The sequence below is a fragment of the Streptomyces sp. NPDC051452 genome, assembly GCF_044454765.1.
Classification (GTDB): domain Bacteria; phylum Actinomycetota; class Actinomycetes; order Streptomycetales; family Streptomycetaceae; genus Streptomyces.
In genome coordinates, this window is sequence record NZ_JBITEB010000012.1 from 1 (window position 1) to 56,125 (window position 56,125).

The following is a 56,125-nucleotide window of genomic DNA, read 5'->3' on the forward strand; positions in this document are numbered from 1 at the left end:
CGAACGCCCGACCCCACCGCCCGCACGCCCGACCCGACCGCCGAACGCCCGACCCCACCGCCCGCACGCCCGACCCGACCGCCGAACGCCCGACCCCACCGCCCGCACGCCCGACCCGACCGCCGAACGCCCGACCTCACCGCCGCACGCCCGACCCGACCGCCGAACGCCCGACCTCACCGCCGAACGCCCGACCTCACCGCCCCGGCGTCCGCAGCACCGTCACCACGGCCGCGCCGCCCAGCCCGATGTTGTGCGCGAGGGCGACCCGCGCTCCCGGTACCTGCCGTTCGCCCGCCTCGCCGCGCAGCTGCCACACCAGCTCGGCGGTCTGGGCGAGACCGGTCGCCCCCAGCGGATGCCCCTTGGAGATGAGCCCGCCGGAGGGGTTCACCACCCACCGGCCGCCGTACGTCGTCGCCCCCGACTCCACGAGTTCGCCGGACGCGCCGGCCGCGCACATCCCGAGCGCCTCGTACGTCAGCAGTTCGTTGACGGAGAAGCAGTCGTGCAGTTCGATCACGTCCACGTCCTCGATGCCGAGCCCCGCGCGTTCGTAGGCCTGCCGGGCCGCGGCGCGGGACATGGGCTGCCCGACGACGTCGATGCAGGAGCCCGAGGCGAAGGACTCCCCGGTGTCCGTGGTCATGGCCTGTCCGGCGATCTCCACCAGGGCGGTCAGGGACCGCTCCCGCGCGAACCGCTGCGAGACCACCACGGCCGCCGCCGCGCCGTCCGAGGTCGGCGAGCACTGGAGCCTGGTGAGCGGCCGGTGCACCGGGCGGGCGGCGAGGACGTCGGCGACGTCGTAGACCTCGCGGAACTGGGCGTGGGGATTGTGCGCGGAGTGCCGGTGGTTCTTGGCGGCGACCGCGGCGAGCTGCGCTTCGGTCGTGCCGTGCCGCTCCATGTGCTCGCGGGCGGCGTCACCGAAGATCTGCGCGGTCGGCGGGGTCGCCTCGAAGCCGTGCCGGGCAGCCATGATCGAGTAGTGGCGGGCCACCGGTGACACCGAGAAGTCCGCTCCGTCGGCTCCCCCGCCCAGCGCCCCCTTGCGCATCTTCTCGAAGCCCAGCGCCAGCACGCAGTCGCAGACCCCGCCCTCGACGAGCTGGCGGGCGAGCATGAGCGCGGTGGCACCGGTCGCGCAGTTGTTGTTGACGTTGTAGACCGGGACGCCGGTGAGGCCGAGTTCGTAGACGGCGCGCTGTCCGGCGGTCGAGGGCTGGAAGCAGTAGCCGACAGGAACCTGTTCCACATCGGCGTAAGGGATCCCGGCGTCGGCGAGGGCCGCGCCGCCCGCCTCCCGCACCATGTCCCAGTACTGCCAGTCACGGGTCTCGGGCTTCTCGAACCGGGTCATCCCGACCCCGGCGACATAGGCCTTCATGGCGGGTCAGAGTAGAACGTGTTCCACAAGGAGGCCAGCTCCTGACGGCGATTCAGAATCCCATCAGATGGTCAAGGATTCATTAGGGGCCCGAAGCAACGGAATAGTTGCCTGTGCATACGAGGTTTACCCGGCACTTATGACCGAGCGAATCCGGCCCGGAGGCCTCACGCGATGACCCACACGACGACCGATCAACCCACCCGGAGGACCGGCGGGGCCGTGGTCCCGGTGCTCGCCTTCGCGGGCATCGTGGTCGCGGTGATGCAGACGCTGCTCGTGCCGGTCATCAAGGACCTGCCGCAGCTGCTGGAGACCACCCCCAGCAACGCGACCTGGGTGCTGACCTCGACCCTGCTGTCGGGAGCCGTCGCCACTCCGATCATGGGCCGGCTCGGTGACCTGTACGGCAAGCGGCGCATGCTGATCCTCAGCCTCGCCGTGATGGTGGCCGGCGCGCTGATCAGCGCCCTCACCAGCCAGCTGCTCACCATGATCGCGGGCCGTACCCTCCAGGGCTTCGCCATGGGCGCGATACCCCTCGGCATCGGGCTGATGCGGGACATGCTGCCGCGCGAGAAGCTCGGCTCGGCCATGGCCCTGATGAGCTCCTCGATCGGAGTCGGCGGCGGTCTGGCGCTGCCCGCCGCGGCCCTCGTGGCGCAGCACACCGACTGGCACGCCCTGTTCTACGGCGCGGCCGGTCTCGGTGTGCTCGCGATCGTCCTCACCCTGCTCGTCGTGCCGGAGTCCCCGACGCGGGCCGAAGGCTCCTTCGACCTGCTCGGCGCGCTGGGCCTGTCGACGGGACTGGTGCTGCTCCTGCTGCCGATCACCAAGGGCAGCGACTGGGGCTGGTCCTCCGGCACGACGCTCGGCCTGTTCGCCGCGTCCGTCGCCGTGCTGCTGCTGTGGGGCCTGTTCGAGCTGCGCACACCGGCGCCGCTGGTCGACCTGCGCACCACCGCCCGCCGTGAGGTGCTGCTGACCAACCTCGCCTCGATCATGGTCGGCGTCAGCTTCTACGTCGTCTCGCTGGTCCTGCCCCAGCTGCTCCAGCTGCCCTCGGCGACCGGCTACGGCCTGGGCCGGTCCATGGTCGTCGCGGGTCTGTGCGTGGCCCCGCTCGGTCTGACCATGATGTTCACGGCGCCGGTCTACGCCCGTCTCTCCGCCCGTTACGGCCCCAAGGTCACCCTGGTGATCGGCCTGCTGATCATCGCCCTCGGCTACGGCGGCGGGCTCGGGCTGATGGACGCGGCCTGGCAGACGGTGATCACCTCCGTGATCCTCGGCGCGGGCATCGGCCTCGCCTACTCCTCGCTGCCCGCGCTGATCGTGAGCGCGGTCCCGGCCTCGGAGACCGGCGCGGCCAACGGCCTGAACACGCTGATGCGGTCCATCGGCACGTCCGTGTCCAGTGCCGTCATCGGCATGGTGCTGGCCAACACGGCCAACCATGTGGGCGGGGTCGCGATCCCGACCATGCACGGCTTCCGCGTCTCCTTCCTGATCGCCACGGCCGCCGTCGCGGTCGGGCTCCTGCTGGCCTTCTTCCTGCCGAACGCGCCCCGTCCGGCGCGGCACACGCAGCTGCGCGCGAGCAGCGAGGAGGACGCCAACCTGGAGCGTGCCGAGGAGGTGCTGCGCGGATTCCGCGGCCGGGTCCTGGACGCGGGCGGCACTCCGGTGGCGCGGGCCAAGGTGACGCTGATCGACCGTCGGGGGCGGCAGGCGGGGGCGACGGTGTCCGCCGAGGACGGCTCCTATGTGCTGGCCGTGCCCGCGCAGGGGGCGTACGTCCTGGCCGCGAGGGCCGTCGGACATGGGCCGCTCGCGTCGTCCGCGACGCACTCCGGGGGGCAGCACGCGATCGACCTGGACCTTTCGCTGCCGGGCGAGGCAGTGCGGGCCTAGGGCCACTTCCCGAGCGGGCCGGCCGGGATCGCGGGGCGCCGCACGGCCGGCCCCGGCAGGATCCGGGAGTGCGGACCGAGTGGTTCGCCGGTACCCCCTGTCGCCGCTGGTGGTGGGGGGTGCGGCAGCATGGGGGGAGTTTTGCTGGTGCGTTGTTGCGTCGTCGAGAGGAACCCCATGGCCGCGGCACCCACGTCCGAGATCCTGGCCGCGTTCGAGGCGGCCAAGGGGTTCATGCCCGTGGACGAGGGGCTGGCGTTGTACGCGGCCGCGGTGGAGGCGGGGCGGCTGGGACTGCCGCTGCTGGAGGTCGGCACGTACTGCGGCCGTTCCACCGTTCTGCTCGCCGACGCGGCCCGCGCGGCCGGGGTCACGGCCCTGACGGTCGATCACCACCGGGGCAGCGAGGAGCAGCAGCCCGGGTGGGACTACCACGACCCGGAGACGGTCGACCCCGAGATCGGCCTGATGGACACGCTGCCGACCTTCCGGCGCACCTTGTTCCGGGCCGGCCTGGAGGACCACGCCATCGCCCTGATCGGCCGGTCCCCGCAGGTCGCGGCCATCTGGAACGCGCCGCTCGGTCTCGTCTTCGTCGACGGCGGCCACACCGACGAGCACGCCACGGCCGACTACGAGGGCTGGGCCCCGCACATCGCCGAGGGCGGGCTGCTGGTCATCCACGACGTCTTCCCGCACCCCGAGGACGAGTTCACCGGCCAGGCGCCGTACCGGATCTGGCTGCGGGCACTGGAATCGGGAGCGTTCACCGAGGTCTCGGCGACGGGCTCCCTGCGGGTGCTGCGGCGCACCGCGCCGACCGGCGTCTGAGCTTCCCCGCCCCGCCGCGCCCAGGGCGGCCGCCACCCGGGTCACCGGCTCGGCCGGCCGGGCAGGCGGCAGGCGCCGCTGTTCCTGGGGCCGCCCCCCGCGGCCGGCGGCGACGAGCAGGAGCATGGCCCCGCGGTCGCGGACGGTGTGCACGATCTCGGGCCGCTCGTACGCTCCCGGCCACACCCCGGTCGGCCGGTCCTCACCGAGGCGCGGCCGACGCCGTGCTCGTCCTGGTCCTCGCCGGGCACGTCGATCCCGCGCGCCACGGCGAACCGGTCCGCTTCGGCCGCCGCACCGCCCCGGGCAGGGCCCAACGCTCGTCCCCTGACCGCCCGGGAGGAGCCGTGCCGGGGCCGGCCGCCATCCACCGGGTGAAGACACGCGGCGCCGCGCGGGGTGCACCCGGCCGGGCTCCGCGTCCGGGCGGACCGGCCGTTAGGGTGGCAGCGTGTCGTACCCAGGCCCGGACCTCGATCCCCCGCTGCCGCGCCGGTTCCGCCGCGGTCCGCTGACCGTGACGCTGGCGGCGCTGGTCCCCGGCGCCCTGCTCGGCTGGCTGGTGTACGAGGCGGTGGGCGGCGGACCGGACGGCTCGGACCGTACGGCGTCGGCGTCCTCCTCCCCGTCCGCCCCGGCCGCCGACGACGGCAAGCGGTCCTCGGCGCCGGACGCCGGCCCGGGCTCGCTCAGGGGCAAGGTCGTCGTCATCGATCCGGGGCACAACCCGGGCAACTTCCGGCACACGGCCGAGATCAACCGCCAGGTCGACATCGGCACGAACCGCAAGGAGTGCGACACCACCGGTACGGCCACCAACGCCGGTTACCCGGAGGCCCGATTCACCCTCGACGTGGCACACCGGCTGCGGGCGCTGCTGGAGGCGCGGGGCGCCACGGTGAAGCTGACGCACGACGGGAACAGCCCGGCCTGGGGGCCGTGTGTGGACGAGCGGGCCCGGATCGGCAACGTGGCGCACGCCGACGCGGCCGTCTCGATCCACGCCGACGGTTCCGCGGCCGGCAACCGCGGCTTCCACGTGATCATGCCGGGGTCCGTGCACTCCGGTGCCGCCGACACCCGGAAGATCGTCGGCCCCTCCCACGACCTCGGGGTGCGCGTCGCGGGCGACTTCGGCCGGGCCACCGGTGAGCCGCCCTCCAACTACCTGGGCGACGGCACCGGGTTCGTCACGCGCACGGACCTGGGTGGTCTCAATCTGTCAACGGTTCCCAAGGTGTTCATCGAGTGCGGCAACATGCGCGATAGCAAGGACGCGGCACTGCTGATCAGCGGCGCCTGGCGGCAGAAGGCGGCGCGGGGGATCTCTGAGGGAATCGTGAGTTTCCTGCGTCGGTCGTGACCGGCGGGCGGAACCGGCCGGACAGCCGGATCTTGCGGACGATAGTGTCTACCGACGACGAGACGACCTACGAAGGACCTGAAGTGAATATCCGCTCCCTCACTAGAGGCGACGGCGTGGTGATCGGAGCAGCGGTGGTGCTGTTCATCGCGTCGTTCCTCGCCCTCTACACTTTCTCCGGCTACGCCTCCACGCTGACCCGGAACGCCTGGGAGGACCTGGGCACGGGCCTGGGCATCTACATGGGCGCGGTGATCGGTGCCGTCCTCATCGTCGTCAACCGCTGCCTGCCGCAGCCGCGCAAGGTGGCCGGGCTCGACCTGGGCGTGATCGGCACCGGGTTCGCGATCCTGTCGGCCTGGACGCTGCTGTGGACGCTGATCGACGTTCCCGACAACGTGGACGCCGGCGCCGGGCTGATCCTCGGCTTCATCGCCGCCGCGGTCCTGGCGGGCGCGGCGATCGCCACTCCGCTCGTCCCGGCGCTCCAGGCCCCCCTCGTCCCGGCCCCCAAGCCGCAGGCCCCGCAGCCCTACGGCGGCCAGCCGCAGGGTGGTTACGGCTACCCGGGCGCGCAGCCGCAGCAGCCGTACGGTGCCCAGCCGCAGCCGGGTCAGCCCTTCGGGCACCAGCCGGGCCCGCAGGGTGCTCCGGCCGGACCGGGCCCGCAGGGTGCCGCGGCGCCGCAGCCGGCCGCCGGGGACTTCTCGCCGTTCTGGTTCGCCGTGCCGGTGCCGCGCCAGCTGTTCGCGGAGGACGGTTCGCCGAGCCCGATCGCCGAACTGGCCCCGGGCACCTGGTACCTGGCCGTCGAGCAGCGCGGTGCCGCGCTGGTCGCCCAGACCCAGGACGGCCGCCGCGGCGTCCTTCAGGACACCTCCGGCATCCAGCGCGGCTGAGCCGACGCCTCGCCGTACGACGGCCCCTCGCCCTTCCGGGCGGGGGGCCGTTGTCGTACAGTCGGCCCCCCGGTCGATGAACTGACGGAGCGTCAGGAGGCGGCGGCATGCGGCTCGGTCTCGCACTCGGCTACTGGGGACGCGGCCCGGACGCCGGGCACATACCCCTCGCCCGGGAGGCGGAACGGCTCGGCTACCACTCGGTGTGGACGGCGGAGTCCTGGGGCTCGGACGCCTTCACCACCCTCACCTGGATCGCCGCGCACACGTCGACGATCAGGCTGGGTACGGCCGTTGCCCAGATGGCGGCCCGCTCGCCGACGGCCACCGCGATGCACGCGCTCACCCTGGACCATCTCTGCGGCGGGCGGATGCTGCTCGGGCTGGGCCTGTCCGGGCCGCAGGTCGTGGAGGGCTGGTACGGCCGCCCGTTCCCGAAGTCGCCGCTGACCGCGACCCGGGAGTACGTGGACGTCGTACGGCAGGTGCTGCGCCGCCGGGCACCGGTCGAGGTGGACGGGCGGTTCCATCCGCTGCCGTACCGGGGGCCGGACGCCACCGGGCTCGGGAAGCCACTGAGGTCGGTCACGCATCCGCTGCGGGCCGGCCTGCCCGTGCTGCTCGGCGCCGAGGGGCCGCGGAACGTGGCCCAGACCCTGCGTATCGCCGACGGCTGGCTCCCGCTGTACTGGGCGCCGAGCCGGCCCGAGGTGTACGGCGACGCCGTACGGGAGGTGCCCCAGGGGTTCCTGGTGGCGCCGATGGCCCGGGTGAAGGTCTGCGACGACGTGGCGGAAGGGCTGCTGCCGGTCAAGGCGATGCTCGGCTTCTACATCGGCGGGATGGGGCACGCGGCCCGCAACTTCCACGCCGACCTGATGGCCCGCATGGGGTACGGGCGGGAGGCGCGGCGGATCCAGGAGCTGTTCCTCGCGGGGCACCGGGAGAAGGCCGTGCTGGCGGTGCCGGACGCCTTCGCCGACGAGATCTCCCTGGTCGGTCCGCGCCAACGCATCGCCAGGCGGCTGGAGTTGTGGCGCGAGGGCCCGGTGACGGACCTGCTGGCCCTGTCACCGGACCCACACACCCTGCGTACTCTGGCCGAGCTGAACTCCTAGGGCCTCTCTTTCGGATCTCGCCGGGTCGCGAAGGGCCCTAGCCGCCCTGGGTGAGCTGGTGGGCCGAGGGCACCTTGTCCTTCACGGGGGCGCCCGCGCTCTTCCCCGCGTCCTTGACCTGGTTGATGACGTCCTCGAAGGAGCCCGCCGCGTTCCCGTCGCCCTTGCGCAGCTTGGCGGGCAGATCCTTCAGGGACGCGATGCCCGCGGTGAGCGGCGCGAGCGCCTTCGACAGCAGCGGATCGCCCTTGGCGTTCCGCTGGGCGGCCTTGAGCCGGTTGTAGGCGAAGGCGCCGGCGAGAGCGGCCTTCACCAAGGCCCGCTTGCGGCCATGGGCGCCCTTCTTGAACTTGCCCGCCTTCCAGGGCTTCACGATCCAGTGGTAGGTGGCTCCGGCGGCCAGGCCGGCGTTCGCCACGAACCGGGTCTTGGCGAACTTCTGGCGTTCGGCCGATGTGCTGGGACTGGGGGTGGCAGCCTCCAGGGCGGCCGCGGCCGCGGTGGTTCCGGTGGTGGTCTTCGTGCTGGTGTGAGCGCTGCTCCCGCACGCTGTGGCACCGGCCACCAGGGCACAGCACAAAGTCAGCGCCACGCAGAGACGCCGTATCGGTACAGGCACGAGTCCTCCCGACGTGCTTTCCGAGTGGGTGCTTCCTACGGCAGCGTCACCCGAACGGCCGAGGCGCGCCACTCGGGGCGCACAGGCACGTGACCCCGCCCGGTTTCACGCCCCCGGTTGCGGCAATCCGGTTTGCATGTCTAGATACCGCTCGGGATCGAACCAGGCCGGTACGGCGATAGCGATCGTCGCCGACATCATGGCCCTCATCCTCGGTCTGTGGATCGTGATGTACCTGTTGGACGCCAACCGGGCCAACAGCCTGGTGCAGTTCGTCCATGACGCGGCCTCCTGGCTGGCAGGCTGGTCGCACGACCTGTTCACCTTCGACGAGGCGTGGGCCCGGGTCGTCGCCGGTTACGGCCTCGCCGCCGTGGTCTACCTCTTCATCGGCCATGCCATCGCGGGCCGCCTGAACCGGCACTGAGTCAGCGGCAGCAGTCCGGATCCAGGCCGCCTGGCAGGCGGTCGCCTCCGAACACCGCGCAGGTGGCCTCGTGGCCGCCGAGCGCGGCCACGGCGAGGAGGAGGGAGCCGGCCGTCCAGGTGGTCAGCTCGCGGGGCCAGATCGCGCCGTCGTCGAAGACGTAGCCCGTCCAGTACAGGCCGGTTTCGGGATCGCGCAGATGCTGGATGGACTGCAGGATCTCCAGCGCCCGGTCGGACTCGCCCACCGCCCACAGGGCCAGGGCGAGTTCGCTGGACTCGCCGCCGGTCACCCAGGGGTTGGGGACCACGCAGCGCACGCCGAGGCCGGGGACGACGAACCGGTCCCAGGACTCCTCGATGCGGGCCTTGGCCTCGGCGCCGGTCAGCGCACCGGCGAGGACCGGGTAGTACCAGTCCATCGAGTAGCGGTCCTTGTCCAGGAAGCGCTCGGGGTGCCTGCGGATCGCGTGTCGCAGCGCCCCGACCGCCAACTCCCAGTCCGGCTGGGGCTCTTCGCGCTGCTCGGCGATGGCCAGGGCACACCGCAGGGCGTGGTGGACGGAGGAGCTGCCGGTCAGCAGCGCGTCCGCCGTCGGCGTGCCGTCGTCCTCGCGGCGCCAGCCGATCTGCCCGCCGGGCTGCTGCAGCCGCAGCACCCACTCCACGGCCGCGTAGACGCACGGCCACATGCGGTCGAGGAACATGTCGTCGCCGGTGGACAGGTAGTGGTGCCAAACCCCTACGGCTATGTAGGCGACGAAGTTGGACTCGCGGGCGCGGTCGGTGACGTCGTCGTGGGCGCCGTCGGCGTAGGCGGCGAACCAGGAGCCGTCCTCGTTCTGGTGGGCGGCGAGCCAGCCGTACGCCCGCTCGGCGGCCTCGTACTCACCGGCCGCGTCCAGGGCCATGGCGGCCTCGGTGTGGTCCCACGGGTCGAGGTGGTGTCCGCGGAACCACGGGATCGCGCCGTCCTCCCGCTGCACGGCGAGGATGCCGCGGACGGTCTCGGCGGCCTGCTCGGCGGTGAGGACCCCGGGCAGCACCAGGTGTTCTGTCCGGGGGGTGGTCACTTGGCCGCCACCTCGGAGGTCTCGGCGGGCCCGTCGACCCGCGGCAGGTGGGGCTTGGTCGCGTAGACCACGAAGCTCTTGCCGATGAGCGGGTTCAGCGCCTGCTCGGCGACCCGGGTGGCGAGCGGCTTCTTCATGATGTCCCAGACCAGCAGCTTGTGGTACGCCCGCACCGGCAGCGCCTTGTCGTTGTCGACGCCGAAGGCGCACTTCAGCCACCAGTACGGCGAGTGCAGGGCGTGCGCGTGATGACTGCCGTAGGGCTTGAGTCCGGCCTCGCGGATCCGGGCGACCAGTTCCTCGGCCTTGTAGATGCGGATGTGTCCGCCCTCGACCTCGTGGTAGGCGTCGGACAGCGCCCAGCAGACCTTCTCGGGGCCGTAACGCGGCACGGTGACGGCGATGCGGCCGCCCGGCCTGAGCACCCGGACCATCTCGGCGAGCACGCCCTTGTCGTCGGGGATGTGCTCCATGACCTCGGAGATGATGACGACGTCGAAGGACTCGTCGGGAAAGGGCAGCGCGAGGGCGTCGCCCTCCATCGCGGTGGCGGTGGCACCCTCGGGAGCCTCGCCGGCCTCCTTCATCGCCGCGAACCACTTGGCGACCTCGCGGATCTCCTCGCCGTTCTGGTCGAGGGCCACGACCTGGGCGCCGCGCCGGTAACACTCGAAGGCGTGCCGGCCGGCCCCGCAGCCGAGGTCCAGGACACGGTCGCCGGGGGCGAGCGGGAACCGGGAGAAGTCGACGGTCAGCACGTGGCCCTGCTTTCGGGATAGACGCCGGTGACACTGGGCGGGTTCGCTGCGGCGCTCTCGGGCGCCGCGCCCGCGGCACCCGGGGCGGCCGCGATCCGGCCGGGCCGCGGGGCCGGGGAGCCTCCGGCACCCGTGGTGGGGCGGTGGCCGGTGCCCCGGTCGGCGGCCTGCGCGATCGCCTCGCGGTAGCGGGCGACGGTGCCTTCGGCGGCGCGCGCCCAGGTGAAGTGCTTCAGCACCCGCTCGCGGCCCGCACGGCCGAGCCGGGTGCGCAGTTCGGGGTCGCCGAGGAGCCGGCCGAGTCCGGCGGCCAGCGCTCCGGGGTCGCCGGGCGGCACCGCGAGGCAGGTCTCGCCGTCGCGGCCGGCCACCTCGGGGATGGCGCCGCCGGTGGTGGCGACCAGCGGGGTGCCGGTGGCCATGGCCTCGGCGGCGGGCAGCGAGAAGCCCTCGTACAGGGAGGGCACACAGGCGACCTCGGCCGAGCGGATCAGGTCGACCAGTTCGGCGTCGGAGATGCCCTTGACGAACTCGACGGCGTGGTCGAGGCCGTACCGCTCGACGGCCTGGGCGACCGGGCCCTCGGTCGGGCGCTTGCCGACGACGACGAGATGGGCGGCCGGATGCTCGGCGCGGACCTTGGCGAGCGCCTCCACCAGGAAGACCAGGCCCTTGAGGGGCACGTCGGCGCTGGAGGTGGTGACGATCCGCCCGGGGACCTCGGGGACGGCCGGATTCGGCGCGAACAGGTCGGTGTCGGCGCCGATGTGCACCACGTGGATCCGGTCGTCGCGTACGCCGAGGTGGTCGACGATCTCCTGCCGGGAGGTGCCGGAGACGGTGAGCACCGAGGGCAGACGGCGGGCGACGCGCTTCTGCATCCGGGTGAAGGCGTACCAGCGGCGCACCGAGTAGCGGCGGCGCCGGCTCTCCGCCGCGTCCAGCTCCAGCTGCCGGTCGACGGTGATCGGGTGGTGGATCGTGGTGACCAGGGGCGCGCCGATGTCGCCCAGCAGGCCGTAGCCGAGGGTCTGGTTGTCGTGGACGATGTCGAACTCGCCGCGGCGGGCGCGCAGATGGCGGCGGGCGCGCAGCGAGAAGGTGAGCGGCTCGGGGAAGCCGCCGGTCCACATCGTCGCGACCTCCAGGGCGTCGACCCAGTCCCGGTACTCGTCGCGTGCCGGGGTGCGGAAGGGGTCGGGCTGGCGGTAGAGGTCGAGGCTGGGCAGCTCGGTCAGGGTGAGACCGGGGTGGCCCTCGTCGAGGACGGGGTAGGGCTGGGAGCCGATGACCTCGACCCGGTGGCCGAGGCGGGCCAGCTCGCGGGAGAGGTGCCGGACGTAGACGCCCTGGCCTCCGCAGAACGGGTTCCCTTTATAGGTGAGGAGCGCGATGTCGAGCGGTCGCTCTCCCGCACCGGACACGGGGTCCTTCTGGGTACCCGCTTCCCGGGCCTCAGCGGTCACTCCGTGCCCCCTTCTGCCTGCACTGTCCCGCGACACTACGACGGGACGCTAATCTAGAACAAGTTTCAGACTTGATCGTTCAGGAGGCTCTGAATCTACCGGCAGGTAGGGACGCTGTGAGCGGTGGATCAGGTGATTCACGCCACGGCGCGCGGCCCTGCCTGCCGTGTGATCACGTGCCCTACAGACGCCCTCACCGACTGTCACGGAACGGGACCCATGCCTGCGCAATCCAAGGCGGAAGCAAGCGCCCCGCGGCCCGCGCGGGCCGCGCGGCCGTCGACGTCTCCGCTCACCGAGCGGCAGGAGGCCCGCCGCCGCAGGATCCTGCGCGCGAGCGCCCAGTTGGCCAGCCGGGGCGGTTTCGACGCCGTGCAGATGCGCGAGGTCGCCGAGTCCTCCCAGGTGGCCCTCGGCACGCTGTACCGCTACTTCCCGTCCAAGGTGCATCTGCTGGTCGCCACCATGCAGGACCAGTTGGAGCACATGCACGGCACCCTGCGCAAGAAGCCCCCGGCGAGCGACTCGGCGGCCGAGCGGGTGGCGGAGACCCTGATGCGGGCGTTCCGGGCGCTGCAGCGCGAGCCGCACCTGGCCGACGCGATGGTCCGCGCCCTCACCTTCGCCGACCGCAGCGTCTCGCCCGAGGTCGACCAGGTGTCCCGGCAGACGACCGCGATCATCCTGGACGCCGTGGGCCTGGACGACCCGACCCCCGAACAGCTCTCGGCGGTCCGGGTCATCGAGCACACCTGGCACTCGGCCCTGATCACCTGGCTCTCCGGCCGCGCCTCCATCGCCCAGGTGAAGATAGACATCGAGACGGTGTGCCGGTTGATCGACCTGACCGACCCGCACGCCCCGCGCTGACCCGCGGGCGGGCGGCCCGGTGAGGCCGCGCGGGTCCGCCCGCGTGCCGGTCCCCGCGACCCGGCAGGATCCGGACGAGAGGGCCTAGTCCTCGGGTGGGAACACCGGTTCGCCGCTGCCCAGCAGGGTGATCGTGATGGCCTCCACCGGGCAGCTCTCGGCCGCCGCCAGGACGTGTTCGCCGGCGTCGGTGTCCGGCTCGACGGGGTGGGACTGGCGGGCGGTGTCGAGGCGGAAGCCGTCCGGGGCGTGGTGGAGGCACTGGGCCGAGCCGATGCACACCGACCGGTCGACCTCGACGTGCCAGCGGTCGCCCATGCCTAGGCCCCCGCCGGCAGGTGGATCATCTTGTGTTCGAGGTACGCGCCGTATCCCTCGGGGCCGAACTCGCGGCCCAGACCGGAGTTCTTGTAGCCGCCGAACGGGCCGAGCATGTCCAGGCTGAAGGTGTTGACGGAGTAGGTGCCGGTGCGGATCTGGCGGGCGATCTCGATGCCGTGCTCGGTGTCGGCCGTCCACACGCTGCCGGACAGGCCGTAGTCGGAGTCGTCGGCGATGCGCACGGCGTCGCGCTCGTCACCGTAGGGCAGCAGGCAGATGACCGGGCCGAAGATCTCCTCGCGGGCGATCCGCATGGAGTTGTCGACGTCACCGAAGAGGGTCGGTTCGACGTACCAGCCCCTCTCCAGCCCCGCGGGACGGCCCCCACCGGTGAGGATCTTGGCGCCCTCCTCCTGGCCGATCCGGATGTAGTCGAGGCTGCGCCGCTGCTGGCGGCGGGCGACCAGCGGGCCGACCTGGGTGGCCGCGTCCAGCGGGTCGCCGACCCTCAGGGAGCCGGCGGCCTGTGCGAAGGCGTCCGCGAACTCGTCGTAGCGGGCGCGGGGGACGAGGATGCGGGTCTGGGCGACACACGCCTGCCCGTTGTTCATCCAGGCGGCCGGGACGATTCCGGCGACCGCCGCCGACACGTCCGCGTCGGGCAGCACGATCGCCGCGGACTTGCCGCCCAGCTCCAGCGTGACCCGGGTGAGGTTGCGGGCGGCGACCTCCATCACCCGTTTGCCGGCCGCGACCGACCCGGTGAAGGACACCTTGTCGACGCCGGGATGCCCGACCAGGTACTCGCTGACCTCGCGGTCGGCGGGCAGGATGGACAGCACACCCTCGGGCAGGCCCGCCTCGCGTGCGATCTCGCCGAGGAGATAGGCGTCCAGCGGGGACTCAGGGGACGGTTTGAGGACGACCGTGCAGCCGGTCAGCAGCGCGGGCGCGAGCTTGGCGGCGGCGACGAACTGCGGGACGTTCCACGGCACCACGGCCGCGACCACGCCGACGGGTTCGCGCCGGACGAGGAGCGGGCCGAGGGCACCGGCGCGGCGCTCCTCGTGGGGGAAGTCCCGGGCGACCCTGATCGCCGCGTCCCAGACCATCATCGCGCCGAGCGCCTGGGCGAGGACGCTCCAGGAGTACGGGGAGCCGTTCTCGGCGGAGATAACCCGGGCGATCTCCTCGTGCCGGGCGGCGATGGCGTCCTTGATGCGGGTGACGACCTCGATCCGCTCCTGCGGCGTGGCCCGCGGCCAGGGGCCCTCCTCGAAGGCGCGGCGCGCGACGGCCACGGCCCGGTCCACGTCCGCCCGGCAGGCGTGCGGCACCCGGCCGATGACCTCCTCGGTGTGCGGGGAGATCACCTCGATGACGTCCTGACCCAGGGGATCGGTCAACTCCCCGCCGATGAACAGCTGTCCGTGTTCCACGAGTTCGGTCATGGCCGACTCCCTCCCACCGCACCGCGCACTTCTGACGCCGTGTCAGAACTGATATCAGCTCCGGTCACAGGGGGCAATGGCCACCAGGGAAGAGCCCCGCTCCGGCGAACTCCCCACCCGACTCCGGCCCCCGTAAGCTGGCTGACGTCGTGTCAGTTCTGGTCAGTGGTGCCGGGCGGAGGACGGATGACGGAGACGTTCGATCACGGTGGGGGTGTGCGGTCCGTCCAGGTGCCCATTCCGGACAACCCCCTGGGTCATACGCTGGTGTACGTCGTGGACACCGACCGGGGGCCGGTGCTGGTCGACACCGGCTGGGACGATCCCGCCTCCTGGGGCGCGCTGGAGGCGGGCCTGGCGGTCGGGGGCACGGCGGTCGGAGAGGTGTACGGGGTCGTCATCACGCACCACCACCCGGACCACCACGGGCTGTCGGCCCGGGTCCGCGAGGCGTCCGGCGCCTGGGTGGCGATGCACGCGGCCGACGCCACGATCGTGCGGCGGACCCGCGAGACACCGGCGCGGCGCTGGTACACGTACATGGCGGACAAGCTCGCGGCGGCCGGGGCACCCGAGGAGCACATCGCACCGCTGCGCGCGGCCCGGGGTCACCGCGCCGTGCCCGGCCTCTCCCCCGCGCTCCCGGACCGGGAGATCGTGCCCGGCGACCTCCTCGACCTGCCCGGCCGCAGACTGCGCGCGATCTGGACCCCGGGGCACACCCCCGGCCATGTCTGTCTGCACCTGGAGGAGGCGCACCCGGCCGGACTCCCGGGACACGGACGGCTGTTCAGCGGCGACCACCTGCTGCCGGGCATCACCCCGCACATCGGTCTGTACGAGGACCCCGACGACGCGACCGTGACCGACCCTCTCGGCGACTACCTCGACTCCCTGGAGCGGGTGGGCCGGCTCACCCCCGCCGAGGTGCTCCCCGCCCACCAGCACGCCTTCACCGACGCCCCCGGCCGGGTCGGGGAACTGCTGGTCCACCACGAGCAGCGCCTGGCCGGTCTGCTCGCGCTGCTGCGCGAACCCCTCACCCCCTGGCAGCTCGCCGAGCGCATGGAGTGGAACCGCCCCTGGGCCGACATCCCCTACGGCTCGCGCACCATCGCTGTCTCCGAGGCCGAGTCCCATCTGCGCCGCCTGGTGAAGCAGGGCCGGGCGGAACCGGTCCCCGGGAGCGAGCCGCCGGCCTACGTGGCGGTGTGAGGGTCCGGTGACGGTGACCCCCGTCACCGGGCCGGTGTGCGGGTAGCCACCCCTCGGACCCCGTGACGCTGCCGGTAAAGTGGCGGAGTCGTCATCACACCTGTTCAGGGGGGAGCCGGCGCGATTTCGGCGCCGACCCCGCAACCGTGGACCGTCTCCGGACGGTGAGCCGGACCGCCCCCCGGGACGGGGATGCTGACCGACTCAAGGTGCGTCGGCTCTCCGCCGCGCACGGCACCGTCGAGGTCTACGGAGCCGAGCCGCCCGGGGTGCCTCCCGTACGCTGCCGGCTCCCCGCAGGAGAGGCAGTCGCCGATCATGAACGTACGCCGCAACGCCGCGGTTCTCGCCGCGATAGGCGTGCTGGCCGCGGCCGCGCCCGCCACGGCCGCCGGTCCGTCGCCGTCCGCGAAGGTGACGCTCCCGGCCGGTCTGTACGGCAAGGCGGATCCGACCTACGACGGTGTGTGGCGCCAGTCGCTGACGCTGCTGGCCCAGCGCACGCTCGGCTACCGCCCGGCCGCCGCGGCCGTGGACTGGCTCACCGGACAGCAGTGCGCGAACGGCGGCTTCGCCGCCTTCCGCGCCGACACCGCCAAGGCCTGCGACAGCAAGGTCGTGCCGGACACGAACAGCACCGCCGCCGCCGTCCAGGCACTGCACGCCGTCGGCGGCCACGGCGGCGCGGTCGCCAAGGCCGTGGACTGGCTGAAGTCGGTACAGGGCAAGGACGGTGGCTGGGGCTACAACCCGGGCGGCCCGAGCGACTCCAACTCCACCTCCGTCGTCATCGGCGCGCTCGCCGCGGCCGGCACGGACCCGGCGGACGTGCGCAAGTCGGGCAAGTCCCCCTACGACGCCCTGCCCGGCTGGGCCGTCCCCTGCGACCAGGACGGCGGCGGCGCCCTCGCCTTCCAGCCGGACAAGAAGGGCAAGCTGGTCGCCAACGCGGACGCGACGGCGGCCGGTGTGCTCGGCGCGCTCGGCAAGGGCTTCGTGACCGAGGCCGGCAAGGCCCCCGCGCGGACCGGCTGTGCCGAGGCCGGCCACCCCGACCGGACGCGGCTGGCGGACAACGCGGGCGCCTACCTCGCGGCGGCCGTCGCGAGGAGCGGCCACCTGCGGTCGTCCCTGCCCGGCGCGAAGGACCAGCCCGACTTCGGCAACACCGCGGACACGGTCGTCGCGCTCGCCGCGGACGGCCGCACCGGGCCGGCGAAGAAGGCGTACGCCTGGCTGGAGAAGAACGCCTCCCAGTGGGCGGCGCAGAGCGGCCCGGCCGCCTACGCCCAGCTGATCCTCGCCGGGCACGCGGTCGGCGCGCAGCCGGGCGAGTTCGGCGGCACCAGCCTGGTCCGCGCCCTCAACGCCCAGGGCCCGGCCCCCGAAATGGAGCAGGCCGCCGAGGACGGGACCAAGGCCTCCGACGACGACTCGCACACCGGCGTGTGGTGGATCGCCGGCGTCGGCCTGGTCGCGGGCGTCGGCATCGGCTTCCTGCTCAGCGGCCGCAGGAAGCGGCGGCCGTGACCGCCGTCCGCCGTGCCGCGACCCCGCTGCTCGCCACGCTCGTCCTGCTGCTCGCCACCGCCCAGGCGCACGCCGCCGGCTACCGCTACTGGTCGTTCTGGGAGCGCGCCGGCGGCCACTGGACGTACGCCACCCAGGGCCCGTCCGTCGTCCGCCCGGACGACGGCACGGTCCAGGGTTTCCGCTTCGCGGTGAGCGCGGACTCGGCGGACGCGAGCCGGCCGCGCGGCACCGCGGACTTCGCCTCGATCTGCGCCCACACGCCCGCCGAGTCCGGCAGGAAGCGGGTGGCGCTGGTCCTCGACTTCGGCACCGCGGCCGACGCGCCCTCCGGCGAGGCACCGCCCGCCCGCCGCACCGTCTGCGCCCGGGTCGCGCCGGACGCGACGAGCGCCGAGGCCCTGGCCGCCGTCGCGAAACCGCTGCGCTACGACACCAACGCCCTGCTGTGCGCGATCTCCGGGTATCCGCGGACCGGGTGCGGCGAGCAGGTGGCTTCGGACGGGAAGGCAGCCGCCCCGAAGGAGAAGGGCGGGTCCGGCGGCGGCCCCTCGCTGGGCCTGCCGATCGGTGCGGGCGTGGTGGCCGTACTGGCGGGAGCGGCGGTGTGGCAGGCACGGCGGCGACGCGGGAATGACTAGCGGGCCGGGCGACGGGCGCGCGGACGGGCGGTGCGCGGCCGTTCCCGCCGTTCCCCGGGTGTCGGGGCGATCGCGGCCGCCGCGCGCCGTGGCGGGCGCGTCCCCCGAGCGCGGGCGAGCGGTCCGGCCCACCCTCCGGCACCGGTACCGCGCCCTTGCGCACCCCGGTGCCTGGTGGCTCTGGTCGCTGTCGCTCGGCACCGCGGCCACCCGCACCACCAACCCCCTTCTGCTCGCCCTGCTCATCGCGGTCTCCGCCTACGTGGTGGCGACACACCGCTCCCCCGCCCCCTCGTCCCGCTCCTACACCGCCTTCGCCCGGCTCGCCCTCGCTGTCCTCGCCGTCCGCCTCTTCTTCGCGGTGGCCCTCGGCTCCCCCATCCCCGGGACGCACACCCTGTTCACGCTCCCGGAAGTCCCGCTGCCGCACTGGGCGCAGGGCATCCGGCTGGGCGGCAAGGTCACCGCGGAGGCGCTCGTCTTCGCCGCCTACGACGGCCTGAAACTGGCCACCCTCCTCATCTGCGTGGGCGCGGCGAACGCCCTCGCCAGTCCCTCCCGGCTGCTGAAGTCCCTGCCCGGCGCGCTGTACGAGACGGGCGTGGCCGTCGTCGTCGCCCTCACCTTCGCGCCCCATCTGATCGCCGACGTACAGCGACTGCGTGCCGCCCGTCGGCTGCGTGGCCGCCCCGACCGGGGTGTGAGGGGCCTGCTCCAGGTCGGTCTGCCGGTCCTGGAGGGCGCGTTGGAGCGCTCGGTGGCGCTCGCCGCCGCGATGGAGTCCCGCGGCTACGGCCGCACCGCCGACGTCCCCGCCCGGGTCCGCCGTACGACGGCCGCGCTCACCCTCGGTGGTCTGCTCGGGGTGTGCGCGGGAACGTACGGGCTGCTCACCGCGGCGGGCGGCACGTACGGTCTGCCGGTGCTGTGCGCCGGGGTGGCCGCCGCGCTGGCCGGTCTGCGGCTGGGCGGCCGCCGCTCCCCGCGCACCCGGTACCGCCCGGACGCGTGGGACGTACGGGCCTGGCTGGTCGTGGGCTCGGGGGTCGCGGTCGCCGTACTGCTCACACTCGCCTCCGCCCGTGATCCGCAGGCGCTGCACCCGGGGGTCGTCCCGTTGGTCGCACCCACGCTTCCACTGTGGCCCGCCCTCGCGATCCTGCTCGCCCTGCTGCCCGCCTTCCTCGCGCCCCGGCCGGCCGGGGCGGGCAGGGCGCCCGAACCCACGAAGGAGCCGTCGTGATCCGCTTCGAGGAGGTCGGCGTCACCTACGACGGCGCGGCCGGGCCCACCCTCCGCGAGGTCGGCTTCGAGGTGCCGGAGGGTGAACTGGTGCTGCTCGTCGGCCCGTCCGGGGTCGGCAAGTCGACCGTGCTCGGCGCGGTCAGCGGGCTGGTCCCGCACTTCACGGGCGGCACGCTGAGCGGACGGGTCACGGTGGCCGGCCGGGACACCCGTACGCACAAACCGCGGGAACTGGCCGACGTGGTCGGCACCGTCGGGCAGGATCCGCTGGCCCACTTCGTGACGGACACCGTGGAGGACGAACTCGCCTACGGCATGGAGTCGTTGGGGCTCGCCCCGGAGGTGATGCGGCGCCGGGTGGAGGAGACCCTGGACCTGCTGGGCCTGGCCGGGCTGCGGGACCGTCCGATCGCCACGCTGTCCGGCGGGCAGCGCCAGCGGGTCGCGATCGGCTCGGTGATCACCCCGCACCCCCGGGTGCTCGTGCTGGACGAGCCGACCTCGGCGCTGGACCCGGCCGCGGCGGAGGAGGTGCTGGCCGTGCTGCAACGGCTGGTGCACGACCTGGGGACGACCGTGCTGCTGGCCGAGCACCGGCTGGAACGCGTGATCCACTACGCGGACCGGGTGGTTCTGCTGCCCGCGCCGGGCGCCGCCCCGGTCGTCGGCACCCCGGCCGAGGTGATGGCCGTGTCCCCGGTGTACCCGCCGGTGGTGGACCTGGGCCGGCTCGCCGGCTGGACCCCGCTCCCGCTGACCGTACGCGACGCCCGCCGCCAGGCCGCCCCCCTCCGCGCCCGGCTGACGGCGGCGACGAAGGGGCGCGCGGCCCTGCCAACCCCCACACCGACACCGGCGCCGGCACAGGCACAGGCGCCGGCGCCCCGGAAGGGCCCCCGCTCCCTCTTCCGTCGCCGCCCCTCCCCCGCCCGGGACGCCCATGGCGCCCCCGCCCCGTACATCGCGGAGGTCCGGGCGCTCGGGGTGCGTCGGGGCGGGGTCGACGCCCTGTCCCGGGTGGACCTGCGCGTGGCGCCCGGGGAGACGGTCGCGCTGATGGGGCGCAACGGCGCCGGGAAATCGACCCTGCTCGGCTCACTCGTGGGCCTGGTGGAGCCCACCGCCGGCACGGTCCGCGTCGGCGGAACCGCCCCCCACCGCACCGCGCCGCGCGAACTCGTGCGCCATGTCGGCCTGGTCCCGCAGGAACCGCGCGATCTGCTGTACGCCGACACGGTGGCCGCCGAGTGTGTGGCCGCCGACCGGGACGCGGACGCGGCGCCCGGTACCTGCCGGGCGCTGCTGACCGAACTGCTGCCGGGCGTCACGGACGACACGCACCCGCGCGACCTGTCCGAGGGCCAGTGCCTGGCGCTGGCGCTGGCCGTCGTGCTCACCGCCCGCCCGCCGCTGCTCCTGCTGGACGAGCCGACGCGCGGTCTGGACTACGCGGCCAAGGCCCGGCTCGCGACCGTACTGCGCGCCCTGGCCGCCGAGGGGCACGCGCTGGTGCTGGCCACGCACGACGTGGAGCTGGCGGCCGAGATCGCCCACCGGGTGGTGCTGCTCGCCGAGGGTGAGGTGATCGCCGACGGCCCCACGGACGAGATCGTGGTGTCCTCTCCCTCCTTCGCGCCACAGGTGACGAAGATCCTCGCCCCGCAGCGCTGGCTGACGGTGGCCGAGGTGCGCGAGGCGCTGGCATGAGCACGCCCGCGCCGGGCCGTACGGCGTCCCCGCCGCTCCCCGCCGCCGCCCGGCGGGTGCGGGCCGTCCGGCTGCGTCCCCGTTCGCTCGCCGCGCTCGCGCTGGTCGGCGCGGTCGGCGTCGCCGCCTTCGGCTGGCCTTTCCTTGCGCCGCCCACCGCGCAGGTGAACGCACACGCCCAGGACGCGCCCTGGCTCTTCGCGGGCCTGCTGATGCTGCTGGTAGCCGTCGTGGCGGCGACGATCTCCGAGTCGGACCTCGGCCCGAAGGCCGTCGCCATGCTCGGGGTGATGGCCGCAACCGGGGCGGCGCTGCGCCCGATCGGCGCGGGGACGGCCGGGATCGAGCCGATGTTCTTCCTGATGGTGCTCAGCGGGCGGGTGCTCGGCCCCGGCTTCGGTTTCACCCTGGGCTCGGTGACGATGTTCGCGTCGGCGCTGCTCACGGGCGGGGTCGGGCCCTGGCTGCCGTTCCAGATGCTGTCGATGGGCTGGTTCACGATGGGTGCCGGGCTGCTGCCGGGGGCGGCCCGGCTGCGCGGCCGGGGTGAGCTGGTGCTGCTGGCCGGGTACGGCTTCCTGGCGGCCTTCGCCTACGGCACGCTGATGAACCTGGCCGGCTGGCCCTTCCTGGGCGCCGCGGCCTCGGACATCTCCTTCGACCCGCACGCCGCGGTCCCCGCGAACCTGGCCCGCTTCGCCGCCTACTGCCTGGCCACCTCGCTCGGCTGGGACCTGGGCCGGGCCGTGTGCACGGTGCTGCTGACCCTGGCCCTCGGTCCGGCGGTGCTGCGCGCGCTGCGCCGGGCCACCCGGCGGGCCGCGTTCGAGACGGCGGTCACCTTCGACGACCCCGCCGCGTGATCAGGCCTCTCCATTGCGTGAGCGAGGGGGTGAAGCGCCCCACATGACCCAGATCACCTACGGCCGACGGGCGTAGGTCGATTTGTCCGATACGTCCCTCACCGCACCCCTGCTGACCTGCGGATTGAGAGCCACGCCACAGCGCGGACTTTTCCCCGGGATCCGGCCACAACTAGTAAAAGGGGTCATTGCGGACGGCCCTCCGGCCTGTTTCTCTGGAGCACGTCGCCAGGCACCCCGGGCCTCACCGGCCGGGGGCGCCCACGCATACGGCCACAGCGCGTGGTCCATGCCATGCGGGCGACCCCCTGTCCCCGACGCAAGAGGTTCTCCGTGTCCGTCTCCTCCATCCGCCGCATCGCTTCCCCGAAGAAGGCCCTCACCGTCGCCGCCGTGGCCGCCGCCACCGCCGGTATGGCACTGGCCTCGGCGCCCGCCCAGGCCGCCCCGACCTCGGCCACCTCGGCGCAGGCGGCCGCGCACAAGATGATCCCGGACGCCGCGCAGTTCAACGCGTTCAGCAAGATCGTCGAGCGGGAGAGCGGCTGGAACCCCTCCGCCACCAACAGCTCCTCGGGCGCCTACGGCCTGGTCCAGGCGCTGCCGGCCTCGAAGATGTCCTCGGCCGGTGCCGACTGGAAGACCAACCCGGCCACCCAGATCAAGTGGGGTCTGGACTACATGAACTCCCGCTACGGCAGCCCGGTCAAGGCCTGGAGCTTCTGGCAGGCCAACGGCTGGTACTGAGCCGACCGGCTCGGAAGACGACAGCATCCGCGCACCCCCGCCGCACGTCCGGCGGGGGTGCGCGCGCGTGTCCGGGCATCGTTGAGTCGTCACCACCTCGTGCACGCGGCCGGCGGGAGAGAAACATGACGACAGCGCGGATTCCGGCGGGGGACCCGGAGATGCGGGGAGTCCGGCTGGTGGCCGTACTCCTGGCCCTGACCGTGGTGAGCGGTCTGATCGACGCCGTGAGCTATCTGGGTCTGGGCCGGGTCTTCACGGCCAACATGACCGGCAACGTGGTCGTCCTGGGGTTCGCGGCGGCCGGGGCGCCCGGCTTCTCCGTCCCGCACACGGCCACCTCCCTGGTGTGCTTCCTGCTGGGCGCGGTGGCGGGCGGCCGGGTGGCCGCCCGCCGCAAGGGCGGCTCGCGGCGCGCCTGGGCCCGGTGGACGCTGGCCGCCGAAGCGCTGCTGGTCGGGGTGTCCGCGGTGGTGGCCTTCGCCTGGCCGGACGCCGCCGGCACCCGGTACGCGCTGATCGCCCTCACGGCCTTCGCGATGGGCCTGCGCAACGCGACGGTTCGCAGGCTCGGCGTCCCCGACCTGACGACCACGGTCCTGACGATGACGCTCACCGGCCTGGCCGCCGATTCCCGCCTGGGCGACGGCACGGGCAAGCGCTCGCCACGCCGTACCGCCTCGGTGGTCGCGATGCTCGGCGGCGCCTTCCTGGGCGCGTGGCTGGTCCTGCACCACGGTCTGGGCATTCCGCTGCTGATCGCGGCGCTGGCCTCGGGGGTGCTGGCGGTGGTGGCCTCCGGACGGGAGTGAGGGCGGCCGTCAGCCGGCCGTGACCCTGAGTTCCTTGACGCCGTTGATCCACGCCGAGCGCAGTCGGCGCGGGGGGTCGGCGAGCCGCAGGGCGGGCAGCGCCTCGGCTATCGCGTGGAAGATCAGGTCGATCTCCAGGACGGCGAGGGACTTGCCTAGGCAGAAGTGCGGGCCGCCACCGCCGAAGCCGAGGTGGGGGTTGGGATCGCGGGTGATGTCGAAGGCGTCGGGGTCGGTGAAGACCTCGGGATCGTGGTTGGCGGAGGCGTAGAAGAGGCCGATCCGGTCGCCCTTCGCGATCCGCACGCCGCCCAGTTCGGTGTCCTCGGTGGCGGTGCGCTGGAAGGCGTTGACCGGGGTCGCCCAGCGCACGATCTCCTCGGCCGTGGTGGCCGGGCGCTCGCGCGTGAACAGCTCCCACTGCCCGGGGTGGGTGAGGAACGCGTGCATGCCGTGGGTGATGGCGTTGCGGGTCGTCTCGTTTCCGGCCACCGCCAGCATCAGCACGAAGAAGCCGAACTCGTCGGAGTTGAGGTTGCCCTCGTCCTCCGCCGCGACCAGCGTCGTCACGATGTCCCGCGCGGGGCACCGCTTGCGCTCGGCGGCCATGTTCATGGCGTAGGCGATGATCTCGGCGGCGGACTGCGCCCCGATCTCCTCGGTGATCGCGTACTCGGGGTCGTCGTAGGCGATCATCTTGTTGGACCAGTCGAAGATCTTGGACCGGTCCTCCTGCGGGACGCCGATCAGTTCGGCGATGGCCTGGAGGGGCAGCTCGCACGCGACCTCGGTGACGAAGTCGAACGGGCCGGTGCGGGCCCGGGCGGCGGCGGCGATCGCCTCGGCGCGGGCGCGCAGACGGCCCTCCAGGGCGCGGATGGAGCGTGGCGTGAAGCCCCGCTGCACGATCTGGCGCACGCGCGTATGTTCCGGTGGGTCCATGTTCAGCAGGATGAGCCGTTGCGCGTCGATCGCGTCGCGTTCGATGTGCTCGTTGAAGCGGATGATCGCGGTGTTGAGGGTGGAGGAGAACAGTTCCGGGTGCGTGGAGACGTACTTGACGTCGGCGTGCCGGGTCACGGCCCAGTAGCCGGTGTCGGCGAAACCGGCGATGCCGCGCGGCTGCGGGATCCAGCGGACCGGTTCGGTGCGGCGCAGCTCGGCGAATTCCGGGAGGGGCACACGGTGGTGCAGCAGATCGGGATCGGTGAAGTCGAACCCGTCGGGCAGCGCGGGGCAGTGCATGGGGCGACTCCCAGCCATCTGACGGTCCATCAGCGAGTCCCGTGAACGTAGTAACGCGTTCTCGAACCCGCAAGGGGTACGGCGACCCCAATCGGTGCGAGGTTCGCGCAGATCACGGCCTCGGCGCCTGCAAGACCCTTGCGGTGACGGACATCGCGTCAGCAGACTGCACTAAGAACTAGAACGCGTACCAGTTCTGGAGGAGAGCCCTCTCGGAGAGGACCCGCACCCATGGCCGCCGAACCCGTGATCGTCGAAGCCGTACGCACCCCGATCGGCAAGCGCGGCGGCGCGCTCGCCAATCTGCACCCCGCCTACCTCCTGGGCGAGACCTACCGTGAACTCCTCGGCCGCACCGGCATCCCCGCCGACGCGGTCGAGCAGATCGTCGGCGGCACGGTGACCCACGCCGGCGAGCAGTCCATGAACCCCGCGCGCACGGCCTGGCTCGCGATGGGACTGCCGTACGAGACGGCGGCGACGACGGTCGACGCCCAGTGCGGTTCCTCGCAGCAGGCCTCGCACATGGTGGCCAACATGGTCGCGGCGGGAGTGATCGACGTGGGGATCAGCTGCGGCGTCGAGGCGATGTCCCGGGTGCCGCTGGGTTCCGGCTCCAGGCACGGCCCGGGCAAGCCGTTCCCGGACGAGTGGAACGTCGATCTGCCCAACCAGTTCGAGGCGGCCGAACGCATCGCCCGGCACCGGGGCCTGACCCGCGAGGACGTGGACGCGCTGGGGCTGCGGTCCCAGGAGCGGGCGTCCCACGCCTGGGCGGAGGAACGTTTCAAGCGGGAGACCTTCGCCGTGCAGGTGCCCACCACCGAGGAGGAGCAGCACGCCGGACAGGGCATGTGGCGGCTGGTCGACAGGGACGAGGGGCTGCGGGACACGTCCCCGGAGGCGCTGGCGGGCCTGAAGGCCGTGATGCCGAAGGCGATCCACACGGCGGGCAACTCGTCCCAGATCTCCGACGGTGCGGCGGCGATCATGTGGGCGTCGAAGCGGATGGCGCGCGCCCTCAAGCTACGGCCGAGGGCGCGGATCGTCGCCCAGGCGCTGGTGGGGGCCGACCCCCACTTCCATCTGGACGGCCCGATCGACGCGACCAACGCCGTCCTCGGCAAGGCGGGCATGACCCTGGGGGACATCGACCTGGTGGAGATCAACGAGGCGTTCGCGTCGGTGGTGTTGAGCTGGGTCCGGGTCTTCGAGCAGGACCTGGAGAAGGTCAACGTCAACGGCGGCGCGATCGCCCTGGGGCACCCGGTGGGGGCGACGGGCGCCCGTCTGATCACCACCGCCCTGCACGAACTGGAGCGCACGGACCGGGAGTTCGCACTGATCACCATGTGTGCGGGCGGCGGGCTGGCCACCGGGACGATCATCCAGCGGCTGTAGCGGACGCCCGGCAAGCGACGCCGGGCACCCTCTCGGGGAGCGGGCGGGCCCGGCGCCGCCCGCGGCCGTGGCCCCGCCCGGGCGTCACCGCTCCCGGGCGGCGGGCCGGTCCGGTGCGGGGTCGCCGGCCCCCAGGACCGTGGCGGCGAACCGCGCCAGGCGGGAGCGCAGCGCGTCGCGCTCCGCACCCTCCTGGCCGGCCAAGTGCTCGACGAGGTCGGCGCGGACGGCGGCGAGCAGCGCGTGGGCGGTGAAGTCGGGTTCGGCGACCTCGGGGATCCGCTCCAGCACCTCCCGCAGGAGGCCGTGCCAGCGCTCGTAGTGGGCCGCCCGGTAGACGCTGGAGCTGCCGCCGCCCTCCTCCAGGGCCAGCGCGAGACGGCGGTTGTCGAGCTTGAAGCACAGCAGGGCGTCGAGCAGGGCGAGCGCGCGGCGCGGGGCGGGGGTCGCGGGACCCAACGGGGGCGGCCCCGACTCGACGGCCTCCCGGACCGGTTCGAGCCGCGCCTCGTACAGGGCGCGCAGCAGTCCGTTGCGGTCGCCGAAGGCCCGGAAGATGGTCCCCTTGCCGACGCCCGCCGCCGTGGCGACGTCGGCCATCGTGACGTCCTCGGGGGACTCGCGGCGCGCGAAGAGGTCGTCGGCCGCCGCGAGGACGGCCTCCCGGTTGCGAGTGGCGTCCTTACGGGGCTTGCGCTCGGGCACGGGTTCCCTCCGGTTGCGAAGCGGACCGCTGGTCCGTATCTTCGGGGCATCACGAAAGCGGACCTGGGGTCCGGTTTCTCTGAGAGGGAGCATACCCATGCCCACACCGAGTTCACCGGCGGACCTCTTCCGCCACGGCCTCCGGCTGCTGCTGGACCAGGACATCGCCGCCTGGGTGGCGCTGTGGTCCGACGACGGCGTCATGGAGTTCCCCTTCGCCCCGCCGGGGATGCCCACCCGGCTGGAGGGCAGTAAGGCCGTCGCCGCCTACATGCGCCACTACCCCGACCACATCGAACTGCGGGACTTCCCCGAGCTGCGGATCCACGAGACCACCGACGCCCGGACCATCGTCGTGGAGATGCGCGGCATCGGGCGGCTGGTGAAGACCGGCGGCCCCTTCGACATGACCTACATCGCCGTAGTGACCGTTCGGGACGGACGGTTCACCTCCTACCGCGACTACTGGAACCCCCTCGCCGTCCTGGAACCGGGCGCCGACTTCGTCGGGAGCGGCCGATGAGCACCCCGGGCACCACCGGCATCACGCTGGTCACCGGCGCGACCGGCACGACCGGCAGCCGTACGGTCGCGCGGCTGGCGGCGGCCGGTCACCGGGTCAGGGCGGCCGGCCGGCACGCGACGCCGGTCGCGGGCGCGGAGCCGGTGCCTTTCGACTGGCACGATCCGGCCGGACACGCCGCCGCGCTCGACGCAGTGGACCGCGTCTACCTCGTACCGCCGCCGGGCGACCCGGACCCGGCGGCGGTCATGCTGCCCTTCCTCGCGCGTGCCCGCCGCGCCGGGGTCCGCCGCGCGGTGCTCCTCAGCTCCTCGGCCGTCCCCGCGGGCGGACCGGCGACGGGCGTCGTGCACCAGGCCCTGCCCGGCCTGATCGAGCAGTGGGCGGTACTGCGCCCCTCCTGGTTCATGCAGAACTTCACCGGCGGCCATCCGCACGCGCTCGGCATCCGCGCCGAGGGCGTCCTGCGCACCGCCACCGGGGACGGCCGGGTCGGGTTCGTGGACGCCGAGGACATCGCGGCGGTCGCCGCCCGCGCGCTCACCGACGCCCGGTCCCCCGACACGGACCTGGTCCTCACCGGACCGCAGGCGCTGTCGTACGACGACGTCGCCGCGCTGCTCACGGAGGTCACCGGCCGGACCGTGACCCACCGCCGAGTCTCCTACGAGCAGCTGCGCGACCGGCTCGCGACAACGATTCCGGAGGAGTTCGCCGCCCTGCTCGCGGGTATGGACCGGGCCATCGCCGACGGGGCCGAGGACCGGGTCACCGACACCGTACGGACCGTCACCGGGCGGCCCCCGCGCTCCCTGCGCACCCACCTGACGGCGGCGCTGGGCGGCGGCTGACGATCACCGCTCGGCGGCGGCCACCGCCTCCCCGGGGTTCGAGCCCGTCGGGCCGGCGCCCCCGGGGTCGGCGCCGGCGGGTGCCGGTATCGCCACGTCGGTCCGGCCTACCGCCCGCACGGCGGCGCGCGGCCCCTGGAACAGGTAGGACAGTCCGAAGCCGGCGCCGACCACCACCGCGCCGCCGACCGCGTCCAGCACCCAGTGGTTGCCGGTGGCGACGATGGCCGAGACGGTGAACAGGGGGTGGAGCAGACCGAGCGCCTTCATCCACCACTTCGGGGCGATGACCGCGATGACCACCCCGCACCACAGCGCCCAGCCGAAGTGCAGAGACGGCATCGCCGCGTACTGGTTGGTCAGCGCGGTCAGGGTGCCGTAGTCCGGCTTGGAGAAGTCCTGGACGCCGTGCACGGTGTCGATCATGCCGAGAGACGGCATCAGGCGCGGCGGGGCCAGCGGGAAGAGCCAGAAGCCGATCAGGGCGAGGAAGGTGGCGAAGCCCAGCGAGGCGCGCGCCCAGCGGTAGTCGACCGGGCGGCGCCAGTACAGGACGGCGAGCACGGTCAGCGGGACGACGAAGTGGAAGGACTCGTAGTAGAAGTCGAAGAAGTTCCGCAGCCAGCCGATCCGCACCACGGTGTGGTTGACCCAGTGCTCGACGTCGATGTGCAGGAAGCGCTCGATGTCCAGCACGATGTGCCCGTGGTGCTCGGCCCGCGCCCGGCCCCCCGAGTTGGTGCCGCCGGTCGCCGCCAGCCGGACCTTCTGGTAGGCCGCGTAGACGACCCGGATGAGCAGCAGTTCCAGGAGCAGGTTCGGACGGGTGAGGACCCGCCTCAGGAACGGCAGCAGGGGGACCTTGCGCAGGCGGGCCGGGGCCTGCGGGGCGTACTCCGTCGCGATCGGGGTCCGGTAGTACGGCGAGGTGCGGGACAGGAAGGGGACGGCCGTGGCGGCGGCCAGGGCCGCGAGCAGGACGAGGTTGTCCCGCAGCGGGTACATCGCCGGCATGTTCGGCAGCATCATCTTCGCCGGCAGGGTGGTCACCAGGACGACGGCCACCGGCCAGACGTACCGGTCGGAGGCCCGCCTGCCGACCCGGCCGACCACCGCGAGCAGCACCCACAGCAGCTGGTGCTGCCAGGAGGTGGGCGAGACGGCGACCGCCGCGCAGCCGGTGAGCGCCACGGCGAGCAGGAGCTGGCCGTCGCGGGCGTAGCGGACGGCCCGGCGCAGGGTGAGGACGACGACCGCGGCGCCGAGCAGCAGGAAGACCGCTATCTCCGGCGGGCCGGTGAGCCCGGCGCGCAGCAGGGCGCCGTGCAGGGACTGGTTGGCGAGGCCGTCCGCCTGGCCGCCGAGGCCCGCGCCGGCCATGTGGTGCACCCAGTAGGTGTGCGAGTCGTGCGGCAACACCGCCCAGGCGAGGGCGGTGCAGGCGGCGAAGGTGCCGGCCGCGGTGAGGGACGCCTTGCGGCGGCCGGTGAACCACAGCAACGGGACGAACAGCAGCACCGTCGGCTGCAGGGCCGCGGCCAGGCCGACGCACAGGCCGCTCACGCGTTCCCCGCGCACGGTGAAGCAGCCGAGCAGGACGAGCAGCACCGGGATGATGCTGGTCTGGCCGAGCCACAGGGCGTTGCGGACCGGCAGCGAGAGCATGAGCAGGCTGACGGCGACGGGGGCGGCCAGCAGGGAGGTGCGGCGCGTGACGGGCCGGGGCAGCGCGCGGGCGGCGACCAGCCCGAGGCCCACGACCAGCAGCAGGGTGCCGAAGGTCCAGCCCCAGCCGAGGGCCGCCTGCGCGGAGCGGGTGAGCGGCTTGAGCACCAGGCCGGCGAAGGGGGTGCCGGTGAACCGCGTCGAGTCGTAGAGCGACCCCTTCACATGCAGCACGCCCTCGGGGCCCACCCAGGTCTCCAGGTCGGTCAGCCGCTCACCGCTCGGAGTGGTCAGGACGACGGCGAGCTGCCGTATCGCGAGGATCGCCGCCATCGCCCACAGGGCCAGCCGGGCGGCCCGAAGGCGCGCCCCTGCCGCGGCCGATCCGAACGCCTCCGTCGATCCCGTGCCGTGCTCAACGTTCGCCACGCCTCGTCGGCCTCCCGCCCCGTCGTCCCCGCCCGGTACGCGCCGAGATCCCCACCGCGCACCCCATGAGCCTCGCAGACCCGTGCAGAAGGACGCAGGCCACCCCGGCTTCACCTGACGTCCGCTGCGCTTTTGTCCGGAAGACGACCATGGCAAGCGGGGTCGGTTGCGTGCGCGGGGCGCGAGAAGGCTCACATCCGACAGCGGGGACGGCACGGGCCACGGGGGCAGATGTACCTGCGTACGGGCCCTTTAGCTGCACTGTGCATCGATGTGCGCACGGGACGTAAGGGGCCGAAGTCCCCCTATGGTCGGTTTTCGGCCCGACTCCCGGCAGCGCCGCCACCCGGGCCGCGTACCTGTTCCCGTCGAAAGGCAGGCGAGCCTCGTTTTGGCGACCGTCACAGCCGTCACCCCGTCCCCGTCGACCCCCCGGGCCGCCGCGTCCCGCGAGGTCACCGTCACCGACCCCGCGCTCGTCAGGCGTGCCGTCAAGGCGGCGGCGCTCGGCAACGCCATGGAATGGTTCGACTTCGGCGTCTACAGCTACATCGCGGTCACCCTGGGCAAGGTCTTCTTCCCGTCCGGCAACCCGACCGCCCAGCTGCTGTCGACGTTCGGCGCCTTCGCCGCGGCCTTCCTGGTCCGGCCCCTCGGCGGCATGGTCTTCGGCCCGCTGGGCGACCGCGTGGGCCGCCAGAAGGTCCTCGCCATCACGATGATCATGATGGCGGCGGGCACGTTCGCGATCGGCCTGATCCCGTCGTACGGCGCGATCGGCGTGGGCGCGCCGCTGATGCTGCTCGCGGCACGACTGGTGCAGGGCTTCTCCACCGGCGGCGAGTACGCGGGCGCCTCGACCTTCATCGCCGAGTACGCGCCGGACAAGAAGCGCGGCTTCTTCGGCAGCTGGCTGGAGTTCGGCACGCTCGCCGGCTACATCGGCGGCGCGGGTCTGGTCACGGTGATGACGGCGCTGCTCTCCTCCGAGGACCTGCTCTCCTGGGGCTGGCGCGTCCCGTTCCTGATCGCGGGCCCGATGGGGATCATCGGCCTGTATCTGCGGATGCGTCTGGAGGAGACCCCGGCGTTCGCGGCGGAGGTCGAGAAGGCGGAGGCCGCCCGGCCGAAGGTGCCGCTGCGCGAGATGGTCGCGGGCCAGTGGAAGGCGCTGCTGCTGTGCATGGGCCTGGTGCTGGTCTTCAACGTCACCGACTACATGCTGCTGTCGTACATGCCGAGCTATCTCACCAGTGAGCTGAAGTACGACGAGACGCACGGGCTGCTGGTCGTGCTCGGGGTGATGGCCCTGATGATGATCGTGCAGCCGTTCGCGGGCGCGCTGACCGACCGGATCGGCCGGCGCCCGGTGATCGCGGCGGGCTGTGCGGGCTTCCTGTTCCTGTCCATCCCCGCCCTGCTGCTGATCCGCCAGGGCAGCCTGGTCGCGGTCGCGCTGGGCATGGGGGCGCTGGGGATGCTGCTGGTGTGCTTCACCGCGGCCATGCCGGCCGCGCTGCCCGCGCTGTTCCCGACCCGGGTGCGGTACGGCTCGCTCTCCATCGGGTTCAACGTCTCGGTGTCCCTGTTCGGCGGGACGACTCCGCTGGTCGTGACCGCGCTGATCGGGCTGACCGGCAACATGATGATGCCCGCGTACTACATGATGGCCGCGGCCGTCGTGGGTGGGTTCGCGGTATGGCGGATGTCGGAGTGCGCGGGCCGCCCCCTCCCGGGCTCGGCACCGTCCGTGGAACAGCGGTAGACACCCGCGAGACACCTGGCTGTGGCGGGGGGGGACCGTCTGCGGAGAGGCGGGGCCGTCGCAGAATGCGGGGCTCTTGCGGGGCGTGAGGCCGGCGCGGGGTGCGGGGCCGGGGCGGTTCGTAAGGCCGGCGCGGGGCGCCGGGCCGTCGGAGGGCGTGAGTCGTCGCAGGGCGTGAGTCGTCGCAGGGCGTGAGTCGTCGCAGGGTGCTGGGCCGACGGGGGCACCAGGCCGAACCCGAGGCGCGAGGCCGACGCGAGGCGTGAGGCCCGCAAGGCGTAAGGCCCGCAAGGCGTGAGGCGGACGCGGGGCGTGATCCGTCGCAAGGTGTGGGGGCCACCTCGGGGCACCAGGCCGAACGCGAGGCGTAAGGCCGACGCACGGCGTATGGCCCGTAGGGCGTGAGCCGTCGCAAGGTGAGGGAAGCGCGGCGCACCAGGCCGAACGCAGGGCGCGAGGCCCACAAGGCGCAAGGCCCGCAGGGCGTAAGGCCCGCAAGGCGTGAGCCGTCGCAGGGTGCGGGGTCGGCACAGGGCACCAGGCCGAACGCAGGGCTGAGGCCGTCGCCGGGTGCGGGGCCGAGGCCGACGCAAGGCGCGTGGCCCGCAGGGCGCGAGCCCTCGCGAGGTGCGGGGCCGGCGCGGGGCACCAAGCCGAACGCAGGGCGTGAGGCCGACGCAGGGGGCGGGCGTCGCCGGGCGCCAGGCCGACGTGGGCGGTCGCGTCGTTGCTCGGGGCTGGTCGCGGGGTTTCCCGCGTCCCCGCGGGGTGGTCGTGGGGCGGGTTTACGGAAGTGGTCGTCGCCGGTCTGCCCGTCTGCGGGGGGTGGCTGAGATGATCGGCTCGGGCAGGGCGAGAAGCCTCCGGAAGACACGCGGGAAAGGCAGCAGACGCATGAGCGGGTCGCAGCTCTGGGACGACGTCGACGACTACTTCATCACCCAACTCTCGCCGGACGACGAGGCGCTCCGCGCGGCGCTGCGGGAGAGCGAGGCGGCCGGGCTGCCGCCCATCGGCGTCACGGCCGCGCAGGGCAAGTTTCTGCAGCTTCTCGCACAGGTGCAGGGCGCCCGCACGATCCTGGAGATCGGCACGCTCGCCGGCTACAGCACGATCTGGCTGGCCCGCGCGCTGCCCGAGGACGGCAGGCTGATCTCGCTTGAGTACAGCGCCAAGCACGCCGAGGTCGCCACCCGGAACATCGCCCGGGCCGGCCTGGAACGCATCGCGGAGGTGCGGGTGGGCCCGGCCCTGGAGTCGCTGCCCAAGCTGGCCGACGAGAACCCGGCCCCCTTCGACTTGGTGTTCATCGACGCCGACAAGGCCAACAACGGACACTACGTCGAGTGGGCGCTCCGGCTCACCCGCGCGGGCAGCCTGATCGTCGTGGACAACGTGGTGCGCGGCGGCCGGGTCGTCGACGCGAGCAGCACCGAGCCGGACGTGGTCGGCACCCGTACCGCCATCGAACTGATCGCCAGTCACCCCCGGTTGAGCGGTACAGCGATCCAGACGGTCGGCCACAAGGGACACGACGGCTTCGCGCTGGCCCGCGTGCTGGGCTGAGCCCTCCCCGGCCGGGGAGTCTCACACCTCGTGGAAGAAGCCCACGTGGACGCCGCACGGTGTGGTGCGGTCCTGGACGACGATCTCGCCGGACCCGCCGTGCGGCAGCGGCACGGTGGTGCCGTACGCGACGGTCTGCGCGTACTCCCCGACGATCAAGCGCACCTCGGAGGCCGGGTCGGCCTGTGAACCGCGCATCCAGGACAGTCGCCAGCCCCCGTCGGGGCCGCACGCGAACTCCAGGTGGACGCGGGAGACGAAGAGCCAGTCCTCGGGGGTGACCAGTCGGCACACGGAGGCGTCCCGGCCGACCCGTAGCACCGCCCCGGGCTCGCTGGGCGCCTCGGCCATCGTCATACCGGCCGTGGCCCCCGCGTCGGCCCCCGAGACGGTGGCCATGGTGAGTTCGAGCACGCGTGTTCCCCCTGATGCAGTCAAGCCCTGAGCAGTGCGCTGTGAAGCGGTGCGGCGTACAACGCCCGTACCGCCGCCGCATGATAAAACGCCCGGCCCGGTCCCGTCCGGCACAATGAGGTCATGACCGAGCGAAAGCCACCGGGCGTCCCGTTCGAGTCCTGGGTGGACAAGCAGATCCGCGACGCACAGGCCCGCGGCGAGTTCGAACGGCTGCCGGGCGCGGGCGAGCCGCTGCCCGCCGAGCTGGACTCCGGCTACGACGAACTGTGGTGGATCAAGCGGAAGATGGCGCGCGAGGGGCTCACCGTGCTGCCGCCCGCCCTGGCCCTGCGCAAGGAGGCCGAGGACGCCCTCGTGGCGGCGTACGCGGCCCCCTCGGAGCGGATCGCCCGCAGAATCGTCGAGGACGTCAACGTGAAGATCCGCGACATGATGTTCAAGCCGCCGCCCGGTCCCCCGCTGGGGAAGAAGCCGTACGACGTCGAGGAGATCGCACGCGAATGGCGGCAGCGCAGGGCTGCCGCCATGGGGAACGGGCCGGGCTCAGCTGTGCAGTAGCCGGTCGGCCAGTTCCCGGTAGTCGCGCAGGGCCAACCGCAGCTGCTCGGTGTCGTTGCCGGAAGCCGGCCCGCCGTCCCCGGCGCCCTCCCAGGAGGTACGCAGGGTGCGGCGCCGCAGCGTCACGGCCTCGGTGAACCGTGCGGCGATCTCCTCCAACGCCTGATCGGCCTCCGCGACGGCACCACGGGGTTCGTCCACGAACCCGGCGACCACCTGGCGCATCCGCTGCTCCCAGCGTCCCGCCTCGTCCTGCGACAACAGCGGCGCGGAGGCACCGGCGGCACCGGAGGAACCAGCCGCACCAGCCGCACCAGTCACACCAGTCACACCAGTCACACCAGTCACACCAGTCACACCAGTCGCACCAGCCGCGGTGTGCCCCGCTCCGTTGGGGGTGCCGGGCTCCCCGGAGCCGGTCGCGCCGGCCGCGGGTCCGGTGCCCTCACCGGCGTACGGCGCGACGGGTCCGTCGTCCGGCATCCGCCGCTCATCGGGTATGCGCGTCGCGCCGCCCGGTGCGGCCGGTGTCTCCGGTGCCAGGTCCTCGGTGCCGGGCCGCAGGCCCTCGGAGCCGTGCGGCGCGCCCCGCGTCCCCGAACCCGGCCCAGCGGCGTCCCCGGTGGCGGGCAGGCCCGCCGGGCCCGGTGGCGGTGACAACGGTGCCTCGTCGGCGGGGACGCGGTCGTCGGCGGTGAGGCCTTCCCGGCCGGGTCCCGTGGAGCCCGGAAGCCGGCCGCCCCGCACCCCCTCGCCCCGCGTCCGGCCCATGTCCTCGCCCGGCTCCCCGGGCAGGTCCTCCTCCGGGCGGCCCTCCTGCTGCGCCCGGCGGCCGAGGGCCGCGTCTCCCGGTGCCCATTCGTCGTCCGGCGGGGGCGTGAAGCGCCCGGCGGGGTTCCGCTCGTCGCCGGAACCGGTCGTCCTGTCGGTCATGAGGCTCAACTCTCCTTCGGTCGGCTCCTGTGGAGGGCCCACGGCGCATGGGAGCGAGCGTGGGAACGGGTACCGGCGGCGGCCGTCGGGCCGGCCGCGCCGGAGGCCGAGCGGTGCCGGCCGGTGTCCGCACCGGGCCCGGTCAGGTCGTCGAAGAGGGCACGTGCCCCGATGAGGGCCGTCCGCATCTCCTCGGTACCCGCTCCGGCGGAGTTCCCGCCACCGTCCGCCCCGGCGCGGGCCACCCGGTGCACCTGCCGGTAGCCGTCGACATGGTCGGCGTGGTGGACGGACAGCGCGGCGAACTGCTCGTCGTAGCGCCCGGCGTCGGGGTAACCGCGGACGACGGCCAGCTCCGCGATCAGCTGGTCGGCCTCGGCCACCGCCTCCCGGGGCGAGTCGACGAAGCGCTCCTGCACCGCCGTCCAGCGGGCCGCGTACCGCTCCTTGTCGTCCCGGTCGAGGGGGCGTTCCCGCAGGTCGCCGTGGCGCTCCACACGCTCGGTCAGCTCTCGTTCGGCGGCCTTGGTGTCCCCGCCGTGCAGGGCGACGGTCCGCTCGTACTCGGGTCCGAAGCGGCGCTTGAGGCTCGGCCCGCCGCGCCGTGCGCGGCCAAGGCTCAGGGCGGCCGCGCCGAGGACCACGACCGCCGCGATCACGATCAACAAAATGATCAGGCCTGTGGACATGGTTGCCTTCCCGATCCGACCGGCCCCGCTGGCCGGCTCACCCTTCGGGTGACCCGGAAGTCAGGCCACAAACGGCGGACCGGTGGCCGGTGACCGGGAGGATGCGGGGTATGAGCGGGGGTCCGGCGGGATCTGCTCACGCGTCCTTCGGGACGGTGGAGTTGTGCGGCCGTTCGCGCTCCGCGCCACACAGTTCCCCGGTGAGTTCCCTGACCAGTTGCGTCAGATCGGTCGAGCGGCCGGGCTGCCACCAGTCGCCGAGCAGCTCGGCCAGCGACTCCTCACGGGCGGTGGCGAGCCGTTCCGCGACCTCGCGCCCGGCGTCGGTCAGCTCCAGGTCCAGGCCCAGGCGGTGGGCCAGACGCCGTTCCTCGACCTGTCGGGCGGCGGCCATGACCACCTGGAGCGGGACGGGGCTGCGCTCGGCGAGCACACCGGGTTCGACGGATCCGTATCTGCGCAGGCGCAGCAGCAGCCAGCTGGCCGCGGGCTGGAGGTCGTAGCCGGCCCGCTCGGTGATCGTCCGGTAGATCTGGTGGCGGCCCTCGCGGGTGCCGAGCACGGACAGGGCGCGGCACACCTCGTCGTAGGAGGAGCGCTGCACCGGGTTGGGCGGGATGGTCTCGGAGACTTCGGGCGCGGTGACCGAACCGCGCAGCGGATCCTCCTTGAGGAACCAGGCCAGCAGGAAGCCGAGCGCGGCGACGGGGGTCGCGTACAGGAAGACGTCGGTGATGGCGGACGCGTAGGCGTGCAGCGCGACCGGGCGCAGAGCGGGCGGCAGGGCCGTGATGCCCCGGGGGTCGGCCTTGAGCGCGTCGGGGCCGACGCCGGGCGGCAGGCGCACGCCGCGGAAGGCGGCGGTGAGTTCGTCCGCGAGACGGCTCGCGAAGACGGTGCCGAAGATGGCGACGCCGAAGGAGGCGCCGATGGAGCGGAAGAAGGTCGCGCCGGAGGTGGCGACGCCCAGGTCCTCGTACGACACCGCGTTCTGCACGATGAGCACCAGGACCTGCATCACCAGGCCGAGACCGAGGCCGAAGACGAAGAAGTAGACACTCATCTCGGCGGTGGAGCTGCGCTCGTCGAGCTGGTGCAGCAGGAGCAGACCGATGGTGGTGACGGCGGTGCCGGTCAGCGGGAAGACCTTCCAGCGGCCGGTGCGGCTGACGATCTGTCCCGACACCGTGGAGGACAGCAGCAGCCCGACCACCATGGGCAGCATGTGCACACCGGACAGGGTCGGGGAGATGCCGTGTACGACCTGGAGGAAGGTCGGCAGATAGGTCATCGCGCCGAACATGGCGAAGCCGACGATGAAGCTGATGAGCGCGGCGAGCGTGAAGGTGCGGATGCCGAACAGCCTGAGCGGCAGCACGGGTTCGGCGGCCCGGCGCTCCACCGCGACGAACGCCACGGCGAGCAGGACGCCCAGCACGATCAGACCGATGATCTGCGCCGAGCCCCAGGCCCAGGTGGTACCGCCCAGCGAGGCGACGAGTACCAGGCAGGTGGCGACCGCCGCGATCAGGAAGGTGCCGAGATAGTCGATGACGTGGTGGGCGGTGCGGCGTGGGATGTGCAGCGCGGTGGCGATCACGGCGAGCGCCACGACGCCGAGCGGCAGATTGACGTAGAACACCCAGCGCCAGCTCAGATGCTCGGTGAACACCCCGCCGAGGAGCGGCCCGAGCACACTGGTCGTACCGAAGACCGCGCCGAACAGCCCCTGGTAGCGGCCGCGTTCACGCGGCGGCACGATATCGCCGACGATCGCCATGGACAGCACGATCAACCCGCCGCCCCCCAGGCCCTGCAGCGCCCGGAAGGCGATGAGCTGGGGCATGTTCTGCGCCATGCCGCACAGCGCCGAGCCGATCAGGAAGATCACGATGGCGGTCTGGAACAGGCGCTTGCGGCCGTACTGGTCGCCGAGTTTGCCCCACAGCGGGGTCGCGGCGGTCGAGGCCAGCAGATACGCGGTGACCACCCAGGACAGGTGCTCCAGGCCGCCGAGATCACTGACGATGGTGGGCAGCGCGGTCGACACGATGGTCTGGTCCAGCGCGGCGAGCAGCAGTCCGAGCAGCAGGGCGCCGATCGGGACGAACACGTTGCCCGGGACGTGTTCGCCGCGGCTCATGTCCTTCGCCGTGCCGTGCGTGTCCAGGGCCATGGAGACCTCCCGGGGCTCGGGGCTCGGGTCCACCTCTTCCATCGTGATCGGTGTCACCGGTTACGGCCTCCCGAACCAGCGGATACCGGACATGGGCCACCGCGCCCCGTGGATGCGGGAGGGGGTCCGCATAGGCTGGTGGAGCTGTCTGGGGGCTTTGGGGGCTCCGGGGGCTTTCGGAGGTGTGGGGGCCTCGGGAGGTACGGGTACTGGGGGTGGGGCCGGCGTGAGCGGTGAGTCTGTGGGGCGCGCCTGCCCCGAGTGCGGGACCCCGAGGGAGGCCGACGGCAGCCCGTCCTGCTCCTGCGCGGAACGGACCGCGCGGGCCCTGCGGGCGGCGCGTACGGCCGAGGCGGCAGCGGCGGAGGACTTCGACCCGCTGCGGATACGCCCGTACGTCGACATGCCCGGGCCCCTGCCGGCCCCGGCCACTGCCCCGTCGGCGCCTGACGGCGGGCGCGGTCCGGACACGGCCGCCTCGCGGACGCCGGAGCAGGACGGGGCGGCGGAGGACGGGACCGATTCGGGGGCGGATTCGAGTCCCTATTCGAGTCCGGATTCGGATTCGGATCCGGGTCCGGGTCCGGGTCCGGCGGAGGCCGTCGGGAGTGGGGGTCGGGGTGCTGAGCCTCCGCGTCGGCCGGCTCGGCGGGCGGTTCTGTGGTCCGGTGCGGGAGCGGGGACGGCGGTCGCGGCGGTCGTGGCCGCGGTCGGCCTCGCGAGCGGGCTGTTCACGTCCCACCAGACATCCCGGGACCGGGCGGCCGAGGAGGTCAGACAGAGCGTCCCGGACGTGACCGCGCCGGGCCGGGCGTCGCCGACGGCGCCGGGGACGTCCACCGCGTCCCGGCCGGCCCCGTCCACCCCGGCCTCCACCCCGGTCTCCGCGAGCCCTTCGCCGCCGTCACCGTCGTCACCGTCTTCGTCGTCGCGCCCCTCGGCGTCCCGCGGCGCGAGCGCCTCCGCCTCCCCCACCCCGCCGTCCGGGACACCCGCCGCGTCCCCCAGGACCTCCGCGGCCCCCGCCCCGCCGGTGCTGCGGCGCGGCGACTCGGGCCCGGAGGTGACCGAACTACAGTTGCGGCTAAGGCAGTTGAATCTCTACGACGGTCAGATCGATGGCACCTTCACACGCTCCGTCGAGGACGGCGTACGCACCTACCAGCTGGCCCGGGGCGTCCTGGACGACGGGCCGGGGGTGTACGGCCCGGCGACCCGGGCGCACCTGGAGTCGGAGACGACGGGGCCGTGAAGCGTGCCGGATGCGGGCAGCCGGGTTCGGCGGACGGTGACGAGGGGCCGATCGGCCGAGTGGTCGAGTGGCCGATCGACCGAGTGGCCGACGTCAGCCGATGTGGAGCCGGATCGTCCCATCGGCCGCGGTGGCGACGGACACCCGCGTCAGATCCCGTACGACGACGTCGGGGCCGTGGGAGCCGGCACGCGACCCCACTCCGACGACCCGCATCCCCGCGGCCCGCCCCGCCGCGATACCCGCACCGGAGTCCTCGAAGACGACACAGTCGGCCGGGTCGACGCCCAGCTCGGCCGCGCCCTTGAGGAACCCCTCGGGGTCGGGCTTGCTCGCGCCCACCGACTCGGCGGTGACACGGACCGCGGGCAGGGGCAGCCCGGCGGCGTTCATACGGGCGGTGGACAGGGCGATGTCGGCGGACGTCACCAGGGCGTGCGGCAGCCCGCGCAGGGAGGCGAGGAAGCCGGCGGCGCCGGGCACCTCCACCACGCCGTCGGTGTCGGCGGTCTCCTCCGCGAGCATGCGGGCGTTGTCGGCGAGGTTCTGCTCCACCGGCCGGTCGGGCAGCAGGAGGGCCATGGAGGCGTGTCCCTGCCTGCCGTGCACGACCTTCATCGTCTCGTCGCCGTCCAGCCCGTGCCGCTCGGCCCAGCGCCGCCAGATCCGCTCGACCACGGCGTCCGAGTTGACGAGGGTGCCGTCCATGTCGAGCAGGAGGGCACGGGCGGTGAGGACGGTGGGCGTGACGGCGGCCGTCATCGGCAGCTCCAGAGCGAGAAGGCCCCCGGGCCGGGAGCGAGAGGGCGGGAGGGGCAACGGGAGGGCGGGGACAAGGCGGCCCCGCCCGCCGGTCAGGGAAAACGGGCGGGAGCCACTTTGTTTTTCCACGGTACAAAACCCGGACCGCATTGCGCCAGCGCGACCCCGGGAGGTTCACCGTTCGTTCAGCTCGGCCGGCCACGGCTCGCTCGGCTCAGCCGGCCACGGCCTCGTAGAGGCTCCACACGCCGAGCGCGAGCATCAGCAGCGCCGCGATCTGCGTGATCAGCCGCAGCGGCACCCGCTTCATCAGGGCCTTTCCACCCACGATGCCGAGTGCGGCCACCGCCCACAGGCCGAGCACCGCGCCGAGGCCGACGGAGATCGGGTCGTCGTAGCGGGCCGCCAGGTTGGCGGTCATGATCTGGGTGAGATCGCCGAACTCGGCGACCAGGATGAGCATGAAGCCCGTACCCGCGACCTTCCAGAAGGACTGGTCGGCGGGCTTCTTGATCTCCTCGTCGCCCTCGTCCTTCTTCAGCAGCAGCATCGCGGCCCCGCCGAGGAAGAGGACGCCGGTGACGGCGTGCACTATCTGCTGCGGCAGCAGGGTGAGCACGCTTCCCGCGGCGACGGCGAGCACGACGTGCAGCAGGAAGGCGGCGGCGACACCGGTGAAGACATAACCGGCGCGGTAGCGGGCGCCGAGGACGAGACCGGCGAGCGCGGTCTTGTCCGGCAGTTCGGCGAGGAAGACGATGCCGAAGACGAGCGCCGTCACGGTAATGCTGATCAAGGGTCCTCAATCGGTCGGGCTGCCCCGCCGAGAGTGCGGTACGTCACACGCTGACACCTCGGCACGGCAGCGCACACGGCGCCCGCGCCGGGGGGCACGGGCGTGCACTGCTTGCCGAAGGTCTCGCTGGCGGCCTCCACGAGGTCGCCTCCGGGCGCCGGCTCAGGCTGGCTGAGCAGTATGTCGACGGTCCGGCGAAGAGCTACTCCCCTTCTGCGCTCCCCATCGTACGGGATGTGAAAGTTCGTCCGTGAACCTTGTCGTGTCATGCACACGTCACTAGCTTCTTACCGGCCGCTCATCCACCGGCCACACGGTCCCGCGAGCATTCCCCTCGCTCGCGCCCACCATCCCCACCCCACAAGGGAGTTCGCATGCCCAAGCTCTACGCGCGTCGACGGCTGAGCATACTCGCGACCCTCACCGGCCTGATAGCCTCCGCGGCCCTGATCAACTCCCCGAGCGCCTCCGCCGCGCTCCCCACGCCGGTCAGCGGCGCCACCGCCCGTGGCTATCTCGCCCAGCTCACCGTGGCCGCGGAGAACCGCACGGGCTACCAGCGCGCCCTGTTCCCGACCTGGATCACCATCTCGGGCTCCTGCAACACCCGTGAGTGGATTCTCAAGCGGGACGGCACGAACGTGGTCACCGACTCCGCCTGCGCCGCCACCAGCGGCAGCTGGTACTCCCCCTACGACGGCGCCACCTGGACCGCCGCCTCCGACGTCGACATCGACCACCTCGTGCCGCTCGCCGAGGCCTGGGACTCCGGTGCGAGCAAGTGGACCACCGCGCAGCGGCAGGCCTTCGCCAACGACGTCACCCGTCCCCAGCTCCTCGCGGTGACCGACAACGTCAACCAGGCCAAGGGCGACCAGGACCCGGCCACCTGGCTCCCGTCCCGCTCGGCGTACGTCTGCACGTATGTGCGCGCCTGGGTGCAGGTGAAGTACTACTACAACCTCTCGGTCGACCCCGCCGAGAAGACGGCCCTGACGAACGACCTGGCGAACTGCTGACGCTCCGGCACCCGCGGGGCGGTCGGCGACGGGGCGGCCCGACGGGCCGCCACAGTCGGCTGTCGGGGTTGACTGCCGGGGTTGACCGCCGGGGTCGACTCGGAGTCGGTTGTCGCGGGACACCCCAAGGTGGGTGGCACGCGCGCCGGAGCGGGGATCCGCGGGTCAGGCGGCGGGGCGGCGGCGCATCAGATAGCCCGCGGCGCCGCCCGCCGCGAACAAGGCGGCCACCGAGACTCCCGTGGCCAGCCATGTCGCGCCGAGCCACTGGGCGCCGAAGTAGCCGAGGGCCACGCTGTAGGCGGCCCAGGACAGACCGGCCAGGGCGGACCAGGGCAGGAAGTCGCGGGCCCGGCGATGCGCGGCGCCCGCGCAGAAGGAGACGACGGAGCGGCCGGCCGGGGCGAAGCGGGCCAGGACGACGAGCGCGCCGCCGCCCCGGGCGAGCGCGTCGCCGAGACGTTCCTGCGCGGTGGTCAGCCGCCGGGAGCGGGCTATCGCCCGGTCCAGCCGCTCCCCGCCGCGCCAGGCCAGACGGTAGGCGACGAGGTCACCGAGGACGGAGGCGGTCGCCGCGGAGAGGATCAGGGCCACGATGTCCGGCACCTCGTGCGGAACCCGGGCCGCCGCAGCGCCCGTTCCCGCCGCCGCCGCCGTGCCGGCCGTGATGACGAGTACGCCGCTCGGCAGTACCGGCAGGAACACGTCGAGGAGCACGGAAAGCGCCACCACGGCATAGATCCACGGCCCGGCCGCAAGCGACCCGACACTCTCGAACACGACCGACTCCCCTAGCTCCCCCGATGTCAGCCATACAGCGTACGCCGGGGTGGTGACAGGCGGTCCGCCGGGGCCGGCACCCCCTCCCCCACGACGGCGGCAAGGGGGCGGCGAGGCACCGGCGTTCCCGTCCGCCCCCCGCGAGTGGGGCCATGCCCGGAACGCCGGAGAAGTCACGGCCCGTCGCGTGGTCCCGCTCCCACTGGGCCCTCCGATCCCCTCCTTACGCCCCTTTCCCGCCACCCGCCGGTTCCGCCGATTGCGCCGACTCCTCATGAGCGTGCTTCAGCTTCGAGCGGATCTCCATCCGGTCGGCCGCCCCGACCTCGGCCCAGAAGCGGTGGGTGGTGACGAACACCGCCAGCTCGTGCTCGCGGCGCCTCAGCTTCTCCACCTCGGCCTGCTCGTCGGCCGACCAGCCGGGCGACGCGGGCCGCTCGACCTTGCGCCAGCCGGTGTCGTCACAGAAGCCGTCTCTCGGCTCGACCGACCAGGGCAGCCGCTTGAGCAGGGCCGACAACTCGGCCCTGACCTGATGCAGCTCCTCCTGGCCGGCGAGGAGGTCACTGGGAAAATCGTAGGTCGTAGCCACGCGCTAATGCTACGCCTGTTCGAATTTCAGTGGCGAGTTCGCTCATGGGGTTCAGGGGAACATTCAGTCGAACGAGTGGTCGCCGGCCGTGTCACCGGCCGGCCTCCCGCAGCTCCCGCACGAGCCGCGCCGCCACCGGCACAGAGACCCCGTGCCGCTCGGCGGCACGCAGCAACGCGCCCCCGATGGCGTCGAGTTCGAGCGGGCGCCCGGCCTCGGCGTCACGCTGCATGGACGACTTGGCGCCAGGCGGAAAGGCGTCGTAGCGGGCGAGTGCCCGGGCGGGGTCGGCGGGAGCGCCACAGGCGAGGCTGACCCTGGCGGTTTCGGCCACCAGTGCCTCCAGCTCGTCCCGGTGCCGGGTGCGCACCTCCCCGAGCGGCAGGCCGTATCGCGTGGTGAGCAGGGCGAACGGGACGAGGAACGCCATCTTGGCCCACAGGGCGGCCGTCTCGTCCCCGACCACGCGACCGGTCACACCGGCGGCGGTGAGGGTCACGGCGAGCGCGTCGAGGCGGGCGGCCGGGACGCCGTCCCCGGCGAGGTCCACCTCCGTGAACGGACTGCCGTGTTCGATCACGCCCGGTGCGGTCCGGGTGGACTCCACCCGGATCACGGCCGGCGCGACGCGGTCGGGACGGTAGCGGGCGCGCAGCGCGGCGGGGTGCTCGACGCCGTTCAGCAGGGGTACGACGAGCGCGTCCCCCAGCACCGCGGGCGGAACCCGGGTCAGCGCGGCGTCGAGCGCGTTGTGCTTGACGGTGACCAGGCAGGCGGCCACCGGTTCCCGCAGCTCGGTGTCCGCCTCGACGGCGGCGGTGAAGTCGCCGAACTGCGCGCTGCGGACCGTGATCCCGTCACGGCGCAGGGTTTCGGCCGTACGCTCCCCCGCCAGGCAGACGACGCGCCGGCCGGAGCGGGACAGGAGGGCGGCGAGCAGCCCGCCCGTGCCGCCGGGGCCGAGGACGGCCACGGTGTTCTCGATCGCCATGAGGCTGATCCTTTCGACGGTCGGCCCCGCGGTTCGGTGGCCGCCTTCGACGCGATCATGGCAGCGCCGCACGCCACGCGTGAGACTGGGGGCATGTGCCGGAGTATCAAGACGCTGCGCCCGCCCGTGCTGCCCGACGAGGCCACGGACGAGGACATCCACGCGGCCGCGCTGCAGTACGTACGCAAGGTCTCGGGCTTCCGGGCCCCCGCCGCGCACAACCGCGAGGTCTTCGACCGCGCGGTGGACGCGGTGGCCCGCGCCACGGCCGAACTTCTCGGCGAACTGGAGGTCCGCGGCCACCCCGTACGACAGCGCCACCCGGAGGGGACGATCGTGGAATCTGGCTGAATGTTGAACTTGCAAGCACTGATTAGGTTCCCCTAACCTTGGGCCCTCGTTCGGTACCGCCGCCCCCACACCCGGCCACGTCCCCGGCCGGGTACGACAGACACCGAAGAGGAGACTCCCCTCCATGTCCGCACGTCTCGATACCGCTCAGCCCTATGTCATCGGGCTCTTCCGCATCGTCATCGGCCTGCTCTTCACCGTGCACGGCGCCGCCTCGCTCTTCGGCGTCCTCGGCGGCGCGATGGGCACCGACGGCGGCACCATCGCCGCGGGCACCTGGCCCGGCTGGTACGCGGCCGTGATCCAGCTCGTCGCCGGCGGCCTGGTGTTCCTCGGCCTCGGCACCCGCGCCGCCGCCCTGATCGCCTCGGGCTCCATGGCGTTCGCCTACTTCGACGTCCACCAGCAGGTCGCGCTGTGGCCCATACAGAACGGCGGCGAGCTGTCCGTCCTGTTCTGCTGGGCGTTCCTCCTGCTGGTCTTCACCGGTTCCGGCGCCTACGGCCTGGACCGGCTTCTCACCCGCCGCCCGACGGCGACCGGCGAACCCGCCACCGACCGGGCCCCGATAGCGGCCTGATCTCCCCCGAGCACCAACCGAGCACGAAAACGGCCCCCCGAGGAATCCTCGAGGGGCCGATCGGTGGGCGCGGACGGTTTCGAACCGCCGACATCCTGCTTGTAAGGCAGGCGCTCTACCCCTGAGCTACGCACCCGGAACTCCCGGGCCACCGCCCGGGTCGAGTGGACAGACTACCTTGACCTGGCGGGTGCGCGGCAAACCCGTGGGCCGCGGGACTCGACGCCGCGGCCGAGCGCCCGTGGCGGTGCTCTCCGTGCGAAGTCGCCGCTGTGCGTGCGAACTGACCGGCCCGTGTGTTCGTCTACAACAGGTGGGAGAATGACACCACCCAGGGCGAACCACAGCACGGGAGAGGGATGTGACGGCGACACCGGGCACGCCATCGACGCGGCCGTACCCGCCGCCACCCGCCGTACGAGCCCGGTCCGGGCCTGCCGCGCTGTGGGACACGCTCGTGCTGACGGGTCTGCCGCTGGTGGCGGCGCTGGGGCTGTCCGCCGCGTTCGCCGGTGGTGGTACCCGGCGCTGGTTCGGGGGCCGCTCGGAGGGTCAGCGGGCGGAGGCGCAGGCGGCCAAGGACGCCGCGGCGGCCGCGTTCTACGAACTCGACACCGCCCAGCGGGATCTGAGGATCTCCATCGAGACCATCACGGCCGTGGACGACTCCCCCGCCGCGCGGCGCGCCGTGTCCGACTTCGAGGCGCTCGGGCGGCGTATCGACGAGGTCAGCCAGCGTTACATCCAGGCCGTCGACGCCCATGATCTCGACCGGGACGACCTGGAGGCCGCGAGCGCGGCCCGGGCGCGCTCGGAGCTGGTCTCGGCCAAGGACGAGTTGGTGCGGGTCAAGGGGGAGCTGGACCGGTTCGGCAGCTCGCTCGGGCCGCTGCTCGGTAAGGCCGAGACCGAGCTGGCCCGGCTGGCGCCCGCCGTGGAGCGGGCCCGGCAGTCGCTGCTGGCCGCGAGCAACGCCCTGGACGCCGTACGGGGCAAGGGCCTCGGCGCCGACGATCTGGCCGCGCGGCTGGCCGCCCTCTCCCCGGAGCTGACCAGGCTGAACCAGGGAGCCGGGCAGCACGGGGTCACGACGACGCTGGAGCGGGCCGAGCGGGTGCAGCGGGAGGCCGGGGCGATCCGGGCCGAGGCGGAGCGGCTGCCGGAGCGGGCGGCCGAGATCGATCACCGGCTGGTGTCCCTGCGGACCAGGGCGCAGGCGCTGACCACGCGTGCCGGGCAGGTGGAGCCGGTGCTGAGCGAGCTGCGGCGGCGGTTCACGGCCGCCTGCTGGCAGGACCTGCAGCAGGTGCCGGCGCAGGCCGCGCAGAACGTGCGGCAGGCCGAGCTGAAGCTGACCGAGGCGCAGGCGGCGCGGGACGCCCAGCGCTGGCCGGACGCCACGTCGTTGCTGTCGACCGTGCGGGCCCTGCTGAACGGCACCGACGAGGCGGTGTCGGCCGCCGGGGACCGGTTGCGGCGGCTGAACGCCGTGCAGAAGGATCCGCACGCGGAGATCGAGCGCACCCGGTTCGCGATCCGGGACGCGCAGCGGCTGGCGATGACGGGGCGTACGACGCCGGATCCACGGCACGCGGGGCCGCTGGACGAGGCGGTGGCGCGGCTGGAGCGGGCGGCCGGTGCGCTGGAGGGCCGGCACCCGGATTTCTGGCACTTCCTGACCGAGACGGACGCGGTGCGGCAGGAGGTCGCGCGGGTGGTGGCGCAGATCCGCGGGGAGCGTGGCGGCGGCCACTGAACCGTGGTCCGCACGGTGTGCGGGGCGTGGGCGGGCGGTCGTGCGTGTTGCCGGTGCGGGTGGTCGGGCGGATATTGAAGTGGACGGATGGCCTCCGCTAGCGCCCGAGGGAGGCGGACATGGCCACACACGCAGTGCACACGAGGAACGCCGGGGAGCGACAGCGCACCCGGCTGGACGACCATCTGCCCGTCGACCACCGGCTGAACACGGTCTACCGGATCGGTGCCGGACTGATCGGCGCGTTCCTGGTCGTCTTCGGGATCCTGGGCCTGATCAACCACATCGGGTTCTTCGACACCGGCGGTAACGCGATCACCGGGCTGAACACCAACGGCACGCTCAGTGTGCTGTCGATCTGCATCGGCGTGCTGCTGCTGGTCGGCATGGTGATCGGCGGGAACTTCGCGTCGACCCTGAACATGGTCCTCGGCGTGCTGTTCCTGCTGAACGGCTTTCTGTTCCTCGGCCTGCTGGACACGCCCAACAACTTCCTGGCGTTCAAGATCCAGAATGTGCTCTTCAGCTTCGTCGTGGGGCTGCTGCTGATGACCTTCGGCATGTACGGCCGGGTCGGCTCGTCCCTGCCGCACGACAACCCGTACTGGCGGGCCCGCCACCCCGAACCCTCCCCGCATGAGCGGCGGGAGGAGCCGGGGCGGCAGGAACCGCCGCGCGATCAGGTGCGGTAGGCGTAGAACGCCGCGGTCGGGTACGACGCGACGAGGCTGGCCACCGACCTGTTGTAGGTGTTGGTGGAGTGGTAGGACACGTACGGCACACCCGAGCGGTCGCGGTAGGTGACGATCATCGAGTGGTCCTTGGACCCGTCCCTGTTGAAGTCCATCTGCACCACGTCGCCGATATCCGCCTGGTAGACGTTGGCGAGGCTGGTGACGCGCTTGGAGGACAGGGCGAACCAGGAGAACTCGTTGACGCCGATGAAGGAGTCGGACTGGATGTCGGCGGTGCCGAACCACTTGTGGAAGTCGTTCGTGTAGCCCGGGACGTGCTTCCAGCCGCCGGCCTTCAGGGCCTGGCTGACGAAGTTGGTGCAGTCGCCGCCGTCGCCCTGCCCGTTGAAGTCGGGGTAGGCCGAGTTGTAGTTCTTCCAGTACTTGGTCGCGTAGGCGACCATGGCCTGGTAGTCGTAGCCGGTGCCGGTGAGGGTCTTCGGCCTGGCCGGCGCGGGCCAGCTGGTGGACGCGCGGGGCGCGTCGGGCGGTCCGTCGTCGGCGGTGGTCTTGACCTTGGCGACGGCGGGCTTGGCGACCTGGTTGACGGCGAGGTAGCCGTCGTCGGTGTCGCGGATGCCGGTCAGCTGCCAGTCGCCCTTGCGGTCGGCCTTGAAGGTCAGCTCGTGGTGGGCCTGGAAGCCGGTGGTCTTCTGTCCCCGGGCCACGGGCTGCTTGTAGGTCAGCGTGGTGGTCTCGGTGACGTCGACCGTGGCCCGGCGGCCCTTCACCTGCGTGGCGTCGAGGGAGACCTTGGTGCTGCCGTCGCTGTACTTCTCGCCCAGCTTGGCGAGGACGTTCCTGCGGGCCTTCAGCTGTCCCAGAGCCGAGTCCTGCTGGTGGGTCTGCCCGCCGGACATCCGCACCGACCCGGAGAAGCCGGCGGTGTGCCGGGTCCTGGTGCTCCCGGCGCCGTCCACGAGGGCCTGCGTACGGTCGGTGAAGACCGCGTCGGCGAGTCGCTGGAAGGTCGCCTTGGTGGCCGCGTTCACCGTCGGATCGTCGGTGACGGCGGCGCCCGCGCTCCAGTTGGGCACCAGGGCCACGCCGGCGACCACGGAGGCGGCGGCAACCGTGACTATGGAGGCGCGGCTCCGCTTACGGCTCAGTCTTCTCGTTTTCAATGGTGTTCCCCTTCACTCCGGTACACCTACCGGGGAGGGGCATCCTCGCATGGCGGATGCGTGGGTTGTGAAGGGGGTTGCACAAGTGGAACCCACGGTCCTCGCCGGTCACTTGACGACCGTGGACCAGTCGGGCGACTGGGCGGGGTCGAGGGTGCGCAGCGCGGCGAGCGTCGCGGGCTTCTGGACGTCGAGCCAGTCGGCCAGTTCCTTGAAGGACACGCACTTCACGCCCTTCTTGGTGCAGACGTTCTTGACGACCTGGTCGATGGATTTCATGTAGATGCCGCCGTTCCAGTCCTCGAAGTGGTTTCCGATGAACAGCGGTGCGCGGCTGCCGTAGTAGACGCGGTTGAAGCCGGCCATGTACGAGTCGACGGTCTGCTGCTGCCACTGCGGGTACTTGGCCGGGTCGCCCTTGGTCTCACCGCCGGACTGGTTGTAGAGGAAGTTGAAGTCCATGGACAGGCCCTGGTACTTGCCGTCCTCGTACGGCAGCATCTGGAGCGGGAAGTCCCATATTCCCTTCTTCTTCGTCGGCCATATCTGGAAGTCGCCCGGTGAACTGGCGTCGTAGCGCCAGCCGTAGCTCTTGATGGCCTTGAGCAGGTTCGGCTGGCCCTCCAGACAGGGTGCGCGGCCGCCGGTGACCTCCTTCTTGAAGTCGAAGGGCAGGGCCGGGACGTCCTTGAAGCCGGTGTTGGTCTTCCAGTGCTCCACGAAGGAAAAGAACTGGTCGATCTCGCTCTTCCACTGCTCGACGCTCCAGTCGCCGCCGCCCTTGGCGCCGCAGAAGTGGCCGTTGAAGTGGGTGCCGATCTCGTTGCCCTGCCGGTAGGCCTCGCCGAGCTGTTCCAGCGTGGAGCGGATGTGCTCGTCGGTGGCGTAGTCGATGGCGGCGTCGCCGGGCGAGTGCATGGGGCCGTGGTACTGGCTCTTCTCGCTCTTGGGCAGCAGATAGATGCCGGTGAGGAAGAAGGTCATGTGGGCGTCGTACTGCTTGGCCATCTCCCGGTAGTGGGAGAAGAGGTGGTCGCTGCCCTCCAGGGCGCCGTCCCAGGAGAAGACCACGAACTGTGGGGGCTTCTCGCCCGGTTTGAGCGGCACGGCCTTCAACTGGCCGGTCTGCGGCCCGGTGTCGGAGGTGGAGCCGTCGCCGAGGATCCGGGTCTTGCCGTCCCACCGCGGGCTGGGGGTGGCCTTCGGGGTGGCCTTGGCGTTCTTGCCGGCGGAGGCGGCCGGGCTGGTGCCGTCCGGTCGGCTGAGCGCCAGGAAGCCCGCCACCAGGGACGCCACGACGAGGAACGCCGCCAGCGTCAGGACCTGTGGGCGGGTGGCGGCGGGGACCCGCCGGGGGGCGGTTGCCCGGCGGCGGCCGGTCGGCTTGTTGGTGGGCATGCGGCTCATTCTCCGAAGGTGCGAGGGCGGTGCGGGGGTCCGGTCTCAGCCAAGACCCATCGCGGCCGACCAGAGGGTGTACGGCACGCTGTCCGCGGACGTACCGGCCAGTCCGTCGAGCGGGAGGGGCTCCAGGGACTTCGTCAGGTCGATCCGGTAGACGACGACCGCCGTCGAGACGGAGTCGGCGGTTCCCGCGTACCAGGCGGCGGTGCCCTTGTCGTTGGTGCCGGCCTTGCCGCCCACCCCCGGCCGGGTGGCGGCCGTGGTCGGGTGGCCGTTGCGGAAGGAGTCGATGAGGGCCTCCGAGACCTGCTCGGCCACCTGGGGACCGACCGCGCGTCGTGGGCGCGGGGTGGTCAGGGCGACCGGGGCGCCGTTGCGGGTGATCCGGCTCACCGAGTACGGCTCGGTGTGGCTGCCCCCGCCGGCGAAGGTGGCGTAACCGCTCGCCATCCGGATGGCGCTGGGGGTGGAGTTGCCCAGGGACAGGGCGGGCACCTGGGGGCCGATGCTGGAGGGCAGCAGTCCGGACGCCTCGGCGGTCTGCCGGACCGTGGCCAGACCGGTGTCCATGCCGAGCTGCATGAACGGCGTGTTCACCGAGCGGGCCAGCGCCTGGCCGAGGGTGATCTTCCCGTACGATCTGCCGCCGTCGTTGTGCGCGGCGACCTTCTTGCCGCTGCGGTCCCAGTACGGCCCCTCCGGGGTGGTGACGGGCACGCCGTCGTCCCCGTCGTAGACGCTCTCCGGGGTGACGACGGTGGCGGGTCCGCCGCGCGTCTTGTGGACGCCGTGTTCGAGGCCGGCGGCGTAGACGAACGGCAGGAAGGCGCTTCCGGCCGGGACGGTGGTCGCGTTGGATTCGTTGTAGCCCTGCTTACGGTGGTCGGGGCCGCCGTAGACCGCGAGGATGCGGCCGTCGGTGGCCACGGAGGCGGCGCCGTAGTGCCCGTTCTTCGCGGCCTTCGGTTTGTCGGAGCGGGCCTGCCTGCGGGCCTTGCCGACGGCGTCGGTCAGTGCCTTCTCCCGCTTGCGGTCGAGGGTCGTGTAGATCTGGTAGCCGCCCAGGTCGAACTGCTTGTCGGTGAGGTGGGCGGCCTTCTTGGCGTACTGCGAGGCCAGCTCGACCAGGTAGTCGCTCTGCTCGCCGGTGTCGTAGAGCGGGTTGGTCTTCAGCGGCTCGGGGAACGTCGTGTACCGGTCCCGTTCGGCCTTCGACAGCTTGCCGATCTTGACCATGCGGTCGAGGATCCAGTTCCAGCGTTCCACGGCCCGCTGGTGGTTGGCCTTGCCGAGGGTGGGGTCGTAGAGGCCAGCGCCCTTGAGGAGCGAGGCGAGCATGGCGGCCTCGGAGGCGTTGAGACTGCTGACGTCCTTGCCGTAGTAGGCCTGGGCGGCGCGCTGGATTCCGTAGGTGCCCCGGCCGAACCAGCTGGTGTTGAGATACCCCTCCAGGATCTGGTCCTTGCTCATCTTGTTGTCGAGCTTGAGGGAGATCATCGCCTCGGTGAATTTGCGGCTGATGGTCTGGTTCTGCGTCAGGTAAACGTTCTTCACATATTGCTGGGTGATGGTCGAGCCGCCCTCGGTGTCGCCCGAGCCCACCGTGCGATACACCGCCCGGCTGATGCCTCTGACGGATATGCCCGGGTCCGAGTAGAAGCTCTCGTTCTCCGCCGCCAGCACCGCCCAGCGCACGTCCTGGGGTATGTCCTTCAGCGGCATGGCCTGCCGCTGCACCCAGCCGGTGCGGGCCATGGGCGTGCCGTCGGCCCAGAAGTAGACGTTGTCCTGCTGGGTGGCGTAGGTGTTCAGGTTCTCCGGTATGTCGGTGAGCGCGTACGCGGTGACGAGGAACGCGCTGAGCAGTCCGAAGGAGACCAGGGTGCCGCCGAGCCACTGGCGCCAGGACGGCATCCAGCGGCGCCAACCCGTCCGGCCGGGGCGCGGGTAGACGGGCTTGAGGCGGCGGGCGTAGGGAGCCAGCCGGCGGGCGTAGGGGGCGAGGCGGCGCGCGTACGGGGCCGCCCAGGCACCCAGGCGGGCCAGGTGGCCGCCGACGGCGCTCGTGGCGCGCTCGCGCGCGGTGGGCCGCGCGCTGCGCCGCCGCTCGGCCCGGCCGCCCGCGGCGGGCGGCTCGGGCGGCGGAGGCACCCGCAGCTGCATGGTCTCGTCCGCTCTGGGCGCGCCGACCCTCAGGAACAGGGTCTCGTCGGAGTCGTACACATCCTTCCCACGAGCCTTGCCCCCATCGGGGCGGTCCTCCCCCTGCGACGCATCGGTCACGACTGCGTCTCCCTCCGCACTCGATCTTGCTCGCGCGGGTGAGCTGAGCATCCTCGCAACGGCGTTCACAAGTTATCAGCGATATTTTCGATTCCTGCGCGTAGCAGTCGAATGCAATGCAACACTCATGAAACATTGAGCCCGGTGTTCCCGGCTCCGGCGACTAACCTGGACCCATGCCTCGCTATGAGTACCGCTGCCGTACCTGCGGCGACACGTTCGAACTGAACCGTCCCATGGCGGAGTCCGCCGCCCCCGCCGACTGCCCCGCGGGCCACGACGACACGGTCAAGCTGTTGTCGACCGTGGCCGTCGGCGGCAAGGCCGGCGCACCGGCCCCGGCCCCGCAGGGGGGCGGGGGCGGCTGCTGCGGCGGCGGCTGCTGCGGTTGATCTAGACCCCGCGGGCCGCCTCGAGGAACTCGCGGACGATCCGCTCCCCGGCCAGGACGCCCCGCTCCGGCAGCGCCCGGATCCCCGGCGCGGTCCAGTCGGTGTCGGCCAGCTCGCCGTGGCCGGGGCGCCAGCCCCGGTCGGCGGCGAGCAGCAGGTCGGCGTCGAGCAGGGAGTCCCCGGCGGCCAGCGTCAGCTCGGCGCCGCTGCGGCGGACCACCTCGCGGACGGCCGCGCTCTTGGTGAGCGGCTTCGGGACGGCGTAGATCTTGCGGCCCTGCAGGGAGACCGTCCAGCCGCGGTTCTCCGCCCACACCGCCAGCTCCTTCACCCAGTCCTCGGGCAGCAGCTCGCGCTCGACGACGAGGTAGGCGAACAGGTCCTCGGCGACGCGCTGCTTGCGCAGCCACACCGGGTCGGCGGTCCGCAGCAGGTGCTCGCACACCTCGGCCAGCGGCGCGCACTCCTCGGCCAGCCGCGCCTGCACGCTCGCGTGCCAGTCTTCGTCGGTGGCCCCGTCGACCAGCAGATGGCCGCCGTTGGCGCAGATCGCGTACTTCGGGGGCGGGCCGGGCAGGTTGATGCGCTGGTACTGCTTGCGGGTCCGGGTGGTGGTGGGCACGAACAGCGCCGCGTCACCGAGGTCGGTCAGCAGCCGGGCCGCGGTCTCCGTCAGATAGGACAGCGGCTTGGCCTCGTGCACCTCCACGCACAGCAGCCGGGGGGCCCGGGCGTCGGGCATGGTCAGCGCGAGGGCCGCCGCGGAGTAGATCAGCGTCCGGTCGAGGTCGCTCGCCACCAGTACCGGCATCACAGGTTCACCGCCTTGCCGTCGGCGCCGGTGGCGCCCCGCGTGTACCGGGGGTGGATCAGTCCGACGCAGGTGTACGGCAGTTCGCCGACCTCCTCGACCGGCACCCCGCGCTGCGCGGCCAGCAGCCGTACGTGGTCCAGGTCGGCACCGGCTCCCGCGCGCGCGAGGATCTTCCACGGCACCCGGCGCAGCAGGACCCGGGTGGTCTCGCCGACGCCGGGCTTGACGAGGTTGACGTCGTGGATGCCGTACTCCTCGCTGATGCGCTCGACGGCCCGCCAGCCCACCCAGGTCGGCGAGCGGTCCTCGGTCTGCAGTTCCTTGACCGCCGAGTCGACGGTGTCGGCGACCTCCGGGAAGCGGGCGCAGACGGCGTCGAGGAAGGCCCCGGAGACGTCGGCACCGGCGAGTTCGCGGTAGAACTTGGCGCCGTGGAAGTCGTCCGGGCCTACCAGGTCGGCCCGCAGGACCGTGCGGGATATCAGACCCGAGACGGTCGAGTTGAGGCAGGCGGAGGGGATGAGGAAGTCCTCGCGGGTGCCGTAGGTGCGCACGCAGGAGCCCGGGTCGGCGAGGACGGCGATCTCCGGGTCGAAGCCGGTGACACCCTCCCTCGCCTCGAACTCCTCGATGGCTACGGCCAGTTCGCGGGTGATGGCGCCCTTGCCGGTCCAGCCGTCGACGAAGACGACGTCCCGGGGGTCGTGGTGGGCGGCGAGCCAGCGCAGCGCGTTGGCGTCGATGCCCCGGCCGCGCACGATCGACACGGCGTAGTGCGGGAGGTCGAGCCCGTGCCGGAAGCGGGCCCAGCGGCGCATGAGGACACCGACCGGGGTGCCCGCGCGGGCGAGGGAGACCAGCACCGGGCGGGGCGAGCGTTCGGTGATCACCGTCTCGGTGACCACGCCGACCGCCCGGGCCAGCCGGGCGGCGGTGGCGTCGAGGGCCGAGTGGAACAGTTCCTGGTACCGCTCGCTGGGCTGGTACTCCACGGGCAGCGACTCGGCGTAGTGGGCGCCGCCGCTCTGGATGGCCTCCTCGCGCTCCTCGGTCGGCGCCTCCAGGGTGACGTCGGAGAGGTCCCGCAGCAGCCAGCCGACGTCTTCGGGTGCGTAGGAGGAGAACGCGGGGCCGCGGAGGGGCTCGGGCAGCATGGCCGGCCTTTCGGGAGCGGGCGGGGACCCGGGGACGTAGGAGGGCAGGACCGCGAGCAGGACGTGCGGGACGTGCGCCGCGAGGCGGGCCACCAGGCCGCCCCGCGCGTGCAGGGCGGGGGTGTCGGCGACGGAGTCGACGACGGCGACGACGGCGTCGAAGCCACCGCCGGCGACGTTGTAGGCGTACCGCTCGCCGGGGCCGTCGGCCGGATCGTCGTGGGCGGGGAAGACCAGGCGGGTGCGTATCGCGTAGCCGGGGTCGTCCAGGGCGAGGACGGGTGAGCGGGTGGTGGTGGAGAAGCGCACCTCGGCGTCCGTGGTCCGCTCCAGCTCGTGGGCGAGGCGCAGCGGGGCGTACATCAGCTCCTCGAAGCCGAGGACCAGGACGCGGCCGGCGCCGGCGGGCAGGGCCTCGGCGATGCGGGCCGCCATGGCGGGCAGCGCCGCCTCCAGCCGGGCGCGATGGGCGGGGGTGAACCCGTGCCGCCCGCCGTCGGGCAGTCCCGGGGGCCAGCACAGCTCGACCCTGGCGACGCCGACCCCCGCGACACCGTCGCCGACCCCCGCGAAACCGTCGCCGGACGTGGCAGGACCGTCGCCCGGGCCCTCCCCGGACGTGGCGAGGCCGTCTCCGGGCGCGGCCGGACCGTCGGGGGTCGCCGGGGAGTCGTGGCGTGCGACCAGGTCCCGGCCCTTCGCCAGGACGTCGTCGGGCAGCCGCACCGTCCCGGACGCCGTGGCGATCACGTCCACCCGGGTCCCGATGCCGGCCGCGAAGCGGCGCAGGCGCGCGGTGTCCTCGGGGGAACGCATGTCGACCAGCGCGACCACCACATAACGCCCTCGCGGATGGCGTTCGTGCAGGTCGCGAATGGTGTTCAGGATGGTGTTGCCGGTGGAGAACTCGTCGTCCACGAGCACCAGCGGGCCGTCGCCCGCCAGCAGCGCGGGGTCCTCGGGCAGCAGCAGGTGCGAGGTGGCGTGGGAGTGGGACTCCTCGAAGCCGCCCGCGGGAGCGACGCCGGGGACCGGGCGGCGGGTGGAGTGCAGATACGGGGCGCGGCCCAGGCCGTCGGCGACCGCGTGGCCGAGGCCGGTGGCGGTCTCCGCGTACCCGAGGACGACGGCGTCGGCGGCCTCGTCACCGAGCAGC

The 56,125-nt window shown here is 72.8% G+C and carries 52 protein-coding genes and 1 tRNA gene (1 of these 53 cut by a window edge); 28 read left to right on the plus strand and 25 right to left on the minus strand.

Annotated features, from left to right (window positions below; all coding sequences use genetic code 11):
- Positions 1–196: 196 nt before the first annotated feature.
- Positions 197–1,390 (minus strand): thiolase C-terminal domain-containing protein, encoded by a 1,194-nt coding sequence (locus ACIBA9_RS25500; RefSeq protein WP_399366442.1) that lies wholly within the window; start codon positions 1,388–1,390, stop codon positions 197–199.
- A gap of 174 nt (positions 1,391–1,564) precedes the next feature.
- Here ACIBA9_RS25500 and ACIBA9_RS25505 point away from each other — a divergent pair, with 174 nt between their 5' ends.
- From ACIBA9_RS25505 to ACIBA9_RS25525, 5 genes are all read left to right on the plus strand, one after another.
- Complete coding sequence (locus ACIBA9_RS25505; protein WP_399366444.1) at positions 1,565–3,307, plus strand: MFS transporter; 1,743 nt, start codon at positions 1,565–1,567, stop codon at positions 3,305–3,307.
- 177 nt (positions 3,308–3,484) lie between these two features.
- On the plus strand, positions 3,485–4,138 hold the full coding sequence (locus tag ACIBA9_RS25510; RefSeq protein ID WP_362157195.1) for a class I SAM-dependent methyltransferase: 654 nt from the start codon (positions 3,485–3,487) through the stop codon (positions 4,136–4,138).
- 451 nt (positions 4,139–4,589) lie between these two features.
- On the plus strand, positions 4,590–5,501 hold the full coding sequence (locus ACIBA9_RS25515) for an N-acetylmuramoyl-L-alanine amidase (RefSeq protein WP_399366447.1): 912 nt from the start codon (positions 4,590–4,592) through the stop codon (positions 5,499–5,501).
- A gap of 83 nt (positions 5,502–5,584) precedes the next feature.
- Positions 5,585–6,400 (plus strand): hypothetical protein, encoded by an 816-nt coding sequence (locus tag ACIBA9_RS25520; protein WP_399366450.1) that lies wholly within the window; start codon positions 5,585–5,587, stop codon positions 6,398–6,400.
- Positions 6,401–6,507: 107 nt separating this feature from the next.
- Positions 6,508–7,518 carry an LLM class F420-dependent oxidoreductase gene (locus ACIBA9_RS25525; RefSeq protein ID WP_399366452.1) on the plus strand — a complete coding sequence of 337 codons (1,011 nt, stop codon included), beginning with the start codon at positions 6,508–6,510 and terminating at the stop codon, positions 7,516–7,518.
- Positions 7,519–7,555: 37 nt separating this feature from the next.
- On the opposite strand, the gene ACIBA9_RS25530 is transcribed toward ACIBA9_RS25525, so the two are convergent.
- A complete protein-coding gene (locus tag ACIBA9_RS25530) occupies positions 7,556–8,137 on the minus strand; it encodes a hypothetical protein (protein WP_399366454.1) in 582 nt (193 codons plus the stop codon).
- 136 nt (positions 8,138–8,273) lie between these two features.
- Between ACIBA9_RS25530 and ACIBA9_RS25535 the strand changes: the two genes are divergently transcribed.
- A complete protein-coding gene (locus ACIBA9_RS25535; RefSeq protein ID WP_399366456.1) occupies positions 8,274–8,564 on the plus strand; it encodes a hypothetical protein in 291 nt (96 codons plus the stop codon).
- 1 nt (position 8,565) lies between these two features.
- On the opposite strand, the gene ACIBA9_RS25540 is transcribed toward ACIBA9_RS25535, so the two are convergent.
- Genes ACIBA9_RS25540 through ACIBA9_RS25550 form a run of 3 tightly spaced genes read right to left on the minus strand, consistent with a single transcriptional unit; the run spans position 8,566 to position 11,860 of the window.
- The gene (locus ACIBA9_RS25540) at positions 8,566–9,636 is read right to left on the minus strand and encodes a prenyltransferase/squalene oxidase repeat-containing protein (protein WP_399366458.1); all 1,071 of its coding nucleotides are present in this window, start codon (positions 9,634–9,636) and stop codon (positions 8,566–8,568) included.
- Entirely contained in the window at positions 9,633–10,394 is a 762-nt protein-coding gene (locus ACIBA9_RS25545; protein ID WP_362157178.1) for a class I SAM-dependent methyltransferase, read from the minus strand. The genes ACIBA9_RS25540 and ACIBA9_RS25545 overlap by 4 nt, the downstream gene beginning before the upstream one ends.
- Entirely contained in the window at positions 10,388–11,860 is a 1,473-nt protein-coding gene (locus ACIBA9_RS25550; RefSeq protein WP_399366460.1) for a glycosyltransferase family 4 protein, read from the minus strand. Before ACIBA9_RS25550 ends, ACIBA9_RS25545 begins: the two co-directional genes overlap by 7 nt.
- Before the next feature lie 219 nt (positions 11,861–12,079).
- On the opposite strand from ACIBA9_RS25550, the gene ACIBA9_RS25555 reads away from it, so the two are divergent.
- Entirely contained in the window at positions 12,080–12,730 is a 651-nt protein-coding gene (locus ACIBA9_RS25555) for a TetR family transcriptional regulator (protein ID WP_399366462.1), read from the plus strand.
- 84 nt (positions 12,731–12,814) lie between these two features.
- Here ACIBA9_RS25555 and ACIBA9_RS25560 read toward each other — a convergent pair whose 3' ends face one another.
- Together ACIBA9_RS25560 and ACIBA9_RS25565 are read right to left on the minus strand one after the other, a co-directional pair.
- The gene (locus tag ACIBA9_RS25560; RefSeq protein ID WP_399366464.1) at positions 12,815–13,048 is read right to left on the minus strand and encodes a ferredoxin; all 234 of its coding nucleotides are present in this window, start codon (positions 13,046–13,048) and stop codon (positions 12,815–12,817) included.
- A 2-nt stretch (positions 13,049–13,050) separates the two neighbouring features.
- Positions 13,051–14,502: an aldehyde dehydrogenase gene (locus tag ACIBA9_RS25565; RefSeq protein ID WP_399366466.1), complete on the minus strand. Its 1,452-nt coding sequence runs from the start codon at positions 14,500–14,502 to the stop codon at positions 13,051–13,053.
- Between the two features lie 186 nt (positions 14,503–14,688).
- On the opposite strand from ACIBA9_RS25565, the gene ACIBA9_RS25570 reads away from it, so the two are divergent.
- From ACIBA9_RS25570 to ACIBA9_RS25605, 8 genes are all read left to right on the plus strand, one after another.
- Positions 14,689–15,717 (plus strand): MBL fold metallo-hydrolase, encoded by a 1,029-nt coding sequence (locus tag ACIBA9_RS25570; protein ID WP_399366468.1) that lies wholly within the window; start codon positions 14,689–14,691, stop codon positions 15,715–15,717.
- Positions 15,718–16,035: 318 nt separating this feature from the next.
- Positions 16,036–17,247: a prenyltransferase/squalene oxidase repeat-containing protein gene (locus ACIBA9_RS25575; RefSeq protein WP_399366470.1), complete on the plus strand. Its 1,212-nt coding sequence runs from the start codon at positions 16,036–16,038 to the stop codon at positions 17,245–17,247.
- Positions 17,244–17,888 carry an SCO2322 family protein gene (locus ACIBA9_RS25580; protein WP_399366472.1) on the plus strand — a complete coding sequence of 215 codons (645 nt, stop codon included), beginning with the start codon at positions 17,244–17,246 and terminating at the stop codon, positions 17,886–17,888. The genes ACIBA9_RS25575 and ACIBA9_RS25580 overlap by 4 nt, the downstream gene beginning before the upstream one ends.
- 58 nt (positions 17,889–17,946) lie before the next feature.
- The gene (locus tag ACIBA9_RS25585; RefSeq protein WP_399366474.1) at positions 17,947–19,131 is read left to right on the plus strand and encodes an energy-coupling factor transporter transmembrane component T; all 1,185 of its coding nucleotides are present in this window, start codon (positions 17,947–17,949) and stop codon (positions 19,129–19,131) included.
- On the plus strand, positions 19,128–20,840 hold the full coding sequence (locus tag ACIBA9_RS25590; protein ID WP_399366476.1) for an ABC transporter ATP-binding protein: 1,713 nt from the start codon (positions 19,128–19,130) through the stop codon (positions 20,838–20,840). The genes ACIBA9_RS25585 and ACIBA9_RS25590 overlap by 4 nt, the downstream gene beginning before the upstream one ends.
- Complete coding sequence (locus ACIBA9_RS25595) at positions 20,837–21,703, plus strand: ECF transporter S component (protein WP_399366478.1); 867 nt, start codon at positions 20,837–20,839, stop codon at positions 21,701–21,703. Before ACIBA9_RS25590 ends, ACIBA9_RS25595 begins: the two co-directional genes overlap by 4 nt.
- A gap of 333 nt (positions 21,704–22,036) precedes the next feature.
- Entirely contained in the window at positions 22,037–22,450 is a 414-nt protein-coding gene (locus ACIBA9_RS25600; protein ID WP_399366480.1) for a transglycosylase SLT domain-containing protein, read from the plus strand.
- A gap of 125 nt (positions 22,451–22,575) precedes the next feature.
- Positions 22,576–23,262: a YoaK family protein gene (locus ACIBA9_RS25605; RefSeq protein ID WP_399366483.1), complete on the plus strand. Its 687-nt coding sequence runs from the start codon at positions 22,576–22,578 to the stop codon at positions 23,260–23,262.
- A 9-nt stretch (positions 23,263–23,271) separates the two neighbouring features.
- Here ACIBA9_RS25605 and ACIBA9_RS25610 read toward each other — a convergent pair whose 3' ends face one another.
- Positions 23,272–24,507 (minus strand): cytochrome P450, encoded by a 1,236-nt coding sequence (locus ACIBA9_RS25610; RefSeq protein ID WP_399366810.1) that lies wholly within the window; start codon positions 24,505–24,507, stop codon positions 23,272–23,274.
- Between the two features lie 231 nt (positions 24,508–24,738).
- Between ACIBA9_RS25610 and ACIBA9_RS25615 the strand changes: the two genes are divergently transcribed.
- Positions 24,739–25,908, plus strand: coding sequence for a steroid 3-ketoacyl-CoA thiolase (locus ACIBA9_RS25615; protein WP_399366485.1), 1,170 nt, complete (start codon positions 24,739–24,741; stop codon positions 25,906–25,908).
- Positions 25,909–25,992: 84 nt separating this feature from the next.
- On the opposite strand, the gene ACIBA9_RS25620 is transcribed toward ACIBA9_RS25615, so the two are convergent.
- Positions 25,993–26,613: a TetR/AcrR family transcriptional regulator gene (locus ACIBA9_RS25620; protein WP_399366487.1), complete on the minus strand. Its 621-nt coding sequence runs from the start codon at positions 26,611–26,613 to the stop codon at positions 25,993–25,995.
- A gap of 97 nt (positions 26,614–26,710) precedes the next feature.
- Between ACIBA9_RS25620 and ACIBA9_RS25625 the strand changes: the two genes are divergently transcribed.
- Together ACIBA9_RS25625 and ACIBA9_RS25630 are read left to right on the plus strand one after the other, a co-directional pair.
- Positions 26,711–27,136 (plus strand): nuclear transport factor 2 family protein, encoded by a 426-nt coding sequence (locus ACIBA9_RS25625; protein ID WP_399366489.1) that lies wholly within the window; start codon positions 26,711–26,713, stop codon positions 27,134–27,136.
- Entirely contained in the window at positions 27,133–27,987 is an 855-nt protein-coding gene (locus ACIBA9_RS25630) for an NAD(P)H-binding protein (RefSeq protein ID WP_399366491.1), read from the plus strand. The genes ACIBA9_RS25625 and ACIBA9_RS25630 overlap by 4 nt, the downstream gene beginning before the upstream one ends.
- A 3-nt stretch (positions 27,988–27,990) precedes the next feature.
- Here the strand turns inward: ACIBA9_RS25630 and ACIBA9_RS25635 are convergent, their stop codons facing one another.
- Positions 27,991–30,081, minus strand: coding sequence for a bifunctional glycosyltransferase 87/phosphatase PAP2 family protein (locus ACIBA9_RS25635; RefSeq protein WP_399366493.1), 2,091 nt, complete (start codon positions 30,079–30,081; stop codon positions 27,991–27,993).
- Positions 30,082–30,388: 307 nt separating this feature from the next.
- Between ACIBA9_RS25635 and proP the strand changes: the two genes are divergently transcribed.
- Complete coding sequence (gene proP, locus ACIBA9_RS25640; protein ID WP_399366495.1) at positions 30,389–31,846, plus strand: glycine betaine/L-proline transporter ProP; 1,458 nt, start codon at positions 30,389–30,391, stop codon at positions 31,844–31,846.
- Between the two features lie 894 nt (positions 31,847–32,740).
- Positions 32,741–33,412 carry an O-methyltransferase gene (locus tag ACIBA9_RS25645; protein ID WP_399366497.1) on the plus strand — a complete coding sequence of 224 codons (672 nt, stop codon included), beginning with the start codon at positions 32,741–32,743 and terminating at the stop codon, positions 33,410–33,412.
- A gap of 21 nt (positions 33,413–33,433) precedes the next feature.
- Here the strand turns inward: ACIBA9_RS25645 and ACIBA9_RS25650 are convergent, their stop codons facing one another.
- Positions 33,434–33,826 carry a hypothetical protein gene (locus ACIBA9_RS25650; protein ID WP_399366499.1) on the minus strand — a complete coding sequence of 131 codons (393 nt, stop codon included), beginning with the start codon at positions 33,824–33,826 and terminating at the stop codon, positions 33,434–33,436.
- A gap of 123 nt (positions 33,827–33,949) precedes the next feature.
- Between ACIBA9_RS25650 and ACIBA9_RS25655 the strand changes: the two genes are divergently transcribed.
- A complete protein-coding gene (locus tag ACIBA9_RS25655) occupies positions 33,950–34,387 on the plus strand; it encodes a DUF1992 domain-containing protein (protein ID WP_399366501.1) in 438 nt (145 codons plus the stop codon).
- Here ACIBA9_RS25655 and ACIBA9_RS25660 read toward each other — a convergent pair.
- From ACIBA9_RS25660 to ACIBA9_RS25670, 3 genes are all read right to left on the minus strand, one after another.
- Positions 34,373–35,320 (minus strand): hypothetical protein, encoded by a 948-nt coding sequence (locus tag ACIBA9_RS25660; RefSeq protein ID WP_399366503.1) that lies wholly within the window; start codon positions 35,318–35,320, stop codon positions 34,373–34,375. The two genes, ACIBA9_RS25655 and ACIBA9_RS25660, sit on opposite strands and share 15 nt — an antisense overlap.
- A gap of 5 nt (positions 35,321–35,325) precedes the next feature.
- On the minus strand, positions 35,326–36,009 hold the full coding sequence (locus ACIBA9_RS25665; protein WP_399366505.1) for a hypothetical protein: 684 nt from the start codon (positions 36,007–36,009) through the stop codon (positions 35,326–35,328).
- 136 nt (positions 36,010–36,145) lie between these two features.
- Complete coding sequence (locus tag ACIBA9_RS25670; protein ID WP_399366812.1) at positions 36,146–38,185, minus strand: DHA2 family efflux MFS transporter permease subunit; 2,040 nt, start codon at positions 38,183–38,185, stop codon at positions 36,146–36,148.
- Between the two features lie 700 nt (positions 38,186–38,885).
- Between ACIBA9_RS25670 and ACIBA9_RS25675 the strand changes: the two genes are divergently transcribed.
- A complete protein-coding gene (locus ACIBA9_RS25675; protein WP_399366507.1) occupies positions 38,886–39,437 on the plus strand; it encodes a peptidoglycan-binding protein in 552 nt (183 codons plus the stop codon).
- 93 nt (positions 39,438–39,530) lie between these two features.
- Here the strand turns inward: ACIBA9_RS25675 and ACIBA9_RS25680 are convergent, their stop codons facing one another.
- Both ACIBA9_RS25680 and ACIBA9_RS25685 read right to left on the minus strand, forming a co-directional pair.
- On the minus strand, positions 39,531–40,199 hold the full coding sequence (locus tag ACIBA9_RS25680; protein WP_399366509.1) for an HAD-IA family hydrolase: 669 nt from the start codon (positions 40,197–40,199) through the stop codon (positions 39,531–39,533).
- A 214-nt stretch (positions 40,200–40,413) separates the two neighbouring features.
- Positions 40,414–40,995 carry a TMEM165/GDT1 family protein gene (locus tag ACIBA9_RS25685; protein WP_399366511.1) on the minus strand — a complete coding sequence of 194 codons (582 nt, stop codon included), beginning with the start codon at positions 40,993–40,995 and terminating at the stop codon, positions 40,414–40,416.
- Between the two features lie 374 nt (positions 40,996–41,369).
- On the opposite strand from ACIBA9_RS25685, the gene ACIBA9_RS25690 reads away from it, so the two are divergent.
- Positions 41,370–42,014 carry an HNH endonuclease family protein gene (locus tag ACIBA9_RS25690; RefSeq protein ID WP_399366513.1) on the plus strand — a complete coding sequence of 215 codons (645 nt, stop codon included), beginning with the start codon at positions 41,370–41,372 and terminating at the stop codon, positions 42,012–42,014.
- A 165-nt stretch (positions 42,015–42,179) separates the two neighbouring features.
- Here the strand turns inward: ACIBA9_RS25690 and ACIBA9_RS25695 are convergent, their stop codons facing one another.
- The 3 genes from ACIBA9_RS25695 to ACIBA9_RS25705 all read right to left on the minus strand — a co-directional run bounded on the left by ACIBA9_RS25695 (position 42,180) and on the right by ACIBA9_RS25705 (position 44,377).
- Positions 42,180–42,794, minus strand: a complete 615-nt coding sequence (locus tag ACIBA9_RS25695) for a DedA family protein (RefSeq protein ID WP_399366516.1) — start codon at positions 42,792–42,794, stop codon at positions 42,180–42,182.
- Positions 42,795–43,017: 223 nt separating this feature from the next.
- Complete coding sequence (locus tag ACIBA9_RS25700; RefSeq protein WP_399366518.1) at positions 43,018–43,386, minus strand: hypothetical protein; 369 nt, start codon at positions 43,384–43,386, stop codon at positions 43,018–43,020.
- 91 nt (positions 43,387–43,477) lie between these two features.
- Positions 43,478–44,377: a ketopantoate reductase family protein gene (locus ACIBA9_RS25705; RefSeq protein WP_399366520.1), complete on the minus strand. Its 900-nt coding sequence runs from the start codon at positions 44,375–44,377 to the stop codon at positions 43,478–43,480.
- A 93-nt stretch (positions 44,378–44,470) separates the two neighbouring features.
- Here ACIBA9_RS25705 and ACIBA9_RS25710 point away from each other — a divergent pair, with 93 nt between their 5' ends.
- Positions 44,471–44,728 carry a DUF2277 domain-containing protein gene (locus ACIBA9_RS25710; protein ID WP_399366522.1) on the plus strand — a complete coding sequence of 86 codons (258 nt, stop codon included), beginning with the start codon at positions 44,471–44,473 and terminating at the stop codon, positions 44,726–44,728.
- Positions 44,729–44,852: 124 nt separating this feature from the next.
- Positions 44,853–45,308, plus strand: a complete 456-nt coding sequence (locus ACIBA9_RS25715) for a DoxX family protein (RefSeq protein WP_399366524.1) — start codon at positions 44,853–44,855, stop codon at positions 45,306–45,308.
- A gap of 64 nt (positions 45,309–45,372) precedes the next feature.
- Here the strand turns inward: ACIBA9_RS25715 and ACIBA9_RS25720 are convergent.
- Positions 45,373–45,444, minus strand: a tRNA-Val gene (locus ACIBA9_RS25720).
- A 225-nt stretch (positions 45,445–45,669) separates the two neighbouring features.
- Here ACIBA9_RS25720 and ACIBA9_RS25725 point away from each other — a divergent pair.
- Together ACIBA9_RS25725 and ACIBA9_RS25730 are read left to right on the plus strand one after the other, a co-directional pair.
- Positions 45,670–47,064, plus strand: coding sequence for a hypothetical protein (locus ACIBA9_RS25725; protein ID WP_399366526.1), 1,395 nt, complete (start codon positions 45,670–45,672; stop codon positions 47,062–47,064).
- A 119-nt stretch (positions 47,065–47,183) separates the two neighbouring features.
- On the plus strand, positions 47,184–47,756 hold the full coding sequence (locus ACIBA9_RS25730) for a DUF4383 domain-containing protein (protein ID WP_399366528.1): 573 nt from the start codon (positions 47,184–47,186) through the stop codon (positions 47,754–47,756).
- Here ACIBA9_RS25730 and ACIBA9_RS25735 read toward each other — a convergent pair.
- The 3 genes from ACIBA9_RS25735 to ACIBA9_RS25745 form a co-directional block, all read right to left on the minus strand.
- A complete protein-coding gene (locus ACIBA9_RS25735) occupies positions 47,744–48,856 on the minus strand; it encodes an amidase domain-containing protein (protein ID WP_399366814.1) in 1,113 nt (370 codons plus the stop codon). The genes ACIBA9_RS25730 and ACIBA9_RS25735 overlap by 13 nt on opposite strands.
- Positions 48,857–49,030: 174 nt before the next feature.
- A complete protein-coding gene (locus ACIBA9_RS25740; RefSeq protein ID WP_399366530.1) occupies positions 49,031–50,320 on the minus strand; it encodes a hypothetical protein in 1,290 nt (429 codons plus the stop codon).
- 45 nt (positions 50,321–50,365) lie between these two features.
- Positions 50,366–52,609 carry a transglycosylase domain-containing protein gene (locus ACIBA9_RS25745; RefSeq protein ID WP_399366532.1) on the minus strand — a complete coding sequence of 748 codons (2,244 nt, stop codon included), beginning with the start codon at positions 52,607–52,609 and terminating at the stop codon, positions 50,366–50,368.
- Between the two features lie 176 nt (positions 52,610–52,785).
- Between ACIBA9_RS25745 and ACIBA9_RS25750 the strand changes: the two genes are divergently transcribed.
- Positions 52,786–53,001, plus strand: coding sequence for a zinc ribbon domain-containing protein (locus ACIBA9_RS25750; protein WP_362157083.1), 216 nt, complete (start codon positions 52,786–52,788; stop codon positions 52,999–53,001).
- Between the two features lies 1 nt (position 53,002).
- On the opposite strand, the gene ACIBA9_RS25755 is transcribed toward ACIBA9_RS25750, so the two are convergent.
- Positions 53,003–53,812 (minus strand): HAD family hydrolase, encoded by an 810-nt coding sequence (locus ACIBA9_RS25755; protein WP_399366535.1) that lies wholly within the window; start codon positions 53,810–53,812, stop codon positions 53,003–53,005.
- Positions 53,812–56,125, minus strand: partial view of a phosphoribosyltransferase gene (locus ACIBA9_RS25760; RefSeq protein ID WP_399366537.1) — the 3' portion only. Its footprint extends 227 nt past the window's final position; 2,314 of the gene's 2,541 nt are visible here — the last part of the coding sequence; its start codon lies off the right edge, out of view; its stop codon occupies positions 53,812–53,814. Before ACIBA9_RS25760 ends, ACIBA9_RS25755 begins: the two co-directional genes overlap by 1 nt.

Excerpts from the sequence above, each read along its gene's own strand:
- ACIBA9_RS25500 (WP_399366442.1), bottom strand. The coding sequence starts at position 1,390 with ATGAAGGCCTATGTCGCCGGGGTCGGGATGACCCGGTTCGAGAAGCCC.
- ACIBA9_RS25505 (WP_399366444.1), top strand. The coding sequence starts at position 1,565 with ATGACCCACACGACGACCGATCAACCCACCCGGAGGACCGGCGGGGCC.
- ACIBA9_RS25510 (WP_362157195.1), top strand. The coding sequence starts at position 3,485 with ATGGCCGCGGCACCCACGTCCGAGATCCTGGCCGCGTTCGAGGCGGCC.
- ACIBA9_RS25525 (WP_399366452.1), top strand. The coding sequence starts at position 6,508 with ATGCGGCTCGGTCTCGCACTCGGCTACTGGGGACGCGGCCCGGACGCC.
- ACIBA9_RS25535 (WP_399366456.1), top strand. The coding sequence starts at position 8,274 with ATGTCTAGATACCGCTCGGGATCGAACCAGGCCGGTACGGCGATAGCG.
- ACIBA9_RS25555 (WP_399366462.1), top strand. The coding sequence starts at position 12,080 with ATGCCTGCGCAATCCAAGGCGGAAGCAAGCGCCCCGCGGCCCGCGCGG.
- ACIBA9_RS25560 (WP_399366464.1), bottom strand. The coding sequence starts at position 13,048 with ATGGGCGACCGCTGGCACGTCGAGGTCGACCGGTCGGTGTGCATCGGC.
- ACIBA9_RS25565 (WP_399366466.1), bottom strand. The coding sequence starts at position 14,502 with ATGACCGAACTCGTGGAACACGGACAGCTGTTCATCGGCGGGGAGTTG.
- ACIBA9_RS25570 (WP_399366468.1), top strand. The coding sequence starts at position 14,689 with ATGACGGAGACGTTCGATCACGGTGGGGGTGTGCGGTCCGTCCAGGTG.
- ACIBA9_RS25575 (WP_399366470.1), top strand. The coding sequence starts at position 16,036 with ATGAACGTACGCCGCAACGCCGCGGTTCTCGCCGCGATAGGCGTGCTG.
- ACIBA9_RS25595 (WP_399366478.1), top strand. The coding sequence starts at position 20,837 with ATGAGCACGCCCGCGCCGGGCCGTACGGCGTCCCCGCCGCTCCCCGCC.
- ACIBA9_RS25605 (WP_399366483.1), top strand. The coding sequence starts at position 22,576 with ATGACGACAGCGCGGATTCCGGCGGGGGACCCGGAGATGCGGGGAGTC.
- ACIBA9_RS25610 (WP_399366810.1), bottom strand. The coding sequence starts at position 24,507 with ATGCACTGCCCCGCGCTGCCCGACGGGTTCGACTTCACCGATCCCGAT.
- ACIBA9_RS25615 (WP_399366485.1), top strand. The coding sequence starts at position 24,739 with ATGGCCGCCGAACCCGTGATCGTCGAAGCCGTACGCACCCCGATCGGC.
- ACIBA9_RS25625 (WP_399366489.1), top strand. The coding sequence starts at position 26,711 with ATGCCCACACCGAGTTCACCGGCGGACCTCTTCCGCCACGGCCTCCGG.
- ACIBA9_RS25630 (WP_399366491.1), top strand. The coding sequence starts at position 27,133 with ATGAGCACCCCGGGCACCACCGGCATCACGCTGGTCACCGGCGCGACC.
- proP (WP_399366495.1), top strand. The coding sequence starts at position 30,389 with ATGGTCGGTTTTCGGCCCGACTCCCGGCAGCGCCGCCACCCGGGCCGC.
- ACIBA9_RS25645 (WP_399366497.1), top strand. The coding sequence starts at position 32,741 with ATGAGCGGGTCGCAGCTCTGGGACGACGTCGACGACTACTTCATCACC.
- ACIBA9_RS25655 (WP_399366501.1), top strand. The coding sequence starts at position 33,950 with ATGACCGAGCGAAAGCCACCGGGCGTCCCGTTCGAGTCCTGGGTGGAC.
- ACIBA9_RS25660 (WP_399366503.1), bottom strand. The coding sequence starts at position 35,320 with ATGACCGACAGGACGACCGGTTCCGGCGACGAGCGGAACCCCGCCGGG.
- ACIBA9_RS25665 (WP_399366505.1), bottom strand. The coding sequence starts at position 36,009 with ATGTCCACAGGCCTGATCATTTTGTTGATCGTGATCGCGGCGGTCGTG.
- ACIBA9_RS25670 (WP_399366812.1), bottom strand. The coding sequence starts at position 38,185 with ATGGCCCTGGACACGCACGGCACGGCGAAGGACATGAGCCGCGGCGAA.
- ACIBA9_RS25680 (WP_399366509.1), bottom strand. The coding sequence starts at position 40,199 with ATGACGGCCGCCGTCACGCCCACCGTCCTCACCGCCCGTGCCCTCCTG.
- ACIBA9_RS25690 (WP_399366513.1), top strand. The coding sequence starts at position 41,370 with ATGCCCAAGCTCTACGCGCGTCGACGGCTGAGCATACTCGCGACCCTC.
- ACIBA9_RS25705 (WP_399366520.1), bottom strand. The coding sequence starts at position 44,377 with ATGGCGATCGAGAACACCGTGGCCGTCCTCGGCCCCGGCGGCACGGGC.
- ACIBA9_RS25710 (WP_399366522.1), top strand. The coding sequence starts at position 44,471 with ATGTGCCGGAGTATCAAGACGCTGCGCCCGCCCGTGCTGCCCGACGAG.
- ACIBA9_RS25715 (WP_399366524.1), top strand. The coding sequence starts at position 44,853 with ATGTCCGCACGTCTCGATACCGCTCAGCCCTATGTCATCGGGCTCTTC.
- ACIBA9_RS25730 (WP_399366528.1), top strand. The coding sequence starts at position 47,184 with ATGGCCACACACGCAGTGCACACGAGGAACGCCGGGGAGCGACAGCGC.
- ACIBA9_RS25740 (WP_399366530.1), bottom strand. The coding sequence starts at position 50,320 with ATGCCCACCAACAAGCCGACCGGCCGCCGCCGGGCAACCGCCCCCCGG.
- ACIBA9_RS25750 (WP_362157083.1), top strand. The coding sequence starts at position 52,786 with ATGCCTCGCTATGAGTACCGCTGCCGTACCTGCGGCGACACGTTCGAA.
- ACIBA9_RS25755 (WP_399366535.1), bottom strand. The coding sequence starts at position 53,812 with ATGCCGGTACTGGTGGCGAGCGACCTCGACCGGACGCTGATCTACTCC.